Below are 57671 nucleotides of genomic sequence, written 5' to 3'. Positions count from 1 at the left end.
AGGATTAATGATCTGTTATAAAATCATTGAAACACATCAGGGAAAGATATTTATTAAGAGTGAAATGAATAAGGGGACTACAGTTGAAGTCACTCTCCCTATTTGTACACTTCAAAATTAAGATATTCTCTTACTGAAATTTTTTAAGAAACCATACAGAATGTAATGCCAATGTTACTTAATGAAATAATAAAGAGAAGAACACTGGTAAATGTACCCTATAGAATAGACACTTGAAAAAGCCTGTTATAAAAACATCCTTTCTTTAGAACCAAAAGAAAGGATGTTTTTAATATTGTAATTTTTCTTGGAGACATTTCAAATTTTTACTTGTAATACATTTTTTAACTAATTTTGGTTAAGTTAGTTAAAAAGGTATTATTTTTAATGAGCATATTGACATATAAATATCCCTCATTTTTAAAATAGAAATTTCTAAAAACTATATATAGGTTCTTTTTGAAAGGAAGGGTATTATCAATTGAAACCACATGAAAAAGTACCTGTTCACTCTATAAAATCTTTGCAGGAATTAATGCAATTACTAAAAAAATCTAAAGATTTTATAACGTTGGAGATCGCTTCAAACAAATCCTCTATAGTCATTTCATATTTTAGAACCTTAATCGATGTAAGTATATTTCATGAAGAGGTTTTAACTTATATAAAAGAGAAGAGCTTCGATTCATTACAAGATATTCGGTCTGTCTTACCCTTTGAAAATTCAAAAATAACAAATCAAATGGAAGATATTCAGGATAGTATTTTAAACGGCTATATACTTATTCAGTTCGATACAGATAAATTAAATGGCTTGTTAATCAATGTGGCAAAGAAAGAAAAAAGAGATATTACAAAAGCTGAAATTGAATACAATATCGTGGGTCCACAAATCGCGTTTGTTGAAGATTTAGATGTAAACTTAAATTTAGTACGTAGAAAGCTTCCAACACCTTATTTACAAGTGAAGGAATTGAAAGTAGGCTCTCTATCTAACACAACCGTTGCGATTGTATATATTGAGGGAATTGTAAATGATCAAAATCTACAAGAAATTATAAAAAGGGTGAGTCTAATAAAAACAGACCACGTTTTGGATAGCACGTATTTGATGCAGTTAATTGCAGACAACCCGAATTCTATATTTCCTCAATTTTTGAATACAGAACGACCAGACCGTGTAGCAGCTGTATTGGCAGAAGGGAAAATTGCACTTTTTGTAGATGGCTCACCTTATGCAATCACTCTTCCAACAACATTAATTGACTTTTTTTCTACGACAGAAGATTACACCATGCCTTGGATTATTGCCTCTTTTTTTCGTCTATTAAGGCTTTTTGCTTTTATGTTTTCTGTCTTAACGACTCCATTATATGTTGCAATCTTAACATATCATTACGAGCTTATTCCAAAAGAACTTCTTGAAACGTTAATCATATCGAGAAGTAAAGTACCTTTTCCTCCATTAATTGAAGCGCTTTTTTTAGAAATAACGATTGAATTACTGAGAGAAGCGGGGGCACGTTTACCAACTAAAGTGGGTCTAACTGTCGGTATAGTAGGTGGTATTGTAATTGGACAGGCATCTGTAGAGGCAAGCCTTACAAGTAATGTACTTATTATTATTGTTGCACTTTCAGCGCTTAGCTCATTTACAGCACCAATATATCGAATTGGTAATACAATTCGAGTAATTCGTTTTCCTTTTATAATATCTGCACACCTGTTGGGTTTATTAGGAATTGTTTTAACAAGCTCTTTGCTTTTAGCACGTTTATTACGTACAGAATCATTAAGACGTCCTTATTTGTTTCCTTTTTATCCTACACGCCCTACAGATTGGAAAGACAGCATTATCCGTTTGCCGATCTCAGCGATGTTTCGACGTCCTATTTTTTCAAGATCTAAACAGCGTTTTCGTTTTAATCCAGAAGAGGTAGAGAAAAATAAAATTAAATCACGAAATGATTTTGATGATTGAAATTAACAGGGAGGAGCATTATGAAACAGATCCCAATTGAGTATCAAGTCTCTCCATATATGGTGTTTTTTTTAATTATTACTATACAGATGGGGGTTGGTATGCTTGGTTTTGAAAGGATTAGTGCAAAATTAGTTGGAAATGATGCGTGGATTAGCACGCTGCTTTTTGGAATATCTGTTAATCTTATGATTTGGATTATATATCAGATTTTAAATCAGGGTAATGGAGATATCATTGCAATCAATCAAGACGTACTTGGAAAATGGATTGGTGGATTGTTCAACTTCATTTTTTTATCCTATATTGTATTGTTAGGTGCAACAACACTACATACTTATATCGAAGTAGTACATGTTTGGATGTTTCCTTCCATTTCATCTTGGATTATAGCAGGGGCTTTTTTGGGTCTATGTTATTACATTGTGACTGGAGGATTTCGTGTAGTTGCCGGAATTGGCTTCTTTGGAATCGTTATCCCAAGCGTTCTAATCTTCACATTTTTTTATCCTTTGCAGTATGCAGATTTTCAGAATTTATTTCCAATTGCACAGCATTCATTCCTAGAAATCATGAAAGGAATGAAAGGAAATATGTTTAGTTTTTTTGGATTTGAAATGTTATTGTTGTACTACCCATTTATTAAAAAGGCAAGAACCTCTCAAAAATATGCGCACTATGCAAATTTAGTAACGACTATTGTCTACACATACCTTATGATTTTAACTCTTGCGTTTTTTAGTGAAAAACAACTAGCGAGCGCGATATGGGCATATTTAAGCATGATTAAAATTATACAATTTCCCTTTATAGAGCGGTTTGAATACATTATTGTTTCTGTTTGGGCTTTTTTTATATTACCTAACGTTTCCTTTACATTATGGGGAGTAAGTCGTGGTATAAAAGAGGCACTGGGAATAAAGCAAAAATATGTTTTGCCAGTTATCATCCTGTTCATCTTTGTTTTATCATTTTTCTTGAATAACCGTAATAAAATTAACTTATTAAATACTTGGACAGGTCAAATTGGCTTTGTATATATATATGTATACCTACCTATATTATGGCTAATTCAAACCGCCAAAATAAAGTTAAGGAGATAAACATGAAGCGATGGATACTTTTCCTTATAGTAAGTGTCTTCTTAATAGGTTGTGCTAAAACGAAAATTGTGGATGACATTGACTTAGTTCAAGTTGCGGCATATGATACCGAAGCAAAAGGTAAGCTAAAAGGAACCTTTGCGATTTCAGCTTATAAAGGAGGCGGGGAAGGTGAAACGAAAATCTATTCAGCATCAGGCCAGACTGGTAGAGAAGTTCTTGCAAGAGCATCCGAAAAATCTTCTGGACCTCTAGAGTTGGGGCAATTGCGTGTTATTATATTTAATGAAAAAATAATTGAAAAGGGAATGCAGGAAATTTTAGAGACTTTGAATCGAAATCCTAGTGTAGGAAATGCAATTTATTTAGCAATTACAAATGTAAAAGGGGAATCATTATTAAAGGGGAACTATTCTAAAGAAAAAGAAATTGCTTCCTATCTATCCTCTTTACTGGAGCAAAATATGGACAATGGAACGCAACCAAAAACAAATTTTTTTATGTTTTTAAACCAACTTAATGATGATGCGAGAGATTCATATTTACCGATGATATCTAAAAAAGGTAACGTGTTGGAGTTAGATGGAATAGCACTTTTTAAAAGATGTAAAATGGTTGATAAAGTGAATCCTAAAGATTTATTTGTATTTAAATTGTTGACAGATAATTTTAAACAAGGTACATACCAATTCAAGCTACCTGGTTCTTCAAATACGTACGCCACGATAGAGAATATAAAGGCTAGAACAAAATATAAGATGGAAGGGAATAGTAAGCATCCATTCGTAAATGCTCATATTCAAGTTAAAGCTGAAATTCAAGAATTTACAAAAACAAAAAATCTAGATAATCCTAAAGAAATAAAAAAATTAGAAAAAATTATGGGAAAAGAAATAGAAAAAAAAGCAACTACATTGATAAAGAGATTTATTAAAAAAGACACAGATCCTATAGGACTTAGAAAGCTTGGTAGAACTCACGTAAGAAAATGGAACAGTCAAGAATGGGAAGAATCCTATAAACATTTACGTTTTCGTGTAACAGCTGATGTAAAAGTAACCCAATCTGGTGTTACAGAATAAATCAAATAAGATATGGTAAATTTCAACAAAAAAATATAGTCTCGCAGGAGATTAGGGAGAAGAGAAACGATTAACAAAGAATTTCATAAACATTAAGATGCTTTGTTAATCGTTTTTATACCTGTAGCTTTATCACTTATAGTAATCATAATTATAATAAAAGAACACCGAAACAAATTTCCGATACCACATAATTATAAGAGGACAATAAAGCATCAAGATATAATGTATGCTTTGTCTGGAAAAAAGAATTTAAGTACTTCAAGGTTAAACACTTAACTTTAAAATAGTAAATTCGTTGCTTGTAGCACTTCAACTAGACTGTGCCCCGAAAGTTAGAAAGGTCGGTTTATTAAGTAGCCTCTAGGGAATGAGCCTAGTACAATACTGGATTCATTTCCTTTTATTTTTCCTTGATTCTTTCATGATTATAGTACTTTATATACTTTGCTAATTCTTGTTTGAATTCTGTTATACTTTCAAATTCTTTCGATACAGAAATAGACATACAAAAACGCCATTCTTTCTTATAAATTTACAGAAAGAATGGCGTATTCTTCAAAAGTGAGTTCCTTTATTGAAAAGCTTTAGTTCTATATGACAGATAAAAGGGCAAGCAACGCTAAAATAGCGAGAAATCCTTGTTTCATGATAATTGATTTATTGGATGTGAAACCTCCGAAAATAGCTGCTATCACTACACAAATGATGAAAAATAATTGAATCATATAACCAATGGGATTGTTTCCAAGTATAAGTCCCAGAATGAGGCCAGTTGCTAAGAATTCATTATATAAACCGTTTGCAAATTAATTGTCTAAGTATTTCTAAGTTTAAAGAGTACAGTGTCTTCGTTTTTTATTGAATCAACTTTTACATGTTGGTTCAATATTTTCTATTCTCTTGGAACTTAGTTCTCGTTTACTTCTCACAAAAGCAATAAAATCTATTATCTCTTCTGTTGACAGTGCTTCTCCATCTATTAAAAGTGTTGGATCTGGATCGTTTAGGAGTCTTGTAATATCAATTACATCTTTGTTTTGATGTGAATGTTCAATTCGACCTAATATATAATCTACAGATGTATCAAATAAATCGGCTATTTTTGATAAAGATTGTAATGAAGGTAATCTATAACCATTTTCATACCCGGCATAGGTGCTTTTCGCAATCCCAAGTCGATCTGCTGTCTCTTGTAAGGACCATTTTTGATTTTTTCTTAATTTAGATAAACGTTCCAGCATTCGTCTCATACCCCATCTAATTTTATTAAATTAATTATAACATAGAAAAAGAATCAAGAATAGAAAAAAAGTACGCGTATTGAATACAAAATCTTGATTAATTCAAATTAAGTTCTATAATGATAAATATAAATACGCATTACGCGAACGATATATCGTTGTTTATTTTATGGAGGGGTTGTGTATGAAGAAAATTTTATTACTTGCAACTGGTGGGACAATTGCATCTGTGGAGGGGAATGAGGGGCTTGTTCCAGGATTGTCCGCTGAGGAATTATTGAATTATTTTTCGAAGTCTTCTCGAAACTTAGAAATAGATTGCAAAATCTTAATGAATATTGATAGTACCAATATGCAACCTGAGCACTGGAAAGAAATAGCTAATGCTGTTTTTAATCACTATGATGACTATGACGGGTTTGTGATTACACATGGAACGGATACGTTAGCTTATACATCTTCTGCGTTATCTTATATGCTGCAAGGTTTAAGAAAACCAGTTGTTTTAACAGGTTCACAAGTACCTATTAGTTTTAAAAAGACAGACGCAAAGAAAAATGTAGCTGATGCTCTTAGGTTTGCCTGTGAGGATGTTGGCGGTGTGTTTATTGTTTTTGATAGTAGGGTGATTATTGGGACGAGAGCAGTTAAAATGCGAACAAAAAGTTATGATGCATTTGAAAGTGTGAATTATCCATATGTTGCTGAGGTAAATGAAGATGAAGTGAAATATCATTGGAAGCCAACTTCCTCACATAGTGAACTTTCAATAAATACTAATTTATGTACGGATGTTTTTCTTATGAAATTGTATCCAGGTACAAAGCCTGAGGTATTTGATTGTTTAAAAGATTTGTATAAAGGGATTATTATTGAAAGTTTTGGAAACGGTGGATTACCTTTTGAAGGAAGGAACTTGCTTTCGAAAATTCAAGAGTTGACTGAAATGGGGATTGCTGTAGTGATTACTACTCAATGCCTGGAAGAAGGAGAAGACATACTTCTCTATGAAGTAGGACGGAAAGTGGCGCAACATCAAGTAATATTGTCTGGAGATATGAATACGGAAGCCATCATAGCAAAATTGATGTGGGCGCTTGGGAAAACTAATAAATTAGAAGAGATTAAAAAAATTATTGAAGAGCCTTTAGCCTACGATTTAACAATAAAATCTGATAAGGATTGGTAATGACTTCATATGATTTATTTAGGTTTTACATTTAATATGGGGGAGAAATTAAAATGGCAATGACAAACAAGAACGTGCGAGTGGAGAATGATTTTTTGGGAGGAAAGGAATTACCTATTGAGGCATATTACGGAATTCAGACTTTACGCGCTGTTGAAAATTTCCCGATTACAGGGTATAAAATTCATGAAAGTTTAATTAGAGCGTTCGCAATTGTAAAAAAAGCAGCAGCGCTTGCGAATACAGATGTAGGAAGATTGGAATTGAACAAGGGCGGCGCGATCGCAGAAGCTGCTCAAGAAATTCTTGATGGAAAATGGCATGATCATTTCATCGTAGATCCAATCCAAGGCGGAGCGGGTACTTCAATGAACATGAATGCAAATGAAGTCATTGCCAATCGTGCGCTTGAATTATTAGGGATGGAAAAGGGAGACTATCATTATATTAGTCCAAATAGTCATGTAAACATGGCGCAATCAACAAACGATGCATTCCCAACGGCGATTCATATCGCAACGTTAAATGCATTAGAAGGCTTATTACAAACGATGGGTTATATGCATGATGTATTTGAATTAAAAGCAGAACAGTTTGACCATGTTATTAAAATGGGTCGTACACATTTACAAGATGCGGTGCCAATCCGTCTTGGACAAGAATTTAAAGCATACTCTCGCGTACTTGAACGTGATATGAAACGAATTCAACAATCGCGTCAACATTTATATGAAGTAAATATGGGGGCAACTGCAGTTGGTACAGGCTTAAATGCAGATCCAGAATACATTGAAGCAGTTGTAAAACATTTAGCTGCAATCAGTAAATTACCGCTTGTTGGTGCAGAAGATTTAGTAGATGCGACGCAAAATACGGATGCTTATACTGAAGTATCTGCAGCACTGAAAGTATGTATGATGAATATGTCTAAAATTGCGAATGACCTTCGCTTAATGGCATCAGGTCCACGTGTTGGTTTAGCAGAAATTATGTTACCAGCTCGTCAACCAGGTTCATCTATTATGCCAGGGAAAGTAAACCCTGTTATGCCAGAAGTTATTAATCAAATTGCGTTCCAAGTAATAGGTAATGATCATACAATTTGCCTTGCTTCAGAAGCAGGACAATTAGAATTAAACGTGATGGAACCAGTACTTGTTTTCAACTTACTGCAATCGATTAGCATTATGAATAATGGTTTCCGTGCCTTTACAGATAATTGCTTAAAAGGAATTGAAGCGAATGAAGATCGCTTAAAAGAGTATGTTGAGAAAAGTGTAGGAATTATTACAGCCGTGAACCCTCATATCGGTTATGAAGCAGCAGCTCGCGTTGCGAAAGAAGCAATCGCGACAGGGCAATCTGTTCGAGAACTTTGTGTGAAAAATGGTGTATTGTCACAAGAGGACTTAGAGTTAATTCTAGATCCATTCGAAATGACACACCCAGGGATTGCAGGAGCAACTCTTTTAAAGAAAAATTAAAAGAAGAGGGGGGACAAGTCCCTCCTCTTTGTTTACAATATAGGGATTTTATATGTGAATAGAGGTAGGGAGATTATAAGTAAGTAACAGTGGCGTTTAATAGTTCATAGAAACAAAATTAAGAGGAGCAGCAATATAATCAACATCACTTTTAAATAAAGAGGATTTATTAAAACATCTTATCATGTTAACAACAAGTTTACATGAATCTTTATAAATAACTATGACCAACCATGAATCAATAGTTGGCCATAATGATCTTAAAGATCCATATCTTTTAATCCGGGACTATGCTCATTTGGCATTTCAGGAAGTTCTGGTACAGGAAAACCTTTTGGCGGGTCCGTTACTGCTAATGTTCCTTTGTTTCTACTTGGTGATTCACCTTGGAATATTTCTCCCATTCTTGTTGGATCTAAGCTAAAATTAAATTGTGCGTTATGGAATCCCATGTCTACATACTTTCTGCACTCTGGGTATTTATTAATATCATAGTTCGGCACAGGGAAGAGTTTCCCCCATTCAACACCCAATGTCTCTAAAGCCTTTGCGAAAGCATTTTGATGTGCATTATCACGTACAATTAAAAATGCAAGTGTTTCTCTAAAAGTTTGATTGGAACACATTTCATAAATTCTAGTTTTTTGAAGTACACCTGTAGATTCAAGTACTACGTTATCTAATAAATCGCTAATTAAATTCCCATGGCTATATACCCAAGATCCATTCCATGGGTTGCCAGCTGCATCAACGGGCAATGAACTTTGAGCACCTACAATAAAGTGATGAGGATTGGCATGTTTAACCGCTTCATCAAGTGGTGCTGTGTCAACACCTGCATTTCCTGGTGTAGGTTCACCAGATCCAGTTAATAGTTGATTAATTGTATGTTGTACAAGTTCTACATGGCTTATTTCTTCTAAAAAAACACCTCGAAGTAAATCACGATATTGCTTCTCTTTCCCTCTAAAATTTGAGCTTTGGAAGAAGTATTGCATCATTGTACGCATTTCGCCATAATGCCCACCTAATATTTCTTGTAAAACTTTTGCGGCAGCTGGATCTGGCTTGTCTGGCTTGATAATATTAATCAGTTCTTCTTTATAATAAAACATGAAGTACACCTCTTTTAAGTTAGTTAACATTGTTATCGTGTCCGCTATTTGGTTACTTAATACTTTAATTCATGTTTTTACCAATTATTTATTACCTCAAAATGCAAAGTTTTTGAAAATAACTATTTTAGATGTGAGATGAAAATAGGGGATAGATACTTAGCATTTAATAAAAAAAGATAAGATTACGAAATGTAATCTTATCTTTTCATTAAGAATAATGAATTGTAGCTTCAAGGCTTCAGAATGACTTTTATACAATCATCTTCACGATTATTAAAAATTTGATAACCGTAGCTCGCTTCTTCAAGGGGGATTTTGTGTGTAATAATCTCTTTTGGATCAAATTCTTTATTTGTTATTTTTTCAAATAGTTCCGGCATAAAATGAATGACAGGTGCTTGTCCCATTTTAAGATTAATATTTCTAACCCAAAATGCCCCGAGTGGAAATGCATTATAATTGCCACCATAAACGCCAGTCATTTGAACCGTTCCATATTTCCTTACGGCTTTCGTAGCGATTTGAATAGGGCCGAGAGTTCCGCCTTGTAGTTTCAATTTTTGTTCCAGAAATTCTAGAGGCGATTTTTTTCCATCCATTCCCACGCAATCAATGACTACATCGGCACCGCCATGTGTAATTTCCTTTAAATGTTCTCCCATATCTGGAAATTTTGTAAACTCAAATACCTCAACATTGTTAATCTTTTTTGCATAATTCATCCGATAATCTAAGTAATCCACTGCAATTACACGTTTAGCACCTTGCATCCAAGCGAATTTTTGTGTCATTAATCCAACAGGTCCACAACCAAGGACGATAACAGTATCACCTGGCTTAACGCCTGCGTTTATTACACTCCAATAGGCTGTTGGTAAAACATCTGATAGAAATAGTAGGGATTCATCTTCAAGTTCGCATGATTTCGGTATAACAAATGGAGTAAAATTACCAAATGGAACTTTTAAATATTCTGCTTGTCCTCCTGGATGATTACCAAATTTCTCTGTGTAACCAAAGTATCCACCAGAATCGTAATGAGGGTTTGAGTTATCACATTGACTTTCCATTTCATGTTGGCAATAGAAACAATGTCCACAAGAAACGTTGAAGGGGATGACAACACGATCGCCTTTTTTCACTTTAGTGACATCTGGCCCGACTTCTTCAACGATTCCCATTGGTTCATGGCCGATAATGTATCCTTGAGGTAAGGGCATGTTGCCTTGATATAGATGTAAATCAGAACCGCAAATAGCGGTTGAAGTAATTTTTACAATAATATCATCTTTTTTCTCTAATTTTGCATCATCCACTTGTTTAACCTGTACTTGGTTTGGTCCTTGATAGGTTACAGCTTTCATCTCATATCTCCTTTTGAATTATGTCTCAAAACATAATTTTATTTAATCTCTTGGTGAAATAGAAATCCTTCTTTTATTTACTGAAGGGAATTAGAAAGTATACATAGTGTTGTTATGAAAGTATGTTATATCAGTTATTCTTTCTTATATGTTTTGCCCTACTTTAAGAAAAAAATCAATTTTTATTCATAATCTAATTTCCATAAAAAGGATAATTATTATTTCATAATTTGTAGCATATTAAAAACATCGGAGGTGAAACAATATGGGAAAAAATAATAGTGGAAGTCGTAATGAAGTATTAGTTCGAGGCGCTGAACAAGCTCTTGATCAAATGAAATATGAAATTGCACAAGAGTTTGGTGTACAACTTGGTGCAGATACAACAGCTCGTTCAAACGGATCTGTTGGTGGTGAAATTACAAAACGTTTAGTAGCAATGGCAGAACAACAACTTGGTGGTAGAGCTAACCGCTAAGTAAATTAGCTTAAAATATAGCAAATATGTAAATCAATTTCTTTTGTGTATTCATAAAAATAAAAAACCTTATATTAAACAGATTCTCACTCAAAGATTATTGATAATCTTCTTTCATAATCTTTGAGTATTTAATTTGTAAACTACTTTCCTAAACAATAAACACGCAGTGTTGGAAAGGTGTTTTCCATGCATAGTAGAAAATCTTTTGCAGGAAAAAGCATACTTAAAAATTTGATTTCAATATTGAAATCAATATTTATTATGATATTTTCGAAAGGTAGGAATTTAAAAATGGGTATATTAAGTGGAAATCCTCAAAATGAACCTTTACATTACGGAGAAGTATTTGACATTTGGAGTTATCTTCTTGCTGCACAGGGTGCAATTGCAAGCCATCAAGTGTTTATGAATCACACAGGTGATGAAGATTTGAAGAAGTTTTTAGAAGGCTTAATTGAAAATGATATGAATTCGGAAATAGAAGAATTAAAAGCTCTTTTAAAGATTAATGGGGTCGCTTTACCGCCAGCGCCTCCAGAACGTCCAGTTGCATCTATTGAAGACATTCCTCCGGGAGCGCGTATTAATGATGTTGAAATTGCTGCAGCTGTTTCTACAGGATTAGCAGCTGGACTTGTGACATGTAGTCAAGTAATGGGAAAATGTCTTCGAGAAGATGTAGGTATGCTATTCGGACAATTTCATATGAAAAAAGCGCAGGCAGGTGTAACTCTGCTACGTTTAAGTAAGAAAAAGGGATGGGTAGTTCCACCTCCATTACATGTAAGAAATTCTGACCAAGCATAATAAACAAAAATAAAAAAGTGGCGTTGGCCACTTTTTTATTTTTTAGGTGTATCCTCAAGCTTGGACTTATTTATTGTGGAAGAATCCATATATTCATCTGATATCTCCATAGCGTATTTATCATGGTGAATATGATTATGTTCTCTTAATTCATTGTCATTACGCAGTACTAACTTCTGCATATAAATATGGAAGAAAACTTCTATTCCGCCAATAATTAAAGCAGCTAAAAATGAAGAAAATCCAATATTACGAGTAGCATCTAAATTAGTAAACAAGGATGTTAATAACCAAATTCCGAAGAAGCTTAAACCGAAATCTGCCATTGTAGCAATCGCATTTCCGTATTTAGGTAAAATGAAGAGATCTCCGATTAAATAGGCAGTTCCCGTAAGGAAAAGAGAAATTAATAATACTCTAGGAATTGAAATACCTTGGAAAATACCGAGTATGACTAATAATACCGCAGTTACGGCTGTATATTTAATTAATAAAGCAACAATATGTTTCATCTTTTTTCCTCCACTATTTAAAAGTATATTGAATAAAACATTCCATATAAAACGGGTTATGCTTTTATATAGCGTAACCCGTTTTATATTGTAATGGAGGTCTATTTATGATATCCCATGGCACGTATGTTATATTTCGTTCTCCTATACACTATTATTTTGGGCTTAAAGAGCATCAATTATACCTTTGAATTCGTGGTCGTAATTACCAATTAATTAACTATATATTTTATCATGTAATTTAACATATTAAAGAAAGAAAGAAAGAAGGAGGTGAATTAACATGTCAAACAATAACAGTGGAAGCAGCAACCAATTATTAGTACGTGGCGCTGAACAAGCTCTTGATCAAATGAAATATGAAATTGCTCAAGAATTTGGAGTGCAACTTGGTGCAGATGCAACAGCTCGTGCAAACGGATCTGTTGGTGGTGAAATTACAAAACGTCTTGTATCATTAGCTGAGCAACAACTTGGCGGTGGCGTTACTCGTTAATTTTATATACGAAATGGATATAGAGGAGAGGCATGCTGTCTCTCCTTTCTCATACATTTTTTTAGTAAATAAGCTTAGTAGCGTTAGAATTTTTTTAGATTTACAACTATAACTCGAATTTATTTGTTTAAATTTTATACTCTCGAGGTTTTAAATACATAATTAATTTTTGTGAAATAAAAGATAAGAGGTTATATTTGATGCGAAAGGGGCAGAAAAAATGAAATATGAAGCGTTATTTACAGTTGAGATTTCTGTAGGAAGTGAAAGAGTAGCAAACCATAAAATAAAGGCTCATGATGTCGTTGATGTTGTTGAAAAGCTTGCTGAGAAGTATTTAAGTAATCATGAGGGACATTCTCGAAATGAATAAAGGAGAATAGTAATATGACCTGTCATGATGTTAATAATGAAACGAAAGAAAAAGAAGATTTAAAATGGTGGCAACTCTCACTTATTGGGATTGGTTGTACGATAGGGACGGGCTTTTTTTTAGGATCTAGTATAGGAATTAAAATAGGTGGTTCTTCAATTATTCTTATTCTTATTTTAACTGGATTCACTACATATATTGTATTTGAGGCATTGGCAAAAATGGCTGTAGAAGATCCACAAAAAGGATCTTTTCGCATTTATTCAAGAAAAGCTTTTGGAAATTGGGCGGGTTTTAGTCATGGATGGACATATTGGTGTTCTGAACTGCTTATTATGGGTAGCCAGTTAAGTGCGTTAGGAATCTTTTCACGCTACTGGTTTCCTAAAATACCATTATGGATATTTGCTACTATATATGGAGTAGCGGCTATATTAATTATTTTTATAGGGGTAAAAATATTCGAACGTTTAGAGAAATGGATGGCTATTATAAAGATTGCTGCTATTATGGGGTTTATTGTAATTGCTATTTTGGTTATTTTAGGATTTATAAAGGGTGGTTTATATAAAGCACAAATTCCGCGGAATTTTAAAGATTGGTTTCCAAATGGATTAAAAGGCACATGGTCCTCTCTAATTTATGCATTTTATGCATTTGGAGGAATTGAAATTATGGGGTTAATGACAATAAGGCTTAAAGACCCTAAAGATGCAAAGAAATCAGGAAGAGTAATGTTAATGATTTTAACGATTATTTACGTAGTCTCTTTAGGGTTGGCAATTATGATGGTTCCATTAAACCAGTTTAATACGAAAGAAAGTCCTTTTGTAATAGCATTACAAGATTATAATTTGCCGTACGTGCCATTTATTTTAAATGTGGTATTAATTTTAGCGGGTTTTTCAACATTAGTTGGTTCATTATTTGCAGTGACAAGTGTATTAATGAATTTAGCTGAAGAGGGAGATGCACCTGCAATGTTTGCTAAAAAAAATAAAAAAAACATCTCTTTTCCAGCCTTAATTCTTATTATAATTGGACTTGGTGCTTCTATCCTTAGTGCTTTATTCCTACCCAAAAATATATATGAATATGTAACAACTGCAGCTGGATTAATGTTGTTATATACATGGAGTTTAATTCTTCTTTCATTTTGGAAATTAATGAATCCCAAAGGTTGGATGCAGATAAAAAGTATTATTGGTCTTATTATGATTGCATTAGCTGTTAGTGGAACATTATTGCAAAAAACAACCCGTTTCGGTTTCCTAGTGAGTTTGTTGTTTTTAGGAATAGTTATTCTTGTTACTATAATTGTTCATTTTGTCTCAAGAAAAAGAAATACAGCTATATGAAGTATCTTTCTTTTCACAATAGGAATAGTATGTCAGAAATAAATAATAGAAGTTATCGGAAAATAATTTGGTAAGTTTGAAAACCAAAATATAATCCATAAATAATAAGTGATACGCCAGATACTACCGTTATAAGAGACAATATACGAGCATTCAAAATTTTACGAAACATACTAGATGTACTTGCCATCGTAATATCCCATATAAAAATACCTAAAATAATCCCTAAGCTATATAACAAAAGCTGCTCTTTATTATAAGAAGAAGCGGCTTTTGCTAATATCGAGCCGAAAATGCCAAGCCAAAATAGGATTGTTAATGGATTAGATAAAGACATAAAGAAACCAGAAAAGAAGCTTTTAATAATTGAATCGTCATTTCTAGTATTACTAATGCTAATTTGATTCGCGTTTTTTAAACTTTCGATGCCTGTATAGATTAAAACAAAAGCTCCGAAAGACCATAAGAAAAGTTTTATAATATCTTTTTCAAGGAAATGAATTACACCTAAATAAATAAGTGCCATGTAGATAACATCTGCAAGTAAGGCTCCTATGCCGAGAATCCAAGCGTGAAAAAAGCCACTTCTAATACCCTTTTCTAACTGTGCAGCATTTATAGGCCCCATTGGAGCAGATAATGATAAACCCAAGAAAACATAACTTAAAAATATTCCCACGTATAACATGCTCCTCCCACTAAATTTGATCTATATTAAATCTATTCAGTGGTTAAAGTTTGTACAACTAAATAATAAAAAGCAGAGGGGATTACTTATTTTTATGCAAGTATTTTATTATTCGAGAAAATGGACACTTTGTTGGAATTGTCTCATCATCACGTAAAAAATATTGCTGCCATTCATAATTATCTTTTTGACCATAATCTTTGAGAGAAGGATGAATAGGAGCTTTATCATAAGCGGCTAGACGTTGACGTATTAAGTTTTTTAGTTTTCTACTGCGTTTCTCAGAGCTCATAATCCCCTGTAAAACCCATCTAGGGGTTAAAGCGAGCATCATACATGAAAAATGTCTACTTTGTCTATTGACATGGGCGGGTGTAGCGCAGTAAACAAAATATGATTCATTATGAAAGCAAAATTCCCAAGTGTTTTCCATAGGGTCATTTGGAATGTGTGTAGGCCATTCCATCTCGTCCAAACGGCTAGTTGTATTAAGGAGAGACCAATAAATATGTTCAAAATCTTCAACTGTAGTTTCTCGCTCTAAATCTATTGGTGTATGAATAAAAACAATAAATGAGGCATATTGACCTGTTTCTCTAGAACATTCAGTATATTCTTTAAGTAATGCAGCAAAATCCGCACTAGTACTCATATCTCTAGGATCACCAATGAATCCGTATCTGAGGTGATTGGCTGTAAAACCGTGTTGGGCTGGTATACAAGGGAAAGGTTTATTTTTATCTGTCATTTTCAATTTGAAAGAACGAAAAGCTTCTTGTTGCCAATGTGGAAGGGTAGTAAAAATTTTTTGTAAAGAGTTTTTATCATAAAGTATAGTCATCTTTTTATCCCTCCTAAGTCATAATATATAGCCTATTAATTACTTAGAAATAGGTGACTAACACAGCAAGAATAATTGTTTTTCGTTTTATTAAAATGAAATAATTTAATGGGTACCCCCTGTAACGAGTTACTTTAATATCTAATAATGTATAAATTTAAGTAACTATAAAATTTGAAAAAATATGTAGGTACAATGTTCACATTTATATTTTCTAACTAGTATGGTTTATAACGAAATAAGAAAGGATGTATTATGATGTGGATTTTTAAAGAAGAAAAAATTAAATTTATAGATTGTAAAGGCGAAGAAGTCATTTTGAAAATCAAAATTAAGGATATAAAAAGTAGGGAAGAGGAATTAGGTCTATTTTATTGTGATTAACATAGAAGAATGGAAAAAATGATAAATTAGGTTGAAATGAATTCATATAGTATAGGCCCTTTTTGAATTTTTTTGCATAATGTAGAATGAATGCATATTAAGGAGGAACATCTATGTCTTATCCTAATCAATTAGCTTGGCATGAAACATTGGATTTACATGAATTAGTAGCATTCCAAGCGAATGGTTTAATTAAATTAAAAAAATCAGTTAGAAATGTACCAGATCAAGCACTTCAATCGTTATATATTAAAGCTATAAATGCTATACAAAACAATTTACAAGAGTTAGTACAGTTTTATCCATATGCTCCTGGATTTCAATCGCAACATCGTGATGACACTGGATTTTACGCTGGAGATTTGCTTGGGTTAGCAAAGACATCTGTTCGAAATTATGCAATAGCGATTACTGAAACTGCAACACCGCGACTTAGAGAAGTTTTAACCCGTCAAATAAATAGTGCTATACAATTACACGCACAGGTTTTTAATTTTATGTATGAACGTGGTTACTATCCAGCTTATGATTTAAAGCAGCTATTAAAAAATGATGTGCAGAATGTGCAAAAGGCGATACAAATGCAATATTAAAATGAAGATATGGAAATTATCTTTAGAGAAAAACTATAGTTTATATAGGTCAAACAGTTAAGACTAAATGGTAATTTCCATTGTTAATAAATTGATTAAATTCTACTAATATAAATTCATTCTAAAATATTTAAGAAATTATACAAAGGCTGTTTTAGAATACGAGAATCTATATTTAAGAACTTGTTAGAGAATTATTTTTTAAATAGAAGTAGATGTTTGTATAATATGTGGTGATTATTGGTAAAAAAAGTTGTTATCGGGAATCTCTTGAACTAGAATTTTTAGTACAAGCTATAACGGATGTTTGTACATGTTTTAAACAGGAGAGTCATTCATTTTGAATTAACTTTGTTTAGTTTTCATTTGAAAAACAAACAAAAAATAAAAAAGTAGAAATAAAATATATAAATTCCAAACACTTGGAATTGTAGATATTCCGAAATAGATTCCTCCAGGTAATAACCAAATACTGCAAATTAAAATCAAAATATTTTCTCTTTTAACTATTGAAATGAACGCCCAAAAAGAGGGGAGTAATAACATGAAAAGAACCGTGATGAAAAATTCTTTATTAGATAGTTGATCGCTATACGGATTAAAATATAGAAATAATAGCGAAAGTAAAAAGATACTTATAGATGAAATCAATCCTACATAAACATGTATATTGTTTTTCATAATTAAGATTCTCCCTTCAATAACAATCTACTTATAATTCTATTTTCAAAAACAAATTTTATGTAATTGTACTATAAATAAAAAAGCAGTTAGCAAAAGCTAACTGCAGTGAGAAATTTACATCCATGAAATTAAGGAGTATAACTATCTCATGGGTTAAGTATAGTATGAACAAAAAAATTGAGCTTATACTAAAAAATTAAAAAGAGCAGTTATTGATTATGACTGCTCTTTAATGGCAAGAAATAAAGCCTGGGTAAGAAGCAGACTTTATTATATGTAGTGTTTGCGAAATTTCAATTTTTATTCCAAAAGAGTAGTGCTATTCTTAGAATATAGATATTGCCTACATTCAGTTTTTTAACAGATTAAGTTTAAAAGCTTTTAAAGGATGATTTTGCATTATACTTTGATTCATTAATATAAAAATAAACAAAGTATTTCCGCGTTTAATGCATCTTTTTATCTATATATTTTCCGTAATCAGGTACAGCAATTTTATCAAATTCTTGAACGAGTGTTTTGAGGCTTGTTGATAGCAATTCACCCGACATCGGTATTCCATGTCCAGTAACAGCGGTTAGAGGCTTTAACTTTTCTAGCTTAAGAACTGACTCTTTAGCGGCTTTCCAGTTTGTTGTTAAATAGCGAGGCGGACCGCTTATTTCCTGTTCTTGAGTTATGACTTTATATAGATACTCCTGTTTCACTGTAACAAAAGCGTCCCCAGCAATTAAAGTTCGGTCTTTTTCTCGGAATAATGAAATATGCCCTGGAGTATGTCCTGGTGTATGAATCCATCTAAACTCTGGCATATGGGGAACAGTTCCATCGGTAGGTAGCGCTTTTACATTATTTCCTAAGTCAATTGGTTCGTTTGGGAACAGAGGAGACATTTTCGCTACCATACCACCTTCAACTGTAGGGTCTGGTTCTGGATAGCTTTGTTGTCCGGTCAGGAACGGTAGCTCCATTTGATGTGCATAGACGGGAACATCCCAATGCTTGATGAGTTCAATTATCCCCCCAACATGATCAAAATGACCGTGAGTTAAAATAATTGCTTTTGGGCGACTATTGGTACCAAATCGATCCTCAGCGATAGAGATAATTTCATTTGCACATTTAGGCATTCCAGCATCAACTAAAACAAAATCATTGGTATGCGGATTTCCAACAAAGCATATATTGACAATTTGAATCGTGTAACAAAATAAATCAGGTAATACTTCGATGCCGTGACCACTTTCAATTGAAGTTGCTGGAATAAACTTGTAATCACTTCCATAATTCATTTCATTGTCCAATTTTTCTCCCCCTTAAGTTATTTTCATACATATTATAGTTCCCTAATTTTAAAAATCCATTTTGGAGGATGTCGTTTTATAAATACAATTTCATTCATTTCCTTTAGTATTTCGCATTCCGTTTACTTATACATAGAGTGCATATTCAAATTTATTTCTATCGTAATTCAGAAAGTCTCTACTTGAAGTAGGCATCCACCTATGAAAAATTTATAGTATATCAACTTTGTTTCTTACTCGTTTATTACATTTACTATCACAAGTACTCTTATTAAAATGAGGAGAGAAACGTACTTGATTATAGAAAGTTTTTAATTTGAGAGGAGGAACTATCATATGGCAAAGGTACTAATGTTTAATTTTCCAGGGGAAGGACATGTGAACCCAACTCTTGCTCTTATTGAAGAATTAGTAAAAAGAGGAGAAGAAGTTGTTTACTATTGTGTAGAAGAGTATAAGGGGAAGATTGAAAAAACAGGAGCTTCGTTTCGTCCATATGAAAATTTTTTAGAAAAAGTAGACATGTTGGAAAGAATGAATGGAAAAATAAATTCCTCTGAACTATTGTTACACATGGTAAAATCCATGGACAACATAATAAAGATTATTATAGAAGAGCTGAAAGAAGAAAAGTATGATTACGTAATATATGATAATAATTTTGCAGTAGGATGGATGATAGCTGAATCATTAAATTTACCTAAAATCTCTTCATGTACAACATTTGCAGTTACGAAAAAGTTATTTAACGTATTGATGAATAATCACAATGAAGGGGACAAAAAGTCACCTCTTTATCAAGAAGTTACGCATATTCTAGAAAAGTGGCAAAAGGTATGTGGTTTTTCTATGAATCAAAAGAAAAATGTAATGACGTGTGCTGGAAATATTACTATCGTATATACCTCTAAATTTTTTCAACCTGATGTGGAGGAATTGGATGATTCTTATATCTTTGTTGGACCCTCTATTACATCACGGAAAGATGTACAAGAAGTTGTTTTTAAACAAAAGGAAGAAGAGAAACTCATTTATATCTCTATGGGAACTGTATTTAATCAACAGATGGATTTTTATTACATATGCTTTGAAACATTTAAAAATTTTCCTGCTACAATCATATTGTCCGTAGGAAAACATATCGACATCAACCAATTGAAAAATATCCCACCCAATTTCAAAGTTTATAATTATGTGCCTCAGTTAGAGGTCTTGAAACAAGCTAATCTTTTTATTACACATGGGGGAATGAATAGTTCTAGTGAAAGCTTATATTTTGGTGTTCCTATGATTGTTATACCAGTTATGGGAGATCAACCGATAGTGGCTCAAAGAATAGAAGATTTAAAAGCTGGCATACAATTAAATCTAAAAAAGCTTACTCCAGTAATATTACATCATGCAGTAATAGAGATATTATCGAATAATGTATACTTAGAAAATAGTCATAAAATCAAATGTACTTTAAAAGATGCTGGTGGATATCGTAAAGCCGCTGACACAATAGAAATATTTAAGTTAAATATGGGTATTAAATAAGATGCCCCAGTTGCAAAACAGAGCAGCTGGGGCATCTTATTATTTTCTTCCTAACTTAATTATATCATGTAATTTACGTTCGAAATAGACTGTTTCTTCTCATTTACTACTGTTACAATCAAGAACACATGAATAGTAAGGAGAGGTGCCAAATGAGTTCTTTCGTTCTCGATTTTCAGGAAATAGAAAAAACGCAGCTTTTTCTCGTTGGTGGAAAAGGATTGAATTTAGGGGAGTTATCCAATATTCAAGGGATACAAGTGCCAGAAGGATTTTGTGTTACAACGGTAGGGTATGAACAGGCCATCGGAAAAAATGGAGCGTTTCAAACTTTATTGAATCAATTAGCAATGCTAAAAATTGAGGAACGAGATCGAATTGGTGAAATTAGTAAGCAGATTAGAGAAGTCATTATGGCGGTGGAAATTCCAGTTGATGTAGTGGAATCAGTAGCTCATTATCTCTCGCACTTTGGCGATGAACATGCATATGCAGTGCGTTCGAGTGCTACTGCTGAAGATTTACCGTATGCCTCGTTTGCTGGTCAACAAGATACGTATTTAAATATTATTGGAAAAGAAAACATTTTGCAGCATATTAAAAAATGCTGGGCTTCTTTGTTTACAGATCGGGCGGTTATATACCGAATGCAAAACGGTTTTGATCATAATCAAGTTTCTATATGTGTTGTCATTCAAAAAATGGTTTTCCCTGAGGCTTCAGGAATTTTATTTACTGCGGATCCGATTACTTCGAATAGGAAGGTGTTGTCAATCGATGCCAGCTTTGGACTTGGCGAGGCGCTAGTATCTGGATTGGTTTCTGCCGATAATTATAAGGTAAAAGAAGACGAAATCGTCGAAAAGGTCATCGCAACGAAAAAATTAGCCATCTATGGACGAAAAGAAGGCGGAACAGAGAGAAAGAAAATTGCTCCTAATCAGCAAAAATTTCAAACACTTACTGAGCAACAGATTTTACAACTAGCACGCATCGGAAGACAAATCGAAGCTTATTTTGGTTGTCCGCAAGATATTGAATGGTGCTTAGTTGATGATACAATTTATATAGTCCAAAGCAGACCGATTACGACTTTATATCCAATTCCAGAAGTAAATGATGGGGAAAATCACGTGTATATATCAGTTGGTCACCAACAAATGATGACCGATGCGATGAAACCATTAGGTTTATCTTTTTTCCTGTTAACGACTAGTGCACCTATGTGTAAAGCCGGAGGAAGACTATTTGTTGATGCTACGCAAAGACTAGCTTCACCTGCTAGCAGAGATTACTTAATAAACACTTTAGGTAAATCGGATCCGCTCATACGAGATGCATTAACGACTGTAATTGAGCGAGAGAATTTTATTGAATTGTTATCGGATGATGAAAAAGAAAAGGATCTTAGTAAAAAAGTGCCACCTGCAAGTTCGCAACCACAACCTGAAAACGATCCGGAAATCGTTACGAATTTAATAAAGAATAGTGAATCATCAATAGAAGAGTTAAAACGAAACATGCAAACGAAATCAGGGGTGGATGTACTTGATTTTATTTTAGAAGACATTCAGCAATTAAAGAAAGTATTATTTAACTCGCAAAGTATAGCTATCATTATGGCAGGTATGAATGCTTCATCATGGATTAATGAAAAGATGGAACAATGGTTAGGGGAAAAGAATGCAGCAGATGTACTTTCACAATCTGTACAACATAATATTACGTCAGAAATGGGGCTAGCGTTATTGGATGTGGCAGATGTGATTCGGCCGTATCCGGAAGTCATTGCGTATTTACAGCATGTAGAAGATGACAGCTTTTTAGATGAATTAATTCAGTTTAAAGGCGGGGAAAAAGTTCGGGATGCAATCGGGGCGTTTCTAAGCAAATATGGAATGAGATGCAGCGGAGAAATCGACATTACGAAAACGCGCTGGAGTGAACAGCCAGCTACAATTATACCGATGATTTTGAATCATATAAGGGACTTTGAATATGGTGCTAGTAAACGGAAGTTTGAAGAAGGGCTGCAGGAAGCTTTGAAAAAAGAAGAAGAGCTGTTAGAGCGATTGCAGCACTTGCCGGATGGGGAACAAAAAGTAGAAGAGACGAAGAGAATGATTTGTAACCTCCGCAATTTCATCGGTTATCGTGAATATCCGAAATACGGCATGATTCATCGTTATTTCATATATAAGCAGGCATTACTGAAAGAAGCAGAGAAACTTGTGCAAAATAATGTTCTGAATGAAATAGAAGATATATACTATCTAACTTTTGAAGAACTTTACGAAGTCGTCCGCACAAATAAACTAGATTATAAGATTATTCATAAACAAAAAAATGCGTACAAATTATATGAAAAACTAACACCCCCGCGTGTTATCACGTCTGATGGAGAAATCATTACAGGTAAGTACAAACGCGAAAATCTCCCAGCTGAAGCTATTGTAGGTTTGCCTGTTTCTTCTGGAGTGGTTGAGGGGAGAGCACGCGTTATTTTAAATATGGAAGACGCGAATTTGGAAGAGGGAGATATATTAGTTACGGCATTTACTGATCCTGGCTGGACACCTTTGTTTGTTTCTATAAAAGGGTTAGTCACTGAAGTCGGCGGGCTTATGACGCACGGAGCAGTAATCGCACGTGAGTATGGCCTACCAGCAGTTGTTGGAGTAGAGAACGCTACGAAACTAATAAAAGACGGGCAACGAATTCGGGTACATGGAACAGAAGGATATATTGAAGTGTTGTAGTTGTATTTTAGATAAATAAAGAAATCGTCCACTAAATATAGTGGACGATTTCTTTATGATTTTAATAGTTTTATCAACTTTCATCAATATTTTCTGAAATATTGATGAATCAGAATGTATGTTCATCTAAAACAAAGGATTTTTTCAAAAATATTACAAATTCAGACAATGCATTGATAATTTTCTGAATTTTCTGTAATATATAAACGTTGTATCGTATTTAATATTGGGGAGGAATAGGGATGAAGAAAAAACCTTTTAAAGTGCTGTCTACGCTTGCGGCGGCAGCTGTGCTTAGTTGCACGTTTGGGTATGGGGGTCAATCTGTTTATGCGGCAACGCCGTCTAATGGGGAAACTTTAAGTCCGATTGATGAAAATTTAATTCAAGAGGAGCGTTTAGCAGATGCGCTCAAGAAACGCGGTGTAATTAATGAATCTACGTCGAAAGAAGACACATTAAAAGCTGTTGAAAAATACGTAGAGAAGAAAAAAGGAGAAAATGCGGGAAAAGAACCAGCAGCGGGGGATAGTGTTACGAGAGAAGCTGCTGACTTTTTGAAAAAAGTTAAAGATGCAAAAGCAGGTGAGAAAGAAAAAGCAGATCAACCTGCTAGTGGTCCAGTAGCGGGACAAGAGCCGGTTAAAGGGGGATTAAACGGCCAAGTACCAACTACTTCAGCGAAGCAAAAACAATATAACGGTGATGTTCGTAAAGATAAAGTTCTCGTATTGCTAGTAGAGTTTGCGGACTTTAAGCATAACAATATTGATCAAGTACCAGGTTATATGTATTCAAATGATTTTAATCCAGAACATTATCAAAAAATGTTATTTGGTAATGAGCCATTTACACTCTTTGATGGTTCAAAAGTACCAACATTTAAACAATATTATGAAGAGCAATCTGGTGGTAGTTATACAGTAGATGGCACAGTAACAAAGTGGTTGACAGTTCCTGGTAATGCGGCAGATTATGGCGCAGATGCAGGAGATGGCGGTCATGATAATATGGGACCAAAAGGACCTCGTGATTTTGTAAAAGAGGCATTAAATGCGGCTGTAGAAAGTGGTATTGATTTATCTGAATTTGACGAATACGATCAATATGACAATAATGGTGATGGCAATAAAAATGAACCAGATGGTCTGATTGATCACTTAATGGTCATTCACGCTGGAGTTGGGCAAGATGGGGGCGGTGGTAGACTAGGTGATGATGCAATTTGGTCACATCGTTGGCACCTTGGAACACCATATCCAATTGAAGGAACAAAAGCAAAAGTTGATAACTGGGGCGGTAAGATGGCAGCATACGACTACACAATTGAGCCAGAAGACGGAGCGGTTGGTGTATTCGCACATGAATTTGGTCATGATTTAGGTCTTCCAGATGAGTATGATACGAAGTACACAGGAGCAGGTGAGCCAATTAACTCCTGGTCTGTTATGAGTGGCGGTAGCTGGGCTGGTAAAATTGCAGGAACAACGCCACCGAGTTTCTCTCCGCAAAACAAAGAGTTCTTTCAAAAGAACATGGGTGGAAACTGGGCCAATATTGTAGAGGTTGACTATAATAAATTAAATAGTGGTATTGGCTATGCGACGTATTTAGATCAAAGTGTAACGAAATCAAATCGTCCTGGTCTGATTCGTGTTAACTTACCAGATAAAGAGGTAAAAGGTATTCAGCCTGCATTCGGTAAGAAGTACTACTATAGTACAAAAGGTGATAACCTTCATACAACATTAGAAACGCCAGTGTTTGATTTAACAAATGCAACAAATGCGAGGTTTGATTATAAATCAATGTATGAAATTGAAACGGATTATGACTTCCTTGAAGTACATGCAGTGAAAGAAGATGGTACGAAAACGTTAGTGGATCGAATTGGTGAAAAAAATGTGAAAAATGGTCTAGACACAACAGATGGTAAATGGGTAGATAAGTCTTATGACTTAAGCAAATTCAAAGGTCAAAAAGTAAAATTAGTATTCGAATACATTACAGATGGTGGTTTAGCGCCGACCGGTTTTACTTTTGATAATGCTACATTAACTGTAGATGGAAATGTTGTGTTCTCTGATGATGCAGAAGGCGAAACGAAATTTAAATTAAATGGTTTTGTTGTAGCAGACGGTTTTGATAAGAAGAAGCATAACTACTATTTAGAGTGGAGAAACTATGCTGGTGCTGATCAAGCGTTAAAATATAGCAGTGGTGTACCGTATAATACAGGTCTGCTAGTATGGTATGCAGACTCTAGTTTTACAGATAATTGGGTTGGTTTACATCCAGGTGAAGGTTTCTTAGGAGTTGTTGACTCTCACCCAGAGGCAATTGTTGGAACACTAAACGGCAAACCAACTGTTAAAAATAGTACACGATTCCAAATCGCAGATGCTGCGTTCTCCCTTAACCAAACGCCAGCATGGAAAGTGGTATCTCCAACACGCGGAACATATGATTACAAAGGATTACCAGGTGTAACGAAGTTTGATGACTCTAAATTGTATATAAATGATTTAATCCCAGATGCAGGACGTAAATTACCGAAATTTGGATTGAAATTTGAAGTAGTTGGACAAGCAGATGATAATTCTGCAGGTGCAGTTCGTTTATATCGTTAATAATGTAGAAGCTGTTGAAGGGGAGTCCTTTCAACAGCTTTTTTTACAGAAACATAAATTTCAAGTTATTAATAAAATAATAGAAATTACTAAGCAAGCGGGCTTATTTCTTTAAGCCAGCAGCATAAAAAGGTCCATGAACTGCGATTGTTGATAAAAAGCGAGCAATCTCCTCAGGTGTTTCTTTTTGTCCATTATTTAACCATTGTTGGATGACACCTATATGTGCAGATGCCATATAAGAAGTTAAATATTCGCTTGGAACAAGTAAATTCTCCTTATTAATGAGAGGACCATTCGTATCTTCAAATAATGTTTTCCACATAAAGTCTTTCAGTTTTGTTTGGAAAGATAAATCTCCTTTCGGACTTAGTACAGCTCTCATAAAATCACTATTTTCATTTAGAAATTCAAGAATAGAAGTGATAAGTATAAATGGCATTGTTGGAGAAGGATTTGATCCAAGGTCAGCAATAACTTCCGGGAATTTCTGTTTAGCAATGCTAGAAAACTCGTACATAATGTCTTCTTGGCATTTTGTCATTAAATCAAATTTATCTTGATAGTGCGCATAGAAAGTACCGCGATTAATGTTTGCTTTCGTTGTAATATCTTTCACTGTAATGGCGTCAAAACCTTTTTCTTCAATTAGCTCCACCAATGCATTTCGTATGGCAGTTTTCGTACGAACAACACGCAAATCTAAATTATTATCGCGCAAAGCATATCCCTCCTTAATTTTACTCAACACATTTGGAAAATGTGTCTTATAACCAACACATTCACGATTTTTGATTATTGTATAAGGTTCAACTCGAACATATAATTCAAAATATAAATAAACAACACGTTGTTGGTTATTATAGATCAAATTAAGGGAGGAGAAAAGAAAATGTTTAAAAATAAACTTTTATTTTTATCACCAGTTATTGCACTACTTGTTGTTTTTATTTTTTCATTAACGCTATTTCCAACTGTTCAACCGCAGCCGAAAAACTTGCCAATTGCAATTGTAAATGAGGATCAAGGTGTAGAAATTCCAAATCAACCGAAAATGAATATGGGGCAAACGATCGTTGATAACATGAAAAAAACAGCGAAATCAGAGGAAGAACCCGCAGTGAAGTGGGTAGAATTAAAAAATAAAGAAGCCGTTCAAAAGGGATTAAACAATAAAGAGTATTACGCGGCATTAGTCATCCCGAAAGAATTTAGCGCAAAACAAGCGTCGTTACGAACACCACAGCCATCTTCACCTGAGATAGAAATATATATTAATCAAGGAATGAATACGGCTGCATCAACTATGGCAGGGCAAATATTACAGGCGATTGTTGATAATATGAACAATACTGTTCGTACACAAATATTAGAAGGGTTGAAAGCAAAAGGAGCTACTGTAACAACAGATCAAGCTGAGAAATTAGTAACACCTATTGTAAAGAACGTGAAAAATGTGAATGAGGTCGGCAAAAATAGTGCGAACGGTAACTCACCAATATCATTATTCCAGCCGTTATGGATTGCAAGTTTAGCTAGTGCAGCGATTATTTTTATTGCGATTAGTAAAATGCCAGTAAGCTCAAGAAAAGAAAACTTTCTGTTAAAAGTAAAACAAATCGTAACAGGAGCTATTGCGACACTTGTAATTGGGTTTGGTCTTACATGGATTGCAGATGGGATGGTAGGGTTAAATATTTCGAACTTCACGGATACAGCTCTATTCTTATCCATTACTTCTTTTAGTTTCTTCTTAATGATATCTGCAGTACTATCATTAGTTGGGCTAAAAGGAATCGGTTTATTCGCTTTATTACTATTCTTCGGGGCACCGTTATTATCATTAGCACCTGAGATGTTGTCTCCGTTTTATCAAGACTGGGTTTACTCATGGTTACCAATGAAATTTATGATTGAAGGCCTAAGAGAAATCTTCTTCTTCGGAAAAGGGTTAAGCTGGAATACACCTGTTACTGTACTCGTTTGGATTGGTATAGTAAGTATGGTTACTATATTAGCAACTGCACTCAAACGTAGTGTAGTAAAAGGGCATAAAACAGAATTGAACGCTTAAAAACAAGCCGTTTCACTAATTAGTGAAACGGCTTGTTTGTGATTTTTTCTCAATGTAAATGCCTGATTGTTGAAAAGTGTAGTGTTTAGAATTAAGGCGAAATCTTTAAAGATCGCGTACGTTCCAAACAATCTCACCACGTTCATCATCCCACGTACTGTGATGCCGCTTAAATCCTATCTTTTCTAGTACCCGGAGGGAAGCGATATTCCAAGCACCTACAGTCGACCAAAGTCTTTGGCGCCCAGTAGCAATCGCCGCGTCCAGTACAACAGATGCGGCCTCAGTCGCATAACCTTTACCATGAGCGCTGCGGAACAACTCGTATGCAATCTCCGGCTCTTCAAGTGTGGAACGACCGATAATTAAGCCACAGTACCCAATGAAATCGCCTTCGTCTCTCCTTCGAATAGTGAGAAGGGAAATACCATTTTCGTCTGCCTTCTTGCGCATCTCAATAAGCCGGTTACGAACGGAATCAACGGCTGGAATGTCCACGCCACGTTCGCCAATTAATTTGCTCAGCCAAACGGAATCGGATTCCTCCCACATACTAAGCTCAAGTCTTTCGGTTTTCAGCTGGAAGGCCATAGTTTTAAATAAAGATGGCATAGTGGTACCTCCTAGTTATATGACTGGATTCATAATAGCTTCGCATCTCAACACCACATCTGGTTGGAAACCTGATTCATTCGCGAATTTATAGCAACAGCGTACAAAAAAATAGTGATATTTTATCCGCTATTTGCCGTGTAGTAAAATCCCCACTGATTATAGTTTCACTTTATGAATAAGCAATTCCTTTACAAAATAGACCCTTTTCTCAAACTTTTCTTTCAATCTAAAGCCGTCCCGTTATATACACAGGCTCCTACTATTTCTAAATGCATAAAATGTTAAGCGAAAGTATGGGGGGATATGATGTATAATTCGAATTATTATGATTGGTATAGGCAGAATGATAAGTTAATTAGTGATATTGAAAAAGCTATAAATGGAGAGTATAGCGCTATAAGCTGCTATGCAAAATTAGCGAATATGGCTCCAAATCAAGTAGAACAAAAACAAATTCTTGAAATTCGTAATGATGAAATAAAGCATTTCCACAACTTTGTACAAATTTATACGAACTTAACTGGTAGGCAGCCAAAACCACAAATTACTGAAGACTGCCCAAATACGTATTTACAAGGATTAGAGTTCGCTATACAAGATGAACAAAAAACAGTAGATTTTTATTTGGAAATTTCAGATGAGACATCGGATGTACATTTGAAAGAGTTGTTACGGAGAATAGCTGCGGATGAACAAAATCATGCAGTATGGTTTTTATATTACTTCGTGAAGTCGAAGTGAACATTAAGAATGAACGACTGATGTGGTGCATATATTAAAAAATATTTTAAAACGTAGTGCAACAATTGAATGGAATATTTAAATGTAAGCAGAAGGAAACCGTTTCGCTAGTAGTGGAGCGGTTTTTTTATGATGTACTTATGTATCGACAAAATATAGTAATTACATTTCATATATAATGTATGAAACGAAAATGAATAAGTTAGGAGCAAGCATATGAAAAGAGGGATTTTTGTAGATATTCCAAATGAATACAGCAATGTACTTTGGAAAGTATTAAAGCCAATTGATATTACTGTATTTGATTGGCAAGTCATGGGAAGGGAGGAAGCTTATATAATAATAGGGAATGAATTAGGTCCAGAATTATTTTCAGAAGATAACGAGATCATGGAAGGATCAGAATTAAAAAAGCTAATAAAAGATAACATATATTATCTTTTATTTTTAGATCTAAAAGCATGTCCAAAAGGAGAGGTAATAGGAGAAATTGCAACATTTGAAGAATTTAAGGAGAGTAAGTGTGAAGTAGTCGTATTAGTAGCGGATGGCGAGTATATACAAATTTATGCGAAAAACCAAGAAGAGATTGAAATGATGTATGAAAACGCAGTGAATCAAGGATTTTATGTAGAATATATTACAGATGAAAATGATGGAAGGACTCGTTTGTCAGTATGGTAGCAATTTGAAAGGGGAAAGGCAATATGGAGAGAAATATAAGTAAAGAACATGCAATTCGAATTGCTACTGAAAATGAAAGTGATAGTATTATCCTTTTATTAAAAGAGGTAGCACAATGGCTACAATATAAAGAAGTGGATCAGTGGCAGTATCTTTTAGGAGAGGAAGCTACGGCTGAAATACTAGAATGTATAAGAGAGAAATATACATATGTTGTTCTGAAAGAAGATGAAATAGTTGGTACGGTTACAGTTTCTCCTAAACAAAATGAATGGGATGAACATATTTTTGGTAAAGAGGAAGTTTCTAATTCATTATATATTCATAGATTTGCGGTGAAACGGAAGTATAAGGGAAATGGAATAGGAGAATGGATTTTACGGTGGGTAGAAGAGAATGTGCAATGTGATAAAGAATATTTGAAGTTAGATTGCGTGGGGCATAATCGTACGTTGAATGATTTTTATAAGAAAAATAGTTTTGAATATGTTGGAAGTACGGATGGGCTTAGTAAGTTTCAAAAGAAAAGGAGAATGTGAATGCATCCAATTAACGTAAGTTTAGTTGAAAAGTTAATACAGGAACAGTTTCCTGAATGGGCCCATTTAGAAGTGAGACCTGTAAAGTTTAGTGGGCATGATAATAGGACGTTTCACTTAGGGGATGAGATGAGTGTAAGATTGCCAAGTGATGTGGCATATGCACCGCAAGTAGAGAAAGAAAATAGTTGGCTTCCTATATTAAGTAAGGGGCTTTCTTTACCGATTTCTACCCCACTTGCGAAAGGAAATCCGTCTGAAGCGTATCCATTGCCTTGGTCTATTAATAAGTGGATAGAGGGAGAAACAGTTACGAAACAAAACGTTCGGGATTTAAATGAATTTGCGGCGGACTTAGGATCTTTTTTAGTAGAATTGCAATCTATTAATGCGAGTAACGGACCTTTAGCTGGAACACATAATTTTTACCGAGGCGGACTTATATCTGTATATGATGAAGAGGCGAGAGTTGCTATTGAAAATAATAAGGATGTTTTTGACGAGGCATTATTAAAGCACCTTTGGAATGTAGCACTTAGTTCGACATGGGATTGTAAGCCAGTTTGGATTCATGGAGATGTAGCGCCAGGGAATTTACTCGTTAAAGATGGAAAGCTTTGTGCTGTAATTGATTTTGGTATTTTAGGTGTAGGAGATCCTGCTTGTGATGCAGCGATGGCTTGGACGTTTTTTGATGAAAATAGTAGAAATGTATTTAAAGAAGTATTACGCATGGATGAAGAAACGTGGAATAGAGCGAGAGGATGGGCACTTTGGAAGGCGTTAATTACATATGATGCGAATAGGGATAGTAATGAAAAAGTAGCAGAAGAATCGTATCGTATCATGAAAGTGATTGTGGATGATTATAAAGGGTAATAGAAAAGCCTATTTTAAAATAGGCTTTTTCATATGATTAAATAGTAGAAATAGAAAGAAGGAATATAACATAATTATACAGAATATTTAGATAATAGGAGGTGTCGAATTTTGAGTGAAATTGAATTAAAGAGTAATGTAATTAAGACAGGGCGAGAGAAGGGGATTATTCTTCGGTTTATACTTGCTAGTCTCGTTGGAGTGTTTATGTTTTTCGTTCCTGTTACGATAAACGGTGCATCGTCTATTATGATTGATCATATCGTATCGTGGATTAGGGCTTCGGTTCCTGGCGTAGTACCTTATTATGCATTATTTGTTATGGCGATTGGTGCGATTTATCCATTTTATACGAAGAAATGGAATGCATCTATCGTAGACATTTGTTTTTCTATTTTAAAAGTAGTTGGCGTTGTTTTCGGCATATTATATTGTTTAAAAGTAGGACCAGCTTGGTTCTTTGCGCCAGATATTGGGCCGTTTTTGTATGAGAAGCTAGTCATATCAGTAAGTTTGCTCGTTCCAATTGGCTCGGCGTTTTTAGCGTTATTAGTCGGATATGGATTGCTTGAATTTATCGGTACATTTTGTCGTCCGATTATGAGGCCATTATGGAATACGCCGGGGAGATCGGCAATCGATGCAGTTGCGTCTTTCGTTGGAAGTTATTCGCTTGCTCTCCTTATTACGAATCGCGTGTATAAAGAAGGAAAGTATACGACAAAAGAAGCGGCGATTATCGCTACAGGATTTTCTACAGTATCCGCTACATTTATGATCATCATCGCAAAAACATTAGATATTATGCATTTATGGAATGTTTATTTTTGGACTACACTTGTTGTAACATTCATCGTGACTGCTATCACCGTAAGAATCCCACCCCTTAGTAGAAAACCAGATACATATGTAACAGAAGAAGGGTTCCCAGAGCCTGTTTATAAAGAGAAAATGTTAGAACGTGCTTGGGAAGATGCGTTAGAAGTATCAAAGTCTGCACCGAGCATTATGAAAAATATTGCAATGAATTTAAAAGACGGATTTATTATGACAATGGGAATTTTACCATCCATTATGTCAGTAGGATTAATTGGTATCGTCTTAGCGAAGTTTACGCCAATATTTGATTGGATCAGTTATATTTTCTATCCGTTTACATGGCTATTACAATTACCAGAAGCAGACTTAGCTGCTAAAGCCGCATCAGTTGGCATTGCAGAAATGTTTTTACCGTCATTATTAGTAGTAAGTGCACCACTCGTGACAAAGTTTGTTATTGCAGTTGTTTCCGTATCATCTATTTTGTTTTTCTCCGCTTCCATTCCTTGTATATTATCAACAGATATTCCGTTAAAAGTATCTGAACTCATTATTTTATATGTGCAGAGAACGATTTTAACGTTGCTTATTATTACGCCGATTGCTTATTTGTTGCTTTGAAGTTTTAATAAGATAAAGTTAAACAAAAGAAGCCGTCTGTAAAAAGGGGGCTTCTTTTGTTTAAAAGCGGGATATTCTTATTTATTTTTCGTATATGACGTAACGCTTCTTAAGAAGATTCCTAGTCCCGCAAAAAAGAATCCTAAGCATAATAAGCTGCCTGGCGTTCCCCAAGTAATTTGATCTAGCATTTTTTATCCCCTCCCGTTTATCATTATATAGAATTTATTGGAAATTATCAAAAAATTCTTTTTTAATGGTTACTGATGAGTCTTCCTACCTTATACGAGAAGAATATATTTGAAAAGAATTCTTTTCTTTATATTTTTTTATTCTTATAATACGTTTTTGATTCTTATGATATAGTAACAACAAAGGGGGCTTAAAAATGGAAATTATTCACGAAAGAGCAAAGTTGCGGTTAATGGATAATACTGATGTCGAAACTTTGTTTTCGATTGTAGAAGGAAATCGGGATATTTGGGCGTATTTAATCTCTAAAATGGATAGTGTGCAAGATATGCAACAATACGTTCAAAAAGCGATAAAGGGTTACGGAAGAGGTACTCAAATACCTTTCATAGTCGTAGATCAACAGTCGAATAAGATTGTAGGAAGTACACGTTTATATAATATTTCAGTAGAAGATAAGACAGTTGAGTTAGGGCAAACGTGGTATCATCCGAGTGTGCAACGTACGAGTATAAATACAGAGTGTAAGTATATGCTTCTTCAGTATGCTTTTGAAAAGTTGCATATGCTGAGAGTGCAAATTAAGACGGATGCAAGAAATGAAAAAGCACAACGAGCAATTGAACGGTTAGGCGCAGTAAAAGAGGGTGTGCTTCGAAATGAAAGAAAATTACCGAATGGTTATGTGAGAGATGCGGTGGTGTACAGTATTATCTCGAGTGAATGGCCAGGCGTAAAAGAACAATTGTTAGAAAAATTAGAGTTGTATAAAGAAAAGTTATAATTCGTGTTTTGAAAGGTATATTGTTCGTGAGATATGAAAAATATACCTTTTTTCTTACAAAATGCTACTTTATTTTAATTCCTTTTGTTTCATCGTTCCCTTCTGAGAAAAAATTCGTTACAATGTAGTTGTATGGTAATAAACTTATGAATTTAAAAAATGTAATGAAAACCGCAAATGAAAATGAATTGATAATCCTCAATTTTAAATGAAAACCCTTTTATACATAAATAACAAGTAAAGTTCCTTCTTTTAAATAAACTCAAACAAAACGATTTGATATAAATGTTTTTTATAGAAGTATGGATGATGTACGGAGGCAATTACAAATGAAAGAAAATAAGAAGAGTAAGAAAAGACGAATCTTTCAAGTATTTTTACTAATGATTTGTTCTGCTATTTTATATGTAAGTTATGCAGCTTACGATATTTGGAGTTATCGTTTTAAAGCAAATGATGACGTGAAAACGGATGCTGGTATCGTACTAGGAGCAGCTTCATGGAACGGAAAACCATCTCCTGTATTTAAAGAAAGAATTAATCATGCGATTTCTTTATATAAGAACGGAAATATTAAAAAGATTATTTTTACAGGTGGTACAAAGTTCGAGGCAGAACTTGAGGAAGCACGTACTGCAAGAGTATATGCAATGAAACAAGGTGTAAAAGAGGAAGATATTTTAATTGAAACTAAATCCCTTTTCACTGAAGAAAATTTAAAAAATGCGAAGCAAGTTGGAATAGAGAACGGCATACAAACATACACGATTGTAAGTGATCCACTTCATATGAAACGCGCAATGAGAATCGCAAAACATATTAATATTGAAGCGTATGCTTCACCAACGCCGACATCAGCATATAAAACGTTAGATACAGAAATACCATTCTTCTTTAAAGAATTATTCTCGTATATTGGATATGTAACCTCTTTGCCGTTAAAAGCATTGAAGGGGGACTAATAAGAAAAGAACCTATCTTTAAATAGGAACTTTTCTTATTAGTCAAAACCATTGTATTTTTATCGGAATAGTGAAACAATAGAGAGGTAGCTTCATATAATCATAATGACAAAATGAACGGTTTATGAATCGAGCATAAAGGAGATTATAGTATGGCACTCTCATTTGTTGAAACAGAAGAACAGTCTTTAATTATTGAGAAAATAAATAAATTGATTCCGAAGTTCATGGAAAGGGAGCATCAGTTAAGTGAATTAGGATCATTTCCGTATGAAAATATAAATGATTTGAAAGATATCGGATATACGAAATTAACGTTACCGAAGGAATTTGGTGGTAGTGCCATTTCTTTATATGACTTCGTTTTATTTCAAGAGAAAATCGCGGAAGGCTGTGGAGCTACTGCATTATCGATTGGCTGGCATCTTGGCATTGTGAAGGAGCTAGCGGAAAATCGCTCTTGGAATGATGAGATGTTCAAATGGTTTTGCGAAGAAGTACGTAATGGTGCGCTCTTTAACAGGGCAGCAACAGAACCGAAAACAGGGAGTCCGACGCGTGGCGGCAAACCAGAAACAATAGCGGTTCAACAAGGCGAGAAGTGGGTTATAAATGGAAGAAAAACTTTTACAACGATGGCGCCAGTACTTGATTATTTTATTATTTCAGCAAGTATGGAAGGCCGTGAAGAAGTTGGTGAGTTTGTTATTCCAAGAAATACACTCGGTGTATCTATTGAAGAAACGTGGGATAGCGTTGCAATGCGAGGGACTGCTAGCCACGACCTTGTCTTACAAAATGTAGAGATAGACAACCGCTTTTTTACGGATGTAAAAGTCGGGAAAGTGAAACAAAAGGGTATTGGCTGGTTGCTACATATACCAGCATGTTATTTAGGAATTGCACAATCAGCAAGAAATTATGCAGTTCAGTTTGCGGGATCATACAAACCAAATAGTTTAAACCATTCTATTAGTTTATTACCGAATGTTAGAAGATTAGTTGGAGAATTAGAACTCGAGCTTATGCAAGCTCGCGTCTTTTTATATCAAATTGCGAAAAAATACGATGAGGTAGAAGATAAACTGTCACTGCAAGCAGAATTAGCGGCAGTGAAATACGCCGTAACAAATGCGGCGATATCCATAGTGGATAAATCAATGCGCATCGTAGGAGCAAAAAGTCTATCAGAAAAAAATCCGCTCCATCGTTACTATTTAAATGTCAGAGCAGGACTGCATAATCCGCCGATGGATGATGCAACATTGTCTATGCTGGCGGATGCGGCGTTTCGGTCATAGTTTTTAAAGCATGGGTTTGATTACTAATCAAACCCATGCTTTTTATATGTATGAAGCACTTGGTTGAGATGTAGGTTTTTAATATAAATGATTATCATGTTTTTTTGATTGTGTCTTGTTGAAAAATTCTTATTGTAATGCCAGTTTGGAGGCTGTATAAACATTTTTCGTATTTAATCCCAAATTAATGGCCTTTCTAAGTTTACCATTCGTAAATATTGTAAAAATTGACCTGCATGGACCGCATCATGATAGGCAATTCGTAATAGCATATCGCCTAAATATCGTTGATAGCCAACATCGCTTCGATCAATAAGTCTTGTATCTAGCTCTGCTATGCTTATTGATTGAACATATTCTATGAAATCGGCAAAACATGATTGTGCTAATTCAATTTCTTTTTTTACACAAGTAATTGGCTCGTCATCATACGGGGTACGTATGTCGTTTATTGAGCCGTTGTTTTTTATAATCATATGATAGTAAAAAGTTGAGCTCCATACGTGACGAATCATTTCACCAAAGGACATAGCCTCAGGATCAGGCTTCCAATTAAGAAAATTATCGGGAAGAGAATTCCATAATTTTTCTGAGCGCCTTCTCGTTTCTTTTAAATTTAATATACTAAGATCAATTGCATTCATAATACATTCTCCTTTACTATTAAACTTAAAATAATTGTATCAATTTAATAGTTAGGGTATCATCGAAATATGAATGTATATCCGAATATCTCATATATAGCTAAACTAATTGCTGAACCTACAAGAGCAATCATCTTAGATTGTCTAATGAATAATCAGGCACTACCTGCTAGTGAATTGGCTTATATGGCAAAAGTGTCACATCCAACAATTAGTTCGCATCTTTCTAAATTAGTAGAAGGGAATTTACTTACAGTTGAACAACATGGTAGACATCGTTACTATCGACTTGCTAATCAAGAAGTTGCCGAAGTGCTTGAAAAGTTAGGGACAATTGCACCAACAGTTCAAGTTCGCTCTTTAAAACAATCAACCCAACTAAAACAAATTCGTTATGCTCGAACTTGTTATGATCATCTTGCAGGCAAACTCGGTGTAGAGATAACTGAAAAATTACTAGATAGGCAATTTATAATTTTAGAGGGTGGAGAATACATTGTAACGGAACAAGGTAAGAAATGGTTTCTGAATTTTGGAATAAATGTTGATGAGGCAGATACAAAAAGGAGGGTATTTGCAAAACCTTGCCTTGATTGGAGTGAACGGCGTTACCATATTTCTGGTTGGTTAGGGTCTGCAATTGCAAAACTGTTTTTTGAACAGGGATGGATTACGAAAACGGATAAGAACCGAGCTGTCCATCTTACAAAGAAAGGTGTAAAGTTATTGGAAGATCAATTAGGCATTGATATGAAAACTGAGGAAAGAAAAGTTTGAAATTAGAAAAGTCCGTCAAAATGACGGTTTTTTTCATTATGGTAGGAGTGTACATGAATAATAGGATGTCCCAAATAATTATTGCCAATAAAAAAATCTTTCTTTTCATTCTTCTTTTTTAAGTTTTAAAGGAGAAAGCTAGGCTTCTTATTTTTACTAATGTTATAATAAGAAAAAAGCACGAAAAGAGGTCATCTCATGCTAGAGGTTATTGCAACATGTTTAGAAGATGTAAAACGAATTGAAAGTGCTGGCGGGAAGCGGATTGAATTAATTTCATCTTATACAGAAGGTGGTTTAACACCGAGTTATGCTTTTATAAAAAAAGCGGTAGAAGTGGTAAGTATACCAATTCATGTTATGATTCGTCCGCATGCGAAGTCTTTTACATATACGGAAGAAGAAATTGAAATGATGAAAGAAGATATTATAGTTGCACAGAAGTTAGGAGCAGCTGGGGTAGTATTAGGCGTATTAAACGAACGAAATGAAGTGGATGAAGAGAAATTAGCGGATTTACTATCTGTTGTAGATGGAATAAATGTAACGTACCACCGTGCGATAGATGATATAAAAAATCCAGTAGAAGCGATGAGCACTTTAAAGAAGTTTCATAAAGTGACTCACGTTTTAACTTCAGGTGGACAAGGAAATATAGTAGAGAATATTCCGGTGCTTACAGAAATGCAAAAGGTAAGTGATGGTCAAATTCAGCTTGTAGCTGGAGCTGGCGTGACGAAAGAAAATATAAAGCGATTGCTAGATGAAACTGGAATCACGCAGGCGCATGTCGGTACAGCGGTAAGAGAAGGAAAATCATGTTTTTCTGAAATAGATCCTAATTTAGTACAAGAATTAGTTGAAATAATAAAATAAGTGCTTAAGAAAGAGGAGAAACGATGAAGGAAAATACGAAGAAAGAATTATTCTCTTGGGCTAAAACGATAGGTTTTACCCTTGTATTAATTGCTATTATTCGCGGTGTTTTATTTACACCTTCTTTAGTACAAGGTGAATCAATGATGCCCACTTTAAAAAATAACGAAAGAGTTCTCGTGAATAAGATTGGTTATAGTATAAGTGGATTAGATCGCTTTGATATTATCGTCTTCCACGGGAAAGAAGGATACGATTTAGTAAAACGAGTAATTGGTTTGCCAGGCGATACAGTTGAGTATAAAAATGATGTTTTATATGTAAACGGAAAAGCGATGGAAGAACCATATTTAAAACAGTTTAAAGAAAAAGCAGTAGGCCGTGTATTAACTCCAGACTTTACGTTAGAACAAATCACTGGGAAAACGAAAGTGCCAGAAGGCCAAGTATTTGTTTTAGGGGATAATCGTGAAGTTTCTAAGGATGGTCGCATGTTTGGCTTTATTTCAGAAGATGAAATTGTCGGAAAAGGACAAGCTGTTTTCTGGCCGTTGGAACAAGTAAGAGCGTTATAAAGTGTGGTGAAGTATGGGAGAGATATTCTTCCATACTTTTTTATTTGCTTAAAATCTATTGATTGAATTGAAAGAATATTTTATAATTTTAAATTATATGTTTGTTTCGAAAAACGGAATTTAAGTTCCGTAATTCGGAACGAAAGGGAGATAGAATGAGTATAAATAAAACGGCAGTTAAGACAATGGATATTTTAGAGTTGTTTTATGAGCATGAAGAGCTAAGTTTAACTGAGATGGTTCAGCTTACAAATATGCCGAAAACATCTGTTTATCGTTTAATTGGTTCGTTGGAAGAGATGGAGTTTTTACAAAAAAACGAAAAGGGGAAATATCGTTTAGGGGTCGTATTTTTACGGTTCGGTCAACTTGTTTCACACCGATTATCAGTAAGAAATATAGCAATTCCTTATATGAAAGAACTTAGTGATAGTTTAGGACAGGCAGTTAATTTAATAATTCAGGATGGAAATGACGCAATTTATGTTGAAAAAATGGAAGGTGTTCAGCCGGTACGCGTGTATACGGCGGTTGGAAGAAGAGCACCGCTTTATGCTGGCGCATGTCCAAGAATTTTACTATCGTATTTCTCTGAGGAAGAGAAACGGAGATACATAGAGGAAGTGGATTTAAAACAGTTTGCAGATGGAACAATCGTGGATAAGAAACAATTGTTAGAAATGTTGCAAATGGCAAAAAAGGAAGGCTACACCATTAGTTATTCTGAGTTAGAAAATCATACAGCCGCGATAGCAGCACCCATTTTCGCGAGCGATGGAACGGTTGTAGCAGGCATTAGTATTTCGGGATTAGCAATTGAGTACAACGAAAGTAACATTTCATATTTTATTGCGAAGGTGAAAGAAACAGCGCATCGCATTTCGAAAGAACTCGGCTTTTTGGCATAGAAAGAGGGAGTAGGATGAAATTTTCTGCGTTAGGGGATCAAGCAATTATTGTTACATTTGGTGAAGAAATTAAGAGGGATATATATGAGAAAGTACAGCGGTTATTTCAAGCACTGCAGCAACATCCGTTTGCAGGAATGATAGAGTGCGTTCCGTCGTTTACTTCATTAGCTGTTTACTACAATGTATACGAAGTATGGAAGGGAAATGAGAGAAGTGAAAGGTCACATGATTACGTTCGCCAGTATATAAAGGAGCTGTGTGATTCTTATAAAGAAGAAGTAAAACAGGATGTGAAACATATCTCTATACCCGTTTGTTACGGGGGAGAATATGGACCAGATTTAGAAGAAGTCGCGCATTATCACGGTTTACAAGTAGAAGATGTGATTCGAATACATAGTGAAACTACATATTTTGTATATATGCTAGGTTTTACACCAGGGTTCCCGTATTTAGGAGGACTTTCAAAAGAATTAGAAACACCTAGAAAAGAAACACCACGGTTACAAATCTCTCCTGGTTCGGTAGGTATTGGCGGAAATCAAACAGGTATATATCCGCTTGAAACACCAGGAGGATGGAATATTATCGGCCGAACTCCTATTTCATTATTTAATCCGGAAGAAGAAATACCAACATATATTCAAAGTGGTATGTATTTACGATTTATTCCAATAACGAAGGAAGAGTACGTATCGCTTGAGGGGGCTAAAAAATGGATGTAGAGGTTTTGCATGCGGGAATGTTTACAACAGTCCAAGATTTAGGGCGATCTCATTATCAACAATACGGTGTGCCAGTTGGCGGGGGGATGGATCAAAGTGCACTTCGGATGATCAATATGTTAGTTGGTAATGAAGAGAATGAAGCGGGACTCGAAATGACGATTATGGGACCTAAATTGTTAATAAAGAAAACGACTTTACTTGCGATTGGCGGAGCAGATATGGAACCGTTATTGAATGGAGAACGTATCCCCTTATGGCGTCCAATTTTAGCGGAAGAAGGTAGTATGCTTTGTTTTGGAAAAGTGAAAAGTGGTTGCAGAGCGTATGTGACCTTTGCGGGTGGAATACATATTGAGCGTACAATGGGAAGTAAAAGTACGTACATACGTGCTGCGATTGGTGGTATAGAAGGAAGAATGCTGAAAAAGGGTGACTACTTCCAAATTGGTGCACAACCAGAAATGGCGAATCGTTTCATTCAAGACTTACAAAAAGATGAGCGTATAAAAACGAAATGGGCAATTAGCAACAGCATACTACCAAAGTATAAGAAACATCCTAAGCTTCGTGTCATAGCTGACTTTGAATATGATCAATTTACAGAAGAAAGTAGAAAGGCATTTTTTACGAAAGAGTATAAGGTATCTAATTATGCTGACCGTATGGGCTATAGGGTTGAGGGAGAAGTATTAAATAGGATGGAAGAAAAAGAGATTTTATCGAGTCCTGTTACATTTGGAACCATTCAAGTTCCTAATGGTGGACAGCCGATTATATTAATGGCAGATAGGCAAACGACAGGTGGCTATCCGAGAATGGGAAATATCATTTCAGTAGATTTACCTCTTCTTGCCCAGCTAAAGCCGGGGGAATATGTTTCTTTTGAGAAAATTACGCTTGAAGAAGCGGAACAATTGTACATAGAACAAGAAGTAAATATGAATCTATTAAAGAAATTCATTGCTTTACGAAGCTGAAATTAGGAGGGAAATAATGTGAAGACAATCGATTTAAACTGTGATTTAGGAGAGAGTTTTGGCGCTTATAAAATGGGGAATGATGATGAAATTCTTCCGTTCGTTTCCTCTATAAACGTTGCTTGCGGTTTTCATGCGGGTGATCCGTCTGTTATGCGTCAAACTGTTGAAAAAGCTTTGGAGCATAACGTAGCAATAGGGGCGCATCCTGGATTTCCTGATTTAATTGGATTCGGTAGAAGAAACATGAATGTTTCAGCAAGTGAAGTATACGATTATGTTTTATATCAAATCGGCGCATTAGAAGGGTTTGTAAAAGTGGCTGGAGGGAAGATGCATCATGTGAAACCGCACGGAGCTCTATATAATATGGCGGCAACTAATCCGGAAATTGCAGATGCAATTGCAAAGGCAATTTATCATATAAATCCAAGTCTATTACTTTATGGATTAGCAAATAGCGGGGCGTTTATACAGGCTGCAGAAAAATACAAAGTAACTCTTGTACAAGAGGCTTTTGCGGATCGTACATATAAACAAGATGGTACATTAACGAGCCGTACAGAAGAAAATGCGCTTATAAAAGATGAAGACGAAGCGATAAAGCAAGTACTTCAAATGGTGAAAGAAGGCTATGTAAATTCGGTGAATGGTGAGAAAGTAGCAGTTCAGGCGCAGACGATCTGTTTACATGGTGATGGAGAGAAAGCTGTACAATTTGCAGAAAGAATATACAGAACATTCAAACTCAATAGTATTTCTATTTGTGCACCGAAATAAAAAATAGGGGGAAGTGCTAGAAATGATTAAATTAATCGGAATACTACTTGTTGCAGTGGGCTTTTTATTTAGATTAAATACACTTTTAGTAGTTATGGTTGCAGGTATTGTTACTGGTATGGTTTCAGGATTAAGTTTTTATGATGTGATTAGCATGTTCGGTAAATTTTTCATAGAGAATAGATATATGTCTATGCCAATTATATTAACTTTACCGGTAATCGGAATTTTAGAGCGTTACGGTTTAAAAGAAAGAGCCGAAGCACTTATAACGAAATCAAAAGGAGCAACAACTGGAAGAGTATTAATGTCATATTTTACAATAAGAGAATCATCAGCAGCACTAGGGCTTAATATTGGTGGGCATGCGCAAACAGTAAGGCCGCTCGTTGCACCGATGGCAGAAGGGGCCGCGCAAGGTAAATACGGTAAACTTCCTGAAAAATTAAGAGAAAAGATTAAAGCAAACGCAGCGGCTGCGGAAAATACAGCTTGGTTTTTCGGAGAAGATATTTTCATCGCAACTGGTGCTATTTTATTAATGAAAGGATTCTTCGATTCAGTAGGTATGCATGTCGGTGTATGGGATATGGCACTTTGGGGCATTCCGACAGCAATATCTGCACTTATTGTAAGCTGGATTAGATTTAGAAGGTTTGATAAATATATAGAGAAAACAATGAAGGCAGAAGGAAAAGAAGAGAAGGAGGCAATCTAATATGAACATCATCACAATGGATACAATCTATTATGTATTAGGGATAATCGTTGCTTTTATCGCTGTTCGTATCGCATTCGATCGTAAACATCCAAACAGATTCGGTTCTAGTTTATTTTGGGCATTGTTTGCAGTTACATTTTTATTTGGAAATGTAATTCCTTCGTTTTACGTTGGCTGTATCGTGCTCGCTATGGTCGTTTTAGCCTCGCTAAATAAAGTAACAAAATCAGAGGAAAAAGAAGTTCCAGTACAAGAACGTGTGAAACATGCTGAGAAATTAAAAAATAAAATTTTTATGCCTGCACTATTAATTCCTATTTTTACAATTATCGGTACGTTGACCTTAGGGAAAATTAAATGGGGAAATGTCTCTCTTGTTGATCCAGATAAAGTAACATTAGTTGCACTAGCGTTTGGTGCATTACTCGCATTTGTTGCGGCGATGCGTATTACAAAATCAAAAATAACAACACCTGTACAAGAAGGAAGCAGGCTATTACAAGCTGTTGGCTGGGCTGTAATTTTACCACAAATGTTAGCAGCACTTGGCGGTATATTCGCGAAGTCTGGCGTTGGACAAGTTGTTTCAGACTTAGTCGGACAAGTGCTACCGACAGAGTATCCGTTCGTTGCCGTTATGGCGTACTGTTTAGGCATGATGCTATTTACAGTCGTAATGGGAAATGCATTCGCAGCGTTTGCTGTTATTACTGGCGGAATTGGATTACCTTTAATAGTTCAAATGCACGGCGGAAACCCAGCAATTATGGCAGCGCTCGGTATGTTTGCTGGATATTGCGGAACGCTGCTTACACCAATGGCAGCAAACTTTAATATCGTACCTGCGATGCTTTTAGAGCTAAAGGATAAAAATGCGGTTATTAAAGCGCAAGTACCAATTGCTCTTTCCATTTTCATTATTAATATGTTTATTATGTACGGCCTTGTATATCGTTTCTAATTAGGAGGAGAAAGCTATGAAAACAGTATTATTAACAGGGTTTGATCCGTTTGGCGGAGAAAATATCAATCCAGCTTGGGAAGTAGCAAAAGGTTTGCATGAAAAAACAATTGGAGAATACAAGATAATAAGCAAACAAGTACCAACTGTATTTCATAAATCAATAAGCGTATTAAAAGAGTATATAGAAGAACTAGCGCCGGAAATTATTATATGCATTGGACAAGCTGGGGGCAGACCAGATATTACGATAGAACGTATCGCAATTAATATTGATGATGCAAGAATCGCTGACAATGAAGGGAATCAGCCGGTAGATGTACCGGTTGTAGAAGAAGGAGCGATTGCGTATTGGTCTACACTTCCGATGAAAGCAATCGTAAAAAAACTTCGCGAAGAGGGTATACCGTCATCTGTTTCACAGACGGCAGGCACATTCGTTTGTAATCACTTATTCTATGGACTTATGCATGAACTAGAGAAACATGATAAGAAAATAAAAGGCGGATTCATTCATATTCCGTTTTTACCAGAACAAGCGAGTAATTATCCAGGGCAACCGAGTATGTCACTTTCTACTATTCGTAAGGGGATAGAATTGGCAATCGAAGTAACGACGACAGTTAAAGTAGATATTGTAGAGGTTGGGGGCGCAACGCATTAAGTAAAATGAATTGTACAACACCTCCTGTAAACAACTGGTATAATAAGAATAGGAAAATACATAGAGGTGATTTTTGTGCAACAATTTGAAGAAGTACGTTCAATTTTAGAAAAAGCGAAGAAAATTACAGTATTAACAGGCGCTGGTGCAAGTACGGAAAGTGGTATTCCAGATTTTCGTTCAGCAAATGGATTGTATGCTGATGCGAATGTGGAGATGTACTTATCAAGAGGGTACTATAACCGAAGTCCGAAAGAATTTTGGAAGCATTATAAAGAAATCTTTCAAATTAATACGTTCCATCAATATAAACCAAATCGTGGCCATCGCTTTTTAGCTGAGCTAGAAGAACAAGGGAAAGATATTACGATTTTAACGCAAAATATTGACGGTTTACATCAATTAGGTGGCAGTAAGCATGTCATTGATTTACATGGAACACTTCAAACAGCACATTGTCCAAAATGTAAATCAGGCTATGATTTACAGTATATGATTGATCATGAAGTACCGCGTTGTGAGAAGTGTAATTTCATTTTAAATCCAGATGTTGTTTTATACGGAGATACACTGCCGCAATATCAAAATGCGATGAAACGTTTATATGAAACAGGTGTACTTCTCGTTATGGGAACGTCATTAAAAGTACAACCTGTCGCTTCATTCCCGGAAATCGCAAAGAGGGAAGTAGGAGCAACAACTATTTTAGTAAATGAAGAGTTAACAGGACAGGAATATAACTTTGATTTTGTTTTTCAAAATAAGATTGGTGAGTTTGTTGAAGGGTTATCTTCAATGAAATAAGTTATCGAAAAAACTGAGGTATCTGCCTCAGTTTTTTATTTGAGTAATCACTGTTTTAAGCCATATGAAAACATTTTGATAATGTAGTAACAACATCTCTATAATTTATAAAAATCAATTTGCCCTATTTTTCTTTTAGAATAATATTCATGTTATTGTGCATTAAGGGAATGGTAATAAATAGGATATAAAAACAAAAAACTGAAAATTAAATCTTTTATTTCTTTTATAATTAATATAAAATTCTATATATATCATATAAATAAATTTGATACATAATGATTTTGCGTAGAAATGTTAATAGAATGAAGCGAGGGAGCGAAATGAGACAGAAAAAGGAGCAGAAAAAACAATCGAAAAAGAAAAAGACTCATATTCCATTTCGGTTAAATGTACTATTTTTTATTGTCTTTCTTTTATTTTCAGCTATTATAATTCAATTAGGTAAAGTACAAATCATTGATGGAGAAACGTATAGAAATGAAGTAAATAAAAAGGAAGATGTAACGGTAAGCACTCCCGTTCCTAGAGGGAAAATGTTTGATCGGCAAGGTCATGTTATTGTAAATAATAAACCATTACGAACCGTTACATATACGAAAATGAGAGGAGTAGACTCGAAAGAAGTTTTACAAGTAGCAAGAGATTTAGCCAAGCTAATTGAAATGTCGCAAGAGGACATGGATAAGTTAACAGAGACAGATAAGAAAGATTTTTGGATGCAGTTAAATGAAAAACGGGCAGCGGCGAAAGTAACGAAAGAAGATGAGAGTAAATTTAGAAAGCAAGAAATAGAAGGAAAAGAGTTAGATAAAAAAGTAGAAGAACTGCGCCGGGAAAGAATTACACAAGAAGAATTGAATGAGCTTTCAAAGGAAGATATAGAAGTATTAGTAATTAAAAGCAAAATGAATGCGGGATATAAAATGACGCCGCAAATCGTTAAAAAAGATGTAAGTCAAAATGAATATGCTGTCGTTAGTGAAAGGTTGGCAAGCTTACCAGGGGTAGATACGACAGTAGATTGGGAACGTGAATACCCAAATGATAAAATACTGCGCTCTATACTAGGTAGCGTTTCTAATGAAAATGAAGGGTTGCCAAGAGAACAATTAGATTATTATTTAGTTCGTGATTATAATCGAAACGACCGTATTGGTAAAAGTTACATCGAAAAACAATACGAAGATGCACTACATGGAACGAAAGAACGGTCTAAAAATATTATGGATAAAGCAGGGAAGATTGTTCGAACAGAAAAAGTGACTGAAGGAAAAAGTGGAAATAACTTGATGTTAACAGTCGATATGGATTTACAGAAAAGAGTAGAGGGAAGCCTTGAAAAGAATTTACGAGCCTTTCATGCTGCAGAGCCGATGATGGATCGTGCGTTCGTAGTAATGATGAATCCGAAAAACGGTCAAATTTTATCAATGGCAGGAAAGAAAATTGTAAATAAAGATGGCGGTATGCAAATAGAAGATTATGCATTAGGAACGATGACAAGTTCTTATGAGTTAGGGTCAACTGTAAAAGGGGCTACTTTATTAACTGGATATCAAACAGAAGCGATTAAGCCGTATACACATTTCTTTGATGCGCCAATGTATTTTAAAGGAAGTTCTAAGCCGAAGAAATCGTGGAAAGAATTTGGGGATATTGATGATTTAAGAGCTTTGCAAGTGTCATCGAACGTTTATATGTTTAATACGGCTTTAAAAATGGCAGGCATTAATTATGTCCCAAACAATCCATTAGACATTAAACAAGAAACATTTAATAAAATGCGCTACTATTTTAGACAATTTGGCCTAGGTGTGTCGACTGGTATTGACCTGCCAAATGAATCAATTGGTCAAGTAGGTAGAACTGATAACATACCCGGATTTTTACTTGATTACGCGATTGGACAGTATGATACATATACGCCGCTTCAGCTTGCACAATATATTTCCACAATTGCAAATGGCGGTTACCGAATGAAACCACAAATTGTACAGGAAGTGAGAGAGCAACCGAATAGACCAGAGGATGTAGGAAAAGTCGTTCGGTCGATTGAACCAGTTGTATTAAATCGAGTGGATATGGACACTTCGTACATTAATCATGTAAAAGAAGGATTTAGAAGAGTTTTTCAAGAAGCTGACGGAACAGGTACCGGAACGTTTAAAGGTCTACCATATAAACCAGCGGGAAAAACAGGAACAGCTGAGACAGTATATGGTGGAGAAAGTGATATTGGAAGAGATGAGAACAACAACCGAAAAAAATGTTATAATTTAACTCTTGCCGGTTATGCACCATATGATGCTGATCCAGAAGTAGCTTTTTCAGTTGTTGTACCATGGGTGAATGATGATAAATCAGGAATTAATTCTGCGATTGGTAAAGAGATTTTGGATGCGTATTTTGAATTAAAAACAAATAGATCAAATACAAATTCAATTCCAGTAGAACAACCGAACAAGGCACAGTAAAAATAGTATCACTGCATGGAAACATATTGTGCAGTGATATATTTTTTGAGTTAAAAAGCGCTTTATAAGGTGGGAATGGATATGAAAAAGGAGATTAAGAGAGGCTGGGGAAAGTACATACTATTTATATTGGTGATAGTCATAGGCTACCATTCTTTTACTTTATGTAAGGTGGAAGGGGAATCGATGCAGCCGACTTTATATGAAGAAGACTACGTATTTGTAAATAAAGCGGTAGTACGTCTTTCTAATTTACAACATGGAGAAATTGTCATTATAAAAGAAGAGGATGAATCGAAATATTATGTGAAACGTGTAATAGGGCTTCCTGGTGATGTAATTAACATAACGAACGGAAAGGTATATGTAAACGATAAAAAGCAAGAAGAACCATATACAAACAAAGATTTATTTAACAACACACAAGTGTTTTATAATTTTCAAAAGACAAAAATTCCGCCAAATAAGTTATTTGTAATGGGAGATAACCGCGAAGTAAGTAGAGATAGTCGAAATGGCTTAGGATATATTGAAGAAGATAACATAATAGGCAAGGTGGAATTTGTATATTATCCTTTTTCAAAAATGAAAATGATAGAATAAGTGGGGGATGAGCAAAACCCCACTTATTAAAGTTTCACTTTATTTTCTTTAAAAAACCTTTTGGATTAAATGATATGAAAAATTTATGTTTAGACTCGTCGATTATGAAGTTATTGTTTTTAGTTAAAAACTCTTTCACAGCTTCCATCGGGCCAGGACCCCAATCGGGAAGAAGCGGATTTCCATTAATGGAGGTATCTTCTACAATTATATAACTGCCAGTAGTGACGATAGATTTATATAGTAAGAGTTCTTTGGATACATGTTCTTTACTATGATCAGAATCTAAAATAACTAAAACCACATCATCAGGTTTGCGCATGCTTACAATTGTTTGGATGGCCTGCACAGAAACAGAAGATGCTGTTAAATACGTAATCCGATTATGTGATGGCCGATTTGGCTGCGGAGTTATATCGATAGTAAGTACGTGACCTTTTCCAATTAAATCTAACATAGAAGCTAAATACAGTGCACTACCACCGTGAAAAGTCCCGCATTCAATAATTAAATCGGGCTTTAATTCATAAATAATTTCTTGATACAAAAAGAGATCAGAGGGAAGTTTACAGATTGGAACTCCAAACCAGTGTGTATCGTTTAACCACACGAGGCTGTTGTAATATTGGTTTAGAAATTCATTGCTTATATTATCGATTTTAAATTCTCCTTTCTAAAAAGGATTCTCTCGTTTGACGTAAAGTGTTTACGCATGAAAGTTGTACTATATATTATGTAGTAAGGAATTGTAAGGCGAGTGTTTTTACTTGAAAATAAGCCAAATAACTCATGTGGAAAATGAAAGGAAATGATCGTATGTACAAATACACAATTTGTTTTATTAGAAAAAGCGATAAAATACTGCTATTAAATAGAAATAAAAAGCCGAATATGGGGATGTGGAATGGTGTTGGAGGAAAAATAGAAGAGAATGAAACGCCATACGAAGGAATAATTAGAGAAACGTTTGAGGAAACGGGTATAGAACTTTCAAGTGTAATGTATAAAGGGACTGTTGTTTTTAAAGGTAAAGATGAGCCCCAGGCTAGTGAAGGAATGTATGTGTTCGTTGCTGATTTGCCAGATGGAATGCAAATGAATACACCATTACGTACGGCTGAAGGATTATTAGAATGGAAAGAAATTGATTGGATATTAGATGGTGATAATAGAGGTGTAGTTAGCAACTTACCAAAATACTTACCGACAGTAATAACAGAAGAAAATAAGTTAAAACATATATTCACGTACGATAACCGGAATATTATTCATTACACAACTGCATGTTTGACAGAAGATGATGCGAACAAGCGATATGAAAAACAACTCATTTCTCAATAGAAGAGGATAGTGAAAAATCACGTTTTGTTCTCATTATATATACGAAGTGATTATATGTTTCAGAAATACAATTTATTGGTCAGAATTGTAATATGTATGATATAACCTTTCTTATGGTGAAAGCGTAGAGAACATACGTAAACGGAACAAAAAAGAGGTGGCTTTGCCGCCTCCTTTTTGTTAGCTGTGAATCGCCTTAATCATAAATCGATGTTGCTTCACATCAAAATATCCTTTTTGTAAGATAATTTCATGTATACGATATAAATCCTCATAATACCTTTCGACAGTAAAATCAGGAATTTGCCACGGAATCGCTTTTAAATAGTAGACGATAGCGCCAATATCATAAAAGCGTTGGAAAGGGAATTCTTCCTTTGCTTCTAAAATAGTAAATCCATTTTGCTTTAACTCACTGCATGCGATTTCGAGAGACCAACTTGCAAATTCGCTATTTAGTGGTGAGTCAAACTGCTCATTAAGTTCCGCACAATCGAGACCACCAACTTGTTGTGTAAGGAAAATCCCATTTGGAGAAAGGATTCTGTTTACCTCAGAGGCAGCATATGATTCATGTTGATTTATGATTAAATCAAACTGACCATCTTCAAATGGTAAAGCGGTATCATCCGTTACCTCTATAACTGTAACCCCTAAAGGTTCTAATTGCTTTCGAGCGATTGGCACGTTTGGAGCATAACCTTCAGTCGCAAAAATAGTTGGTGGGAATGGTTGTAACATAGATAAAAACTCTCCACCGCCAGTACCCATATCGAGCATTGATTTAGCGCGTTGCATAAGCTGGAAAGCAGTACTGCCGTACGACCATGATAAAGGCTCGCTCTTCATTCGGCCCGTTTCTGAAATGAAAGAAAAATCCCAACCGCTAAAATGTGTATTTGCACTTTCTAATAAAGTTACAAATAATGGATCACGTTTCATAATTGTATCCTCCTATTTTGTAAGTAAATGATATGGTGAGAAAAGAAAAAAGGAGGACCTCTTATGAAAGTGAAGCGGTTTTACGTTTCGTGCTCGAATAGATTCATATAAATTTGCTCCTTGTGAGAATGGTAATTTATATATTCGGGATAACCGAGTGGAAATCCTTTGAAATTATGGGAGAAGGTAGTTGTTTAATGAAAGATTGGATGGAGTGTACAGAAAAAGGGTGCACTCAAACTTTAGAAAAGGTATTTAATAAACTTAAATTTCCGCCCAGCCCTTTTATGAAATATGTGATATTTCTCACTACTATTAAGTAACAATAAAGTCGTACTGTTTATAAAAGAAGTGACGTTTTTGTATCCCTTTGGATTTACTTATCTATGGGATAAGTAAAGAAGTAGACATATAAACTGAATATAAAAACGTTTTAATTCTTTGAAAACATTCTATAATTTAGTATTGTTATATATGGAATAATTTATTTGTACGAAAAGAGGAATAAGATGTTTATACAAAATTATAAGGGTTTGATGCTAGGGGTAGTTGGTGCTGTATTAGGAGTAATATCCTTTGTTTATTTTAAAGATTTAGATTATATATAAGACGGGCCTTAAGTTATTATCTGTAACATTAATCATTATAGGTCGGGTTATTGCCTGTGATTCGACCCGTTTCAATAAAAAAAGAGAATAATAACGTATAAGATTATTATTATATAAATTTAGCTTGTTGAGCATGAGGAATACTAATCTTACAAAATTGTAAGATTAGAAGTCACATAGTTAGATAGAAGTCATTAACTTATGAAAAAAACTCATCTATAATCCAGATATAAATCATTTACTAAAGGAGTATTCTAATGAAAAAAATTATAAGTTATACGGTTGTTATTGCTATTTTTATAGGAATAGGATTAGGAGTAAAACGTTATGTGCAAGGTCCAGGACAACCAGTCGATGGGATTCTAGTTAGTGGTACTGCAACTGACGTAGAAAAAGTTAAACAAGAGTTTAAAGATGACACTAAACAATCAATAGACTATAAGGTAAAGTACGTCACAACAACAAAAAGGATTCCATTATCAGAAGAAGATAAGAAACAAAATGATACAAATGAAGAATTTGAAATCAACACTACAGAATATGCAGTTATTAATAGTTCTACCGCGGTAAAATTATTTAATAAGGGACTTCTAAGAGCTAGAAAAGATCCAAATTTAGCATCTATTATTTCTGAGAGGGTGAAAGATAAAAATAAAGTATCTAGTGATCAGAATCTATTATTTTCTTATGCGGGTGATAATTCAACGGTTGATAATTTTGAAAATAACCAGTTGAATTTGAACGGTAAGATGGTATCTGCCCAGTATGTTAAACAGCAAATTTGGATTGGGTATGCCCCAATGAACCTTGTTATTCTAAAAGACCAAGACTATAATGCAATTTCTGAATCAGAGTCAATAATGAAATTAATTCAATTTAAAAAACGTGATTTTGATTATAAAAACAAACAAGAAGTAGATAAAGTTTTACAACAGATTGATAAGGTCTCATCGAATAATCAGTATAAAATAAACTTTGTAGAGGTACAAGACTAACTTAAAATGATAAGAAGGTGATATAAATGGAAATCGTAAGAATAGAAAATGTAGTCAAAAGTTATGGTGAAGGAAATAGTAGGGTAGATGCTTTGAAGGGCATAAATCTTTCTATACAGCAAGGGGAATTTGTATCAATCGTAGGAGCTTCTGGCTCAGGTAAAAGTACATTGTTACATATTTTGGGAGGGTTGGACCGTCCGAGTTCAGGACAAGTATTTATCGGAGAGAACAATATTTATAATTATTTAGATAATGAACTTTCGATATTTAGAAGAAGAAAAGTTGGTTTTATATTTCAGTTCTTTAATTTAATTCCTGTATTGAATGTGCAAGAGAATATAGCTTTGCCCACTTTACTAGATAATGAACCTGTAGATAATCCTTATATGGACGAAATTATTGAAATTCTGGGACTTCATGAAAGACGAAATCATTTACCATCTGAATTATCAGGAGGTCAGCAACAACGGGTTTCGATTGGGAGGGCACTTATAAATCGCCCACATTTAATCTTAGCTGATGAACCTACAGGAAATCTGGATACTCAAAATACAAAAGAAGTCATGGATTTATTAAGATTGACAGCAAAAAAATATAATCAAACTATTGTATTAATTACTCACGATTTAAAAATTGCATCAACTTCTGACCGTATTATTACAATTGAAGATGGCCAAATCATTTCCGATCAGTGGCTATCCACGAATAAGCCTAAGACGGGAGGAAACTAATCTTGATTGGTAATTATAAACAATTAAGCAGGAGATACTTAAAGGGAAATAAGAAACGAACAATTTTAACTTTGATAGGAATCGTACTCTCTGTATCGTTAATTTCTACAATCGGCCTATTTATGAACGGTACTCAGATTTCTCAAATCGAGAATACGAAAAAGAGGCAAGGGTATTCTTTTCATGCCGTTGTATTAAATTACGATGAATCGATATTGAAAAAAATTAAATATAACCCGCAAATTGAATCATTTGGTTTAATGTCACAGGGAGAAACAGTCCAAGTTGGAGAGGCTGCTGTACAAATGAATTTTGCTGATGATAACGCCTTGGAATTTTTAAAATACAGTATTATTAAGGGCAGATTGCCATCTAATGATCAAGAAGTTGCTGTTGATCCCTGGGTATTACCTTATATAAAAGAAAATATTCAAATAGGTGATTCATTCGAATTAAATGAAAAAAAATACAAATTGGTTGGTTTTCTAAGTGATAGTACATATACACAGGAAAATAAGGTGGGACGGTTACTAACCTATAAGAGTAAGTTTAGCGCTGGTGAAGGAAAAATATTAGTTGGAATTAGCTCAAAAGCAAACTTTAATGAGGTTTTAGAGGGACTCAAGACCATTTCCGGAGAAAATAATATTAATATAAGTAATGAATTAATTCAACTAGAGAAACCAGGTTACAATAATTCGATTATGGCTACGCTAATTATTACAATCAGCATTGTTGTGATAGCGACAATTGTTGTGATTTACAACGCTTTTCAAATCAGTGTCGTAGAACGAACGAGGCAGTTTGGCTTGTTGAGAAGCATTGGTGCAACACGAAAACAAATTAGACAAATCGTGCTGAGAGAAGCTACTTTTCTAGCTGTTATCGCTATACCTATTGGAATTATATGCAGCCTAATAGCGCTTACCTCTCTTCAGTTCACTTTTTCACTTTTAATGGAAAATAGTAAAGCGGTCTCGATATTCCATGTTGATTGGAATATTTTACTAATCAGTTCGATTATTACCTTGCTTTCTGTAATAGCGTCAAGCTTGTACCCAGCTTATTTTGCAGGGAAAATCTCCCCTTTGTTGGCAATTAGTAGCAGGTTGTCAATTAAAAAGGAACAAATCAAAAAACAAAAGAATTCCATGGTGAAAAAACCTTTATCTATTCCTTTGAGCATGGCTATGAAAAATGTTAAGCGAAATAAAAATCGCTATACCATTACAATCTTATCAATTATTATAAGTAGTGTGTTATTTATTACTTTCTCGTATTTAATGAGTGTTGCATTTGCATCTAAATCTTTTGATAAGTTATCTGTTAAATCGGATATTACAATTAAGATAGTGGATAATAATCCAGATCATTTAGCTGAAAGTGAACAAGTTTTGCATCAATTGAAATCACTTGAAAATATATCTAAAGTATACGAAAAAAAGGAGAATAGCTTTGAAACTAAATTAAAGGATGTAACTCAATCTTCCGCGACAGTAAAGGAAATAGAAAACACGATTGGAAAAAGCTATTCCATTACAATCGTAAATAATTATCAAGAAAATAAAACAAAAAAAGAAGAAAAACTTACTTTACAAGTGCTTGCATATGGTTTCATCACAGTCATTTCTTTAATTAGTAGCGTTAATATCCTCAATACTATAACTATAAGTATCATGACTAGACGAAAAGAATTGGCCGCTTTGAAATCCATTGGTATGTCACAAAAGGATTTGAAAAAAATGATTACCTATGAAGCTTTGATTTACGGTTTTTCTGGAAGTTTACAAGGAATCTTTTTTGGCTGTATATTGTCTTATATTATATATTTAGCTATATCTGATATGTTGAAAATGACATGGACGATTCCCTATGAGGCTTGTATCATTACGTTTGTTTCAGCTTTAATAATTAGTTATTTATCAGTCTTAAATCCATTGAAAAAAATTCAACAAGATAATATTATTGATAATATCAGAGAACAATAATATTATAAGCCTGGCTAGATTATAGCCAGGCTATTGTAATTGGAGTATAAGCTAGGGGAAAAAAGGAGAGGGCATACTTGAATAAAAAAATATTACTAGTTGAAGATGATGAAGCTCTTGGCATAGCCATCGAATTTTCATTGAGAAATGAAGGTTATGAGGTGATTAGAGCGTCCAGTGTAAAAGAAGCTAAACACCAGTTTGTTCACAATACATTTGATTTGTCCATCCTTGATATCGGCCTACCAGATGGTAATGGTTATGACTTATGTTTGTATTTTAAAAAGAAAAACGAGAATTCGATTATTATTTTCTTAACTGCACTAGACGAAGAAGCAAATGTGGTAATGGGGCTGGATATAGGCGGTGATGATTATATAACCAAACCTTTTCGGGTTAGGGAACTCATGGCCAGAGTGAAAGTACAATTGCGTAAACAAGCGTCGCTAGAAACGCCATCTCAAATTTTAAGATCTGAGAATATAAGAATCGATACGAACCTAGTCAAGGTTTATAAAAATTGTGAAAGTATTACATTGACGAATTTAGAATACAAGCTGCTATTGAATTTCATGAAGAATTCTCACAAAGCATTAAAAAGAGATGAACTCCTACAACAAATAACAGAAGGAGAAAATGTTTTTTTTGATGAAAACACGTTATCTGTATACATAAAGCGTTTAAGAGCTAAAGTTGAAGACAATCCTCAAAAACCACAGTTTATCGTTACCGAAAGAGGATATGGTTATCGTTGGAGCAAGGACGTGATTGGGTGAGCAAGATAATGAAAAATACCGAGTTAAAAAGCTATATGACGATACTAGCCGTCCTTTTATCTATATTTGTGATTTACCAATTTATTATTCAACAATTATTTTATGATCATTTGAAAAGAGACTCTATTGCAACATGGGGGGAAATTACAGCTAGGTTGGTAGAGCAGAATCCAGAAAATGAAGCGGAAATTATGAAAGTCTTATCAAGTCATTCGTCTCACTCAAGTAAATATCAGGAAAAAGGGACAGAGATCCTAAAGCAATATGGATTATATGAAGACTTGGATTCAAAATTTTTTCCTCACTTAAATAATCTAATTATTAATCACAATCAATTTATGATGTGGGGATTAATTGCTTTTGGATTTTTACTTTTTGTTGCAAACTACATGCAACAAAAAATTATTTTCAATAAGATTAGCCAGCTTACTAGAGCTGCAAAAAAGATAATCGAGGGAGATTACTCGGTTGTCATCAATGAAAATAAAGAGGGGGATTTCGCGAAACTGGCGATTTCATTTCGTTCAATGAGGGATATCATTAGAAAAAATATGCATGATTTGCTTGAAGAGAAACGGTTTTTAGGAGAAATGTTGCAGGATATATCTCATCAGTTAAAAACGCCGCTTTCAACTATTTCTATCTATAATGAAATGTTGTTAAATGAGAAACTATCCCGAGAGCAACAAGCTCAATTACTACAAAATAATGATATTCAGATTTCTAGAATGAATGTCTTAATTCAGAATTTGTTAAAAGTAGCAAAAATTGATGCAAAAGCGATTTCGTTTGATAAAGAGCCAGGGAATTTAGTAGATACGACTGAGGAAGTACTAAATCGCTTGCAAAGCATGATAAGTGATAAAAATATTTTGATTGATTGGAATGCACCAAGAGAAATAGTCGTTATTCACGACAAATTATGGATGCAGGAAGCTTTGTTAAACCTGTTGAAGAATGCAATCGAACATTCTAAACCCGGTGGTAAAATAATGATTCAGGCCAAAAATTCTCCAATCTATACAGAACTAGTAATCCAAGACTTTGGAGAGGGAATTTCAGCTGAAGAATTACCTCATATTTTTGAACGATTCTATAAATCAAGTAGTTCTAAAAAGCACGGATCGACCGGAATTGGATTGGCACTTGTCAAAGCTATTATAGAGGCACATCACGCCTTAATTACAGTTGAAAGTGAAAAAAATGCTTATACAAAATTTACAATTATTTTTATGAAATTTTAATAACAGTTTGGTATATATTTTAATCTTTTTAATATAAAGGGGTTTTTTTATGTTTAATAGATTGAAGTGTTTTCTTTTATCTGAGAAAGAAATAGTTGATACTGTGAAAAAATACAAGGAGGAAAAAATACACGTTTCCATAATAAAAGATTTTTTAGGGGATTTAATCTTAATAAGAACTTTTACATTTTTAATGTTTGTTCCAGTATCAACTTTTATTTTTTCAGTTATAATTTATGGAGCTGTTTTCTTTTTATCAGGCATTAAGATTACTGTTTGGGGCATCACTATAATGTTATTAGTTCCAATAACATTACTTT

At 34.4% G+C, this 57671-nt stretch carries 56 protein-coding genes and 3 pseudogenes (1 of these 59 running past the window's edge); 45 read left to right on the top strand and 14 right to left on the bottom strand.

Going from position 1 to position 57671, the window contains the following annotated elements; genetic code table 11:
* From GBN91_RS26475 to GBN91_RS26460, 4 genes are all read left to right on the top strand, one after another.
* Window positions 1-121: the final stretch of a PAS domain S-box protein gene (locus GBN91_RS26475; protein ID WP_152122703.1), read on the top strand. It extends 2285 nt beyond the left edge of the window; only the last 121 of its 2406 coding nucleotides appear in the window; its start codon lies off the left edge, out of view; it ends in the stop codon at window positions 119-121.
* A gap of 360 nt (window positions 122-481) precedes the next feature.
* A complete protein-coding gene (locus GBN91_RS26470; protein WP_152122701.1) occupies window positions 482-1981 on the top strand; it encodes a spore germination protein in 1500 nt (499 codons plus the stop codon).
* A gap of 20 nt (window positions 1982-2001) precedes the next feature.
* Complete coding sequence (locus tag GBN91_RS26465; RefSeq protein WP_152122699.1) at window positions 2002-3084, top strand: GerAB/ArcD/ProY family transporter; 1083 nt, start codon at window positions 2002-2004, stop codon at window positions 3082-3084.
* 2 nt (window positions 3085-3086) lie between these two features.
* A complete protein-coding gene (locus GBN91_RS26460) occupies window positions 3087-4166 on the top strand; it encodes a Ger(x)C family spore germination protein (protein WP_152122697.1) in 1080 nt (359 codons plus the stop codon).
* A gap of 403 nt (window positions 4167-4569) precedes the next feature.
* Here GBN91_RS26460 and GBN91_RS26450 read toward each other — a convergent pair.
* The 3 genes and pseudogenes from GBN91_RS26450 to ansR all read right to left on the bottom strand — a co-directional run.
* Window positions 4570-4656, bottom strand: a pseudogene (locus GBN91_RS26450) (IS3 family transposase); the annotation flags it as partial.
* Window positions 4657-4759: 103 nt separating this feature from the next.
* Window positions 4760-4975, bottom strand: a pseudogene (locus GBN91_RS26445) (DUF1304 domain-containing protein); the annotation flags it as partial.
* A 57-nt stretch (window positions 4976-5032) separates the two neighbouring features.
* Entirely contained in the window at window positions 5033-5410 is a 378-nt protein-coding gene (gene ansR, locus GBN91_RS26440) for an HTH-type transcriptional regulator AnsR (protein ID WP_000893569.1), read from the bottom strand.
* Window positions 5411-5594: 184 nt separating this feature from the next.
* On the opposite strand from ansR, the gene ansA reads away from it, so the two are divergent.
* Window positions 5595-6599: an asparaginase gene (ansA, locus tag GBN91_RS26435; protein ID WP_000722302.1), complete on the top strand. Its 1005-nt coding sequence runs from the start codon at window positions 5595-5597 to the stop codon at window positions 6597-6599.
* Window positions 6600-6652: 53 nt separating this feature from the next.
* Window positions 6653-8083, top strand: coding sequence for an aspartate ammonia-lyase (gene aspA, locus GBN91_RS26430; protein ID WP_103597424.1), 1431 nt, complete (start codon window positions 6653-6655; stop codon window positions 8081-8083).
* Between the two features lie 260 nt (window positions 8084-8343).
* Here the strand turns inward: aspA and GBN91_RS26425 are convergent, their stop codons facing one another.
* Window positions 8344-9198, bottom strand: a complete 855-nt coding sequence (locus GBN91_RS26425) for a manganese catalase family protein (protein WP_152122695.1) — start codon at window positions 9196-9198, stop codon at window positions 8344-8346.
* A 233-nt stretch (window positions 9199-9431) separates the two neighbouring features.
* Window positions 9432-10565, bottom strand: coding sequence for a zinc-dependent alcohol dehydrogenase (locus GBN91_RS26420; RefSeq protein WP_152122693.1), 1134 nt, complete (start codon window positions 10563-10565; stop codon window positions 9432-9434).
* A 265-nt stretch (window positions 10566-10830) separates the two neighbouring features.
* On the opposite strand from GBN91_RS26420, the gene sasP reads away from it, so the two are divergent.
* A complete protein-coding gene (sasP, locus tag GBN91_RS26415) occupies window positions 10831-11043 on the top strand; it encodes a small acid-soluble spore protein, SasP family (protein WP_000517671.1) in 213 nt (70 codons plus the stop codon).
* A gap of 294 nt (window positions 11044-11337) precedes the next feature.
* Window positions 11338-11853, top strand: a complete 516-nt coding sequence (locus GBN91_RS26410; RefSeq protein ID WP_001986359.1) for a DUF3231 family protein — start codon at window positions 11338-11340, stop codon at window positions 11851-11853.
* 35 nt (window positions 11854-11888) lie between these two features.
* Here GBN91_RS26410 and GBN91_RS26405 read toward each other — a convergent pair whose 3' ends face one another.
* On the bottom strand, window positions 11889-12365 hold the full coding sequence (locus GBN91_RS26405; protein WP_006920770.1) for a YndM family protein: 477 nt from the start codon (window positions 12363-12365) through the stop codon (window positions 11889-11891).
* Window positions 12366-12648: 283 nt separating this feature from the next.
* On the opposite strand from GBN91_RS26405, the gene GBN91_RS26400 reads away from it, so the two are divergent.
* The 3 genes from GBN91_RS26400 (at window position 12649) to GBN91_RS26395 (ending at window position 14592) form a co-directional block, all read left to right on the top strand.
* Complete coding sequence (locus GBN91_RS26400) at window positions 12649-12861, top strand: alpha/beta-type small acid-soluble spore protein (RefSeq protein WP_000069660.1); 213 nt, start codon at window positions 12649-12651, stop codon at window positions 12859-12861.
* A 220-nt stretch (window positions 12862-13081) separates the two neighbouring features.
* Window positions 13082-13234, top strand: coding sequence for a hypothetical protein (locus tag GBN91_RS29010; RefSeq protein WP_006920787.1), 153 nt, complete (start codon window positions 13082-13084; stop codon window positions 13232-13234).
* Window positions 13235-13248: 14 nt separating this feature from the next.
* Entirely contained in the window at window positions 13249-14592 is a 1344-nt protein-coding gene (locus tag GBN91_RS26395) for an amino acid permease (RefSeq protein WP_152122691.1), read from the top strand.
* A gap of 52 nt (window positions 14593-14644) precedes the next feature.
* Here the strand turns inward: GBN91_RS26395 and GBN91_RS26390 are convergent, their stop codons facing one another.
* Together GBN91_RS26390 and GBN91_RS26385 are read right to left on the bottom strand one after the other, a co-directional pair.
* Window positions 14645-15271 carry a LysE family transporter gene (locus GBN91_RS26390; RefSeq protein WP_033692229.1) on the bottom strand — a complete coding sequence of 209 codons (627 nt, stop codon included), beginning with the start codon at window positions 15269-15271 and terminating at the stop codon, window positions 14645-14647.
* A gap of 91 nt (window positions 15272-15362) precedes the next feature.
* Window positions 15363-16121 (bottom strand): YqcI/YcgG family protein, encoded by a 759-nt coding sequence (locus tag GBN91_RS26385; RefSeq protein WP_152122688.1) that lies wholly within the window; start codon window positions 16119-16121, stop codon window positions 15363-15365.
* A gap of 258 nt (window positions 16122-16379) precedes the next feature.
* Between GBN91_RS26385 and GBN91_RS29520 the strand changes: the two genes are divergently transcribed.
* The gene (locus tag GBN91_RS29520) at window positions 16380-16505 is read left to right on the top strand and encodes a hypothetical protein (RefSeq protein WP_264299207.1); all 126 of its coding nucleotides are present in this window, start codon (window positions 16380-16382) and stop codon (window positions 16503-16505) included.
* Window positions 16506-16618: 113 nt separating this feature from the next.
* Window positions 16619-17098 (top strand): spore coat protein CotF, encoded by a 480-nt coding sequence (gene cotF / locus GBN91_RS26380; RefSeq protein ID WP_060851962.1) that lies wholly within the window; start codon window positions 16619-16621, stop codon window positions 17096-17098.
* Window positions 17099-18228: 1130 nt separating this feature from the next.
* Here cotF and GBN91_RS26370 read toward each other — a convergent pair.
* Window positions 18229-19086 (bottom strand): MBL fold metallo-hydrolase, encoded by an 858-nt coding sequence (locus tag GBN91_RS26370; RefSeq protein WP_006920795.1) that lies wholly within the window; start codon window positions 19084-19086, stop codon window positions 18229-18231.
* 336 nt (window positions 19087-19422) lie between these two features.
* Between GBN91_RS26370 and GBN91_RS26365 the strand changes: the two genes are divergently transcribed.
* The 3 genes from GBN91_RS26365 to GBN91_RS26355 all read left to right on the top strand — a co-directional run bounded on the left by GBN91_RS26365 (window position 19423) and on the right by GBN91_RS26355 (window position 26014).
* Window positions 19423-20625, top strand: coding sequence for a macrolide family glycosyltransferase (locus GBN91_RS26365; protein WP_086412555.1), 1203 nt, complete (start codon window positions 19423-19425; stop codon window positions 20623-20625).
* Window positions 20626-20777: 152 nt separating this feature from the next.
* A complete protein-coding gene (gene ppsA, locus GBN91_RS26360) occupies window positions 20778-23384 on the top strand; it encodes a phosphoenolpyruvate synthase (RefSeq protein WP_152122686.1) in 2607 nt (868 codons plus the stop codon).
* A 242-nt stretch (window positions 23385-23626) separates the two neighbouring features.
* Window positions 23627-26014: an immune inhibitor A domain-containing protein gene (locus tag GBN91_RS26355; RefSeq protein WP_152122685.1), complete on the top strand. Its 2388-nt coding sequence runs from the start codon at window positions 23627-23629 to the stop codon at window positions 26012-26014.
* A 103-nt stretch (window positions 26015-26117) separates the two neighbouring features.
* Here GBN91_RS26355 and GBN91_RS26350 read toward each other — a convergent pair whose 3' ends face one another.
* Window positions 26118-26735 (bottom strand): TetR/AcrR family transcriptional regulator, encoded by a 618-nt coding sequence (locus GBN91_RS26350; protein WP_001205505.1) that lies wholly within the window; start codon window positions 26733-26735, stop codon window positions 26118-26120.
* A 171-nt stretch (window positions 26736-26906) separates the two neighbouring features.
* On the opposite strand from GBN91_RS26350, the gene GBN91_RS26345 reads away from it, so the two are divergent.
* Window positions 26907-28088, top strand: coding sequence for a YhgE/Pip domain-containing protein (locus tag GBN91_RS26345; protein ID WP_000475841.1), 1182 nt, complete (start codon window positions 26907-26909; stop codon window positions 28086-28088).
* A 105-nt stretch (window positions 28089-28193) separates the two neighbouring features.
* Here GBN91_RS26345 and GBN91_RS26340 read toward each other — a convergent pair whose 3' ends face one another.
* The gene (locus GBN91_RS26340; protein ID WP_001139523.1) at window positions 28194-28700 is read right to left on the bottom strand and encodes a GNAT family N-acetyltransferase; all 507 of its coding nucleotides are present in this window, start codon (window positions 28698-28700) and stop codon (window positions 28194-28196) included.
* Between the two features lie 309 nt (window positions 28701-29009).
* Between GBN91_RS26340 and GBN91_RS26335 the strand changes: the two genes are divergently transcribed.
* From GBN91_RS26335 to GBN91_RS26300, 8 genes are all read left to right on the top strand, one after another.
* Window positions 29010-29444 (top strand): ferritin-like domain-containing protein, encoded by a 435-nt coding sequence (locus GBN91_RS26335; RefSeq protein ID WP_000282831.1) that lies wholly within the window; start codon window positions 29010-29012, stop codon window positions 29442-29444.
* A 216-nt stretch (window positions 29445-29660) separates the two neighbouring features.
* Complete coding sequence (locus tag GBN91_RS26330; RefSeq protein WP_000820156.1) at window positions 29661-30128, top strand: DUF2691 family protein; 468 nt, start codon at window positions 29661-29663, stop codon at window positions 30126-30128.
* A 23-nt stretch (window positions 30129-30151) separates the two neighbouring features.
* On the top strand, window positions 30152-30667 hold the full coding sequence (locus GBN91_RS26325; protein ID WP_000440744.1) for a GNAT family N-acetyltransferase: 516 nt from the start codon (window positions 30152-30154) through the stop codon (window positions 30665-30667).
* Window positions 30668-31546: an aminoglycoside phosphotransferase family protein gene (locus GBN91_RS26320; RefSeq protein ID WP_152122683.1), complete on the top strand. Its 879-nt coding sequence runs from the start codon at window positions 30668-30670 to the stop codon at window positions 31544-31546.
* 111 nt (window positions 31547-31657) lie between these two features.
* Complete coding sequence (locus GBN91_RS26315; RefSeq protein WP_144560843.1) at window positions 31658-32986, top strand: YjiH family protein; 1329 nt, start codon at window positions 31658-31660, stop codon at window positions 32984-32986.
* 388 nt (window positions 32987-33374) lie between these two features.
* Window positions 33375-33962 carry a GNAT family N-acetyltransferase gene (locus GBN91_RS26310; protein ID WP_000402585.1) on the top strand — a complete coding sequence of 196 codons (588 nt, stop codon included), beginning with the start codon at window positions 33375-33377 and terminating at the stop codon, window positions 33960-33962.
* A gap of 329 nt (window positions 33963-34291) precedes the next feature.
* Window positions 34292-34924: a YdcF family protein gene (locus GBN91_RS26305; RefSeq protein WP_000662215.1), complete on the top strand. Its 633-nt coding sequence runs from the start codon at window positions 34292-34294 to the stop codon at window positions 34922-34924.
* A 152-nt stretch (window positions 34925-35076) separates the two neighbouring features.
* Window positions 35077-36225 carry an acyl-CoA dehydrogenase family protein gene (locus GBN91_RS26300; RefSeq protein WP_152122681.1) on the top strand — a complete coding sequence of 383 codons (1149 nt, stop codon included), beginning with the start codon at window positions 35077-35079 and terminating at the stop codon, window positions 36223-36225.
* A 173-nt stretch (window positions 36226-36398) separates the two neighbouring features.
* Here GBN91_RS26300 and GBN91_RS26295 read toward each other — a convergent pair whose 3' ends face one another.
* Window positions 36399-36869 (bottom strand): DinB family protein, encoded by a 471-nt coding sequence (locus GBN91_RS26295; protein ID WP_016122766.1) that lies wholly within the window; start codon window positions 36867-36869, stop codon window positions 36399-36401.
* A gap of 69 nt (window positions 36870-36938) precedes the next feature.
* On the opposite strand from GBN91_RS26295, the gene GBN91_RS26290 reads away from it, so the two are divergent.
* The 13 genes from GBN91_RS26290 to lepB (GBN91_RS26230) all read left to right on the top strand — a co-directional run bounded on the left by GBN91_RS26290 (window position 36939) and on the right by lepB (GBN91_RS26230) (window position 48723).
* Entirely contained in the window at window positions 36939-37646 is a 708-nt protein-coding gene (locus GBN91_RS26290; protein ID WP_001103816.1) for an ArsR/SmtB family transcription factor, read from the top strand.
* Window positions 37647-37844: 198 nt separating this feature from the next.
* Window positions 37845-38522 (top strand): copper homeostasis protein CutC, encoded by a 678-nt coding sequence (locus tag GBN91_RS26285; RefSeq protein WP_000895119.1) that lies wholly within the window; start codon window positions 37845-37847, stop codon window positions 38520-38522.
* Window positions 38523-38545: 23 nt separating this feature from the next.
* Window positions 38546-39097, top strand: coding sequence for a signal peptidase I (gene lepB, locus GBN91_RS26280; protein WP_000662501.1), 552 nt, complete (start codon window positions 38546-38548; stop codon window positions 39095-39097).
* A gap of 155 nt (window positions 39098-39252) precedes the next feature.
* Window positions 39253-40005, top strand: a complete 753-nt coding sequence (locus tag GBN91_RS26275; protein WP_152122679.1) for an IclR family transcriptional regulator — start codon at window positions 39253-39255, stop codon at window positions 40003-40005.
* A gap of 14 nt (window positions 40006-40019) precedes the next feature.
* Window positions 40020-40733, top strand: a complete 714-nt coding sequence (gene pxpB, locus GBN91_RS26270; protein ID WP_000672280.1) for a 5-oxoprolinase subunit PxpB — start codon at window positions 40020-40022, stop codon at window positions 40731-40733.
* Window positions 40724-41713, top strand: a complete 990-nt coding sequence (locus tag GBN91_RS26265) for a 5-oxoprolinase subunit C family protein (RefSeq protein ID WP_149149751.1) — start codon at window positions 40724-40726, stop codon at window positions 41711-41713. Before pxpB ends, GBN91_RS26265 begins: the two co-directional genes overlap by 10 nt.
* An 18-nt stretch (window positions 41714-41731) precedes the next feature.
* Entirely contained in the window at window positions 41732-42493 is a 762-nt protein-coding gene (gene pxpA / locus GBN91_RS26260; RefSeq protein WP_044307430.1) for a 5-oxoprolinase subunit PxpA, read from the top strand.
* 22 nt (window positions 42494-42515) lie between these two features.
* On the top strand, window positions 42516-43211 hold the full coding sequence (locus GBN91_RS26255; RefSeq protein ID WP_000593392.1) for a DUF969 domain-containing protein: 696 nt from the start codon (window positions 42516-42518) through the stop codon (window positions 43209-43211).
* Between the two features lies 1 nt (window position 43212).
* On the top strand, window positions 43213-44175 hold the full coding sequence (locus GBN91_RS26250) for a DUF979 domain-containing protein (RefSeq protein WP_001021677.1): 963 nt from the start codon (window positions 43213-43215) through the stop codon (window positions 44173-44175).
* Between the two features lie 16 nt (window positions 44176-44191).
* Window positions 44192-44839 (top strand): pyroglutamyl-peptidase I, encoded by a 648-nt coding sequence (gene pcp / locus GBN91_RS26245; RefSeq protein WP_000859708.1) that lies wholly within the window; start codon window positions 44192-44194, stop codon window positions 44837-44839.
* A 66-nt stretch (window positions 44840-44905) separates the two neighbouring features.
* Complete coding sequence (locus tag GBN91_RS26240) at window positions 44906-45643, top strand: NAD-dependent protein deacylase (RefSeq protein ID WP_074554685.1); 738 nt, start codon at window positions 44906-44908, stop codon at window positions 45641-45643.
* A gap of 323 nt (window positions 45644-45966) precedes the next feature.
* Window positions 45967-48120, top strand: coding sequence for a peptidoglycan D,D-transpeptidase FtsI family protein (locus tag GBN91_RS26235; RefSeq protein ID WP_152122677.1), 2154 nt, complete (start codon window positions 45967-45969; stop codon window positions 48118-48120).
* 81 nt (window positions 48121-48201) lie between these two features.
* Window positions 48202-48723, top strand: coding sequence for a signal peptidase I (gene lepB, locus GBN91_RS26230; protein ID WP_002094069.1), 522 nt, complete (start codon window positions 48202-48204; stop codon window positions 48721-48723).
* A 34-nt stretch (window positions 48724-48757) separates the two neighbouring features.
* Here lepB (GBN91_RS26230) and GBN91_RS26225 read toward each other — a convergent pair whose 3' ends face one another.
* Window positions 48758-49381, bottom strand: a complete 624-nt coding sequence (locus GBN91_RS26225; protein WP_266008392.1) for a cephalosporin hydroxylase family protein — start codon at window positions 49379-49381, stop codon at window positions 48758-48760.
* A gap of 158 nt (window positions 49382-49539) precedes the next feature.
* On the opposite strand from GBN91_RS26225, the gene GBN91_RS26215 reads away from it, so the two are divergent.
* Window positions 49540-50064 (top strand): NUDIX hydrolase, encoded by a 525-nt coding sequence (locus GBN91_RS26215; RefSeq protein WP_016122759.1) that lies wholly within the window; start codon window positions 49540-49542, stop codon window positions 50062-50064.
* Window positions 50065-50244: 180 nt separating this feature from the next.
* On the opposite strand, the gene GBN91_RS26210 is transcribed toward GBN91_RS26215, so the two are convergent.
* Window positions 50245-51006, bottom strand: a complete 762-nt coding sequence (locus GBN91_RS26210) for a class I SAM-dependent methyltransferase (RefSeq protein ID WP_016122758.1) — start codon at window positions 51004-51006, stop codon at window positions 50245-50247.
* An 865-nt stretch (window positions 51007-51871) separates the two neighbouring features.
* Between GBN91_RS26210 and GBN91_RS26205 the strand changes: the two genes are divergently transcribed.
* The 6 genes and pseudogenes from GBN91_RS26205 to GBN91_RS26180 all read left to right on the top strand — a co-directional run.
* On the top strand, window positions 51872-52609 hold the full coding sequence (locus GBN91_RS26205; protein WP_113303714.1) for a lipoprotein BA_5634 family protein: 738 nt from the start codon (window positions 51872-51874) through the stop codon (window positions 52607-52609).
* 26 nt (window positions 52610-52635) lie between these two features.
* Window positions 52636-53343: an ABC transporter ATP-binding protein gene (locus tag GBN91_RS26200; protein WP_023522344.1), complete on the top strand. Its 708-nt coding sequence runs from the start codon at window positions 52636-52638 to the stop codon at window positions 53341-53343.
* 2 nt (window positions 53344-53345) lie between these two features.
* Entirely contained in the window at window positions 53346-55331 is a 1986-nt protein-coding gene (locus GBN91_RS26195; protein WP_048535698.1) for an ABC transporter permease, read from the top strand.
* A gap of 77 nt (window positions 55332-55408) precedes the next feature.
* Window positions 55409-56107 carry a response regulator transcription factor gene (locus tag GBN91_RS26190; protein WP_001035094.1) on the top strand — a complete coding sequence of 233 codons (699 nt, stop codon included), beginning with the start codon at window positions 55409-55411 and terminating at the stop codon, window positions 56105-56107.
* Between the two features lie 8 nt (window positions 56108-56115).
* Entirely contained in the window at window positions 56116-57351 is a 1236-nt protein-coding gene (locus GBN91_RS26185; protein ID WP_000798888.1) for a HAMP domain-containing sensor histidine kinase, read from the top strand.
* Window positions 57352-57400: 49 nt separating this feature from the next.
* Window positions 57401-57671: pseudogene (locus GBN91_RS26180) on the top strand (hypothetical protein); the annotation flags it as partial.

The sequence above is a fragment of the Bacillus sp. B1-WWTP-T-0.5-Post-4 genome (assembly GCF_009183795.1).
GTDB lineage: Bacteria > Bacillota > Bacilli > Bacillales > Bacillaceae_G > Bacillus_A > Bacillus_A cereus.
The sequence above is the reverse complement of the archived record's forward strand: the minus strand, read 5'-3'. Positions and strand labels throughout refer to the sequence as shown.

Coding starts and splice junctions, on each gene's coding strand:
- GBN91_RS26365 (WP_086412555.1), top strand. CDS start 19,423: ATGGCAAAGGTACTAATGTTTAATTTTCCAGGGGAAGGACATGTGAAC.
- GBN91_RS26330 (WP_000820156.1), top strand. CDS start 29,661: ATGAAAAGAGGGATTTTTGTAGATATTCCAAATGAATACAGCAATGTA.
- GBN91_RS26310 (WP_000402585.1), top strand. CDS start 33,375: ATGGAAATTATTCACGAAAGAGCAAAGTTGCGGTTAATGGATAATACT.
- GBN91_RS26300 (WP_152122681.1), top strand. CDS start 35,077: ATGGCACTCTCATTTGTTGAAACAGAAGAACAGTCTTTAATTATTGAG.
- GBN91_RS26410 (WP_001986359.1), top strand. CDS start 11,338: ATGGGTATATTAAGTGGAAATCCTCAAAATGAACCTTTACATTACGGA.
- GBN91_RS26320 (WP_152122683.1), top strand. CDS start 30,668: ATGCATCCAATTAACGTAAGTTTAGTTGAAAAGTTAATACAGGAACAG.
- GBN91_RS26250 (WP_001021677.1), top strand. CDS start 43,213: ATGAACATCATCACAATGGATACAATCTATTATGTATTAGGGATAATC.
- GBN91_RS26265 (WP_149149751.1), top strand. CDS start 40,724: ATGGATGTAGAGGTTTTGCATGCGGGAATGTTTACAACAGTCCAAGAT.
- GBN91_RS26215 (WP_016122759.1), top strand. CDS start 49,540: ATGTACAAATACACAATTTGTTTTATTAGAAAAAGCGATAAAATACTG.
- GBN91_RS29010 (WP_006920787.1), top strand. CDS start 13,082: ATGAAATATGAAGCGTTATTTACAGTTGAGATTTCTGTAGGAAGTGAA.
- GBN91_RS26355 (WP_152122685.1), top strand. CDS start 23,627: ATGAAGAAAAAACCTTTTAAAGTGCTGTCTACGCTTGCGGCGGCAGCT.
- GBN91_RS26275 (WP_152122679.1), top strand. CDS start 39,253: ATGAGTATAAATAAAACGGCAGTTAAGACAATGGATATTTTAGAGTTG.
- GBN91_RS26200 (WP_023522344.1), top strand. CDS start 52,636: ATGGAAATCGTAAGAATAGAAAATGTAGTCAAAAGTTATGGTGAAGGA.
- GBN91_RS26295 (WP_016122766.1), bottom strand. CDS start 36,869: ATGAATGCAATTGATCTTAGTATATTAAATTTAAAAGAAACGAGAAGG.
- GBN91_RS26420 (WP_152122693.1), bottom strand. CDS start 10,565: ATGAAAGCTGTAACCTATCAAGGACCAAACCAAGTACAGGTTAAACAA.
- GBN91_RS26405 (WP_006920770.1), bottom strand. CDS start 12,365: ATGAAACATATTGTTGCTTTATTAATTAAATATACAGCCGTAACTGCG.
- GBN91_RS26335 (WP_000282831.1), top strand. CDS start 29,010: ATGTATAATTCGAATTATTATGATTGGTATAGGCAGAATGATAAGTTA.
- GBN91_RS26340 (WP_001139523.1), bottom strand. CDS start 28,700: ATGCCATCTTTATTTAAAACTATGGCCTTCCAGCTGAAAACCGAAAGA.
- GBN91_RS26205 (WP_113303714.1), top strand. CDS start 51,872: ATGAAAAAAATTATAAGTTATACGGTTGTTATTGCTATTTTTATAGGA.
- GBN91_RS26425 (WP_152122695.1), bottom strand. CDS start 9,198: ATGTTTTATTATAAAGAAGAACTGATTAATATTATCAAGCCAGACAAG.
- GBN91_RS26305 (WP_000662215.1), top strand. CDS start 34,292: ATGAAAGAAAATAAGAAGAGTAAGAAAAGACGAATCTTTCAAGTATTT.
- GBN91_RS26400 (WP_000069660.1), top strand. CDS start 12,649: ATGTCAAACAATAACAGTGGAAGCAGCAACCAATTATTAGTACGTGGC.
- GBN91_RS26185 (WP_000798888.1), top strand. CDS start 56,116: ATGAAAAATACCGAGTTAAAAAGCTATATGACGATACTAGCCGTCCTT.
- GBN91_RS26255 (WP_000593392.1), top strand. CDS start 42,516: ATGATTAAATTAATCGGAATACTACTTGTTGCAGTGGGCTTTTTATTT.
- GBN91_RS26285 (WP_000895119.1), top strand. CDS start 37,845: ATGCTAGAGGTTATTGCAACATGTTTAGAAGATGTAAAACGAATTGAA.
- ppsA (WP_152122686.1), top strand. CDS start 20,778: ATGAGTTCTTTCGTTCTCGATTTTCAGGAAATAGAAAAAACGCAGCTT.
- cotF (WP_060851962.1), top strand. CDS start 16,619: ATGTCTTATCCTAATCAATTAGCTTGGCATGAAACATTGGATTTACAT.
- aspA (WP_103597424.1), top strand. CDS start 6,653: ATGGCAATGACAAACAAGAACGTGCGAGTGGAGAATGATTTTTTGGGA.
- ansA (WP_000722302.1), top strand. CDS start 5,595: ATGAAGAAAATTTTATTACTTGCAACTGGTGGGACAATTGCATCTGTG.
- lepB (WP_002094069.1), top strand. CDS start 48,202: ATGAAAAAGGAGATTAAGAGAGGCTGGGGAAAGTACATACTATTTATA.
- GBN91_RS26235 (WP_152122677.1), top strand. CDS start 45,967: ATGAGACAGAAAAAGGAGCAGAAAAAACAATCGAAAAAGAAAAAGACT.
- GBN91_RS29520 (WP_264299207.1), top strand. CDS start 16,380: ATGTGGATTTTTAAAGAAGAAAAAATTAAATTTATAGATTGTAAAGGC.
- GBN91_RS26460 (WP_152122697.1), top strand. CDS start 3,087: ATGAAGCGATGGATACTTTTCCTTATAGTAAGTGTCTTCTTAATAGGT.
- sasP (WP_000517671.1), top strand. CDS start 10,831: ATGGGAAAAAATAATAGTGGAAGTCGTAATGAAGTATTAGTTCGAGGC.
- pxpB (WP_000672280.1), top strand. CDS start 40,020: ATGAAATTTTCTGCGTTAGGGGATCAAGCAATTATTGTTACATTTGGT.
- GBN91_RS26345 (WP_000475841.1), top strand. CDS start 26,907: ATGTTTAAAAATAAACTTTTATTTTTATCACCAGTTATTGCACTACTT.
- lepB (WP_000662501.1), top strand. CDS start 38,546: ATGAAGGAAAATACGAAGAAAGAATTATTCTCTTGGGCTAAAACGATA.
- GBN91_RS26325 (WP_000440744.1), top strand. CDS start 30,152: ATGGAGAGAAATATAAGTAAAGAACATGCAATTCGAATTGCTACTGAA.
- GBN91_RS26210 (WP_016122758.1), bottom strand. CDS start 51,006: ATGAAACGTGATCCATTATTTGTAACTTTATTAGAAAGTGCAAATACA.
- GBN91_RS26465 (WP_152122699.1), top strand. CDS start 2,002: ATGAAACAGATCCCAATTGAGTATCAAGTCTCTCCATATATGGTGTTT.
- GBN91_RS26290 (WP_001103816.1), top strand. CDS start 36,939: ATGAATGTATATCCGAATATCTCATATATAGCTAAACTAATTGCTGAA.
- ansR (WP_000893569.1), bottom strand. CDS start 5,410: ATGCTGGAACGTTTATCTAAATTAAGAAAAAATCAAAAATGGTCCTTA.
- GBN91_RS26385 (WP_152122688.1), bottom strand. CDS start 16,121: ATGACTATACTTTATGATAAAAACTCTTTACAAAAAATTTTTACTACC.
- pcp (WP_000859708.1), top strand. CDS start 44,192: ATGAAAACAGTATTATTAACAGGGTTTGATCCGTTTGGCGGAGAAAAT.
- GBN91_RS26395 (WP_152122691.1), top strand. CDS start 13,249: ATGACCTGTCATGATGTTAATAATGAAACGAAAGAAAAAGAAGATTTA.